Raw genomic sequence first — 50,531 nt, forward strand, 5'->3', positions numbered from 1 at the left:
CTACCGTTTTCTTTTTCAGCTTTCTCCAGCGCCTCATCACCAATACTGGTATGAGTTTTCATGATATCGAATTCATCCTTTTCCAGTTTCCCCGGTTTAAGGAGTACAGCATCGGGAATCCCTATTTTACCAATATCATGAAGAGGGGCTGATTTCACGAGAAGTGATATGGTTCTTTCATCATCAATGTTATGAACTTCATTATAAGCCCTGGCGAGTACCTCAACATAGCGTTGAGTCCTGATAATATGATTACCAGTTTCGTTGTCTCTGGTTTCAGCCAGGGATGCTGCCATACGAATCGTTATATCCTGGGTCTTTAAAATTTGCTCTGTTCTTTTTGCAACAAGTGATTCAAGTGTAATATTTTTCTTCATGAGTATGTCACGGCCCAGCTTGGCAGAGAGGTGAGTTTCGACTCTCAGCTGAACTTCCTGAATATTGAAGGGTTTTGTCATGTAATCTACAGCACCCAGGTTAAATCCTTTAGCCTTCTCTTCAATTTCAGAGAGAGCTGTGAGGAAAATAACAGGTATATCCCTGGTTTTCGGATTTTTTTTCAATTCTTTAATGGTTTGAAACCCATCCATTTCGGGCATCATGATATCCAGAAGAATCAGATCGGGTAGGATCTCCTCAGCCGATTCCAGGGCTTCTATACCATTTGTAGCAACACATATCTCATAATCAGAGCTTAAGGATTCCACAATAATATCAATATTCTGAGGTGTATCGTCTATAATCAGAATAGAAGAAGGGGATAGTTGTTCACTGTTCACTGTTCATATTCCTATTATAATAGGAAAAACTATAATAAGCTAAATAATTTAAACACCATTACACCAAGATAATTTCCCAGGGCATATCCCATCAGACCGGCTGTAATACCGGGAGCCACCAGTGAGGGGCGTTTTAAGGCCATAGCAGTGACTCCTACAAAGGGGGGTGAGCAGATGGCTGCTGTACTGGCGATAAGCATGGTATCCACATCAATCTTGAAGATGCGGCAGAGAAGGACATGGATCAGCATGGAAACAACAACAGCAAAGGCTACAAAGACAAATACCATGGGAGTTGAGCTGAGGATGCGTGAGAAGTTCCCCATGGCTCCAGTTGCGGCACTGAAAACCAGAATGAAATATTCACCGAAGGCAAATGTTTTGGGTATGTTCCGTACTTTTTCAATATTCGATGCCAGGAGGCTGAGTGTGGTGATTACAAGAATTACAACCAGTGTCTGACTTTCTGAATTAACAAGAAGAGTAAAAGAGCCGCCAATGGCAAATATAAGAACAGCCAGTCCCAGGGCTCCCATAAGAGGGAGTACTGTGCCCTTTACAAAGAGTTCTTTTAAAGGGGTGAACTGCTGCTCGGTGGATTCAATACCCTCCATCTCGGCCTCTTCTGTGATCTCGCTTATCATAAAACGTCCGAATACTTTGCGGGCTATGGTCATAATAAACATAAGATAAAGAGCGCTTAAAAGGATATCCGAGGCATGTACTGCCAGATATAGATCCGCAGGAACTGAAAGAGCAGCTCTTATGGCGGCCAGGTTGGGGGTTCCACCTGTATAGACACCCACCAGCATTCCTGAGAGACGGGGAAAGTCAGGTAGATTATTTTTGAAGATAAAAGATCCGAGAAAAAGGGTAAGGGTTATTGAGAGGGCTGCAAGACCCATGGCAATTCCCGTTTTACCCGACTCTTTAAACCATGTTCTGATGTTTACAGAAAAAAGCATCAGAGGGATTGAGAGGGCAACCGTGACAGTTGCGATTGTATCCAGTACAGGGAAGGCATCTTCACCAATTATTCCGGTATTAACCAGAAGAAGACCGAAAATATAGGCAGCGACAATGGGGTTTATCTTTCTTAGAATAGGAAAAGTGATTCTGATAAAATGGATGCCGATAGGAAAAGAAAAGACGGCTGCCGACAGCAGAATTGCCTGTGCCATAGAATATTACCTCAGTTTTTAACTTTTAAAATATAGTAGAGCTTCTATGTTCAGCCGTCAAGTATTACACTTTATTTACTTCTGTCAAATTACTTCTGTCAAATTACTTCTGTGAAATGACTTCTGTTAGAATTCGTAATCTGTAACAGCTCTTTCTGTGCGGCATAGTTTGTTGTAGGCAGCAGCTTTTTGATGGCGGGGATCTGCCCTGTAAATTTTAAGATCCTCCATGCTGTCAAATGTTGATACCAATACAGCGTCAAAAGCAGTATCTGCAACAGTTTTATTGATTCCCACTTCAAGGGATCTTATCTGAGGAATAACTCCTACGAGTTCTTCCAGGTCTTTCTTGATAATAGCCATATTCTCTGCTTTTGTTTTACCTTCAGCTTCATCTTTGAATTTCCACATTACAATATGTTTAATCATTTTTATCTCCTTTTTATATCCGGGCTGATTTACAGTCTTGAGATTATATCAGCAAAAGCACAAGGGTTAATACAGAAAAGACAAGTCCTCCCCGAACTGTTCTGCTACGGAAAGTCTCAGGCAAAAAGCAGAAGAGAGAGGCATGACCATCTTAGTTAAAAGATCTTTTAAAAGAAACACATAACATCATTTTTGAGAATCCTATTGCTGTGTTGATTGACAATTTCTGGAATAATGTGATAGCGTTACTATCATTATAGGAGCCGCTGATGGAAAATCAAAAACTGACAGGCAGAGAAAAAAAACGGAATCAGAGAACGCAGATTGTTATAAAGGCATCATATAAGCTTTTTCTGGAAAAGAAAATTGAATCTGCATCAATTCAGGAAATTGCTGATGAAGCGGAAATCGGTGTTGCTTCTGTATACAGATATTTTACAAATAAGGGTGAAATGGCAGTTGAGGCTGCTATCCTGAGCTGGGAAAGCGGTTTAAATCCTCTTCTCGAAAAGATTCTCAGTGAAGAAAGTTCTGGAATTGCCGCTCTGATGAACGGTTATTTGGATATTTTCAAAGAGAATCCCGACTTTTTTCGTTATCTGGAAGATTTTGATAACTATATAAGTAAACTTGAGACTCCACCCCTGGCCATGGAGCGCTATGAAAAAATGCTGATCAGACAGGATGAAATGATTAATTCCATTCTGCAGAAGGATGTGAACAACGGAACCCTGCGTACTGATATCGATATAATGGCCTATCTGAATATGGCCGGACAGGCTGTTATTGCAATGGCTCAGAAGCTGGTGAATCGCGGTAATGTGGTTTCACATGACGAAGACTATGATCCGTCAGAATTGTTGAAAATGCTGGTGGAAACACTCTATAACAATATTATCAAGGAATAAAAACGATGAGAACAGAACTTAGTTTAAACCGGAACTGGCTGTACACGCCTGATTTTTCAAAAGAGTATCTGAAGAGTGAATATAAAGCGGAAGGCTGGGAATCAGTAGGTCTGCCTCATACAAATAAAGAGATCCCTTACAACGGTTTTGATGAAAAGGATTACCAGTTTATCAGTACATATATGCAGGACATGATCCTTCCCCCCTATAGAGAGGGTGAGAAAATCTATATGGATTTTCAGGGTGTTATGACTGCAGCTGAAGTATGGGTAAATGGTCAGATGGCCGGTGAACATAAGGGTGGATACACCCCTTTTTCCATTGAATTAACCCCTTTTGCCGAGGCGGGAATGCCCTGTAAGGTCGTGGTCAAGGTGGATTCTACAGAGCGTGAAGATATTCCTCCCTTTGGAAGAGTAATTGATTATCTCTGTTATGGAGGAATCTACAGAGCTGTATCCCTGAGAATTGTTCCTGCTGTACACATCACAAATGTAAAGGCTGAGCTTTCCGGTGTGGGTTATGAAGAGAAAGGCCTGAGTGCGGACGTCTATATCAAAAACCAGTCCGGTGCAGATCAGACAAGAACAGTTTCACTGTCACTGACCATGGCTTCAGGAGATAATTTCCATACTGAAAGGGATATCCTCCTTAAAGAAGGTGAGACCTCTCATTTCTTTGAACTCAAGGACTTGAGCGGTCTGGAAGACTGGTCTCCTGATAATCCGGTTCTCTATAATCTGGAATTCAGATTTACCGCAAATGATGCACAGAGTGATCTGTTTATAAGAAGAGTCGGTTTCAGGGATGCGGAGTTCAGAAAAGACGGATTTTTCCTGAACGGCAGCAAGATGAAGATCAGAGGACTTAACCGTCATCAGTCCTATCCCTATGTGGGATATGCAATGCCCGCAAGGGAGCAGAGACGGGAAGCAGATCGTTTGAAATATGAACTGGGGCTGAACCTGGTGCGAACATCTCATTACCCTCAGGCCATCGAGTTCCTGGATCGCTGTGATGAGATTGGACTTCTCGTGTTTGAAGAACTGCCCGGCTGGCAGCATATCGGTAACAGGGAGTGGCAGGATAATGCCTGTGTCTCTCTTGAAGAGATGATCCGCAGAGACTGGAATCATCCCTCTATCATCCTCTGGGGTGTAAGGATCAACGAGTCTGAAGATAATCATGATTTTTATGAAAGAACTAACGCGCTGTCCCGCAATCTGGACCCAAGTAGACAGACCGGAGGGGTTCGCTATATAGAAAAGAGTGAGATCCTTGAAGACGTTTATACAATGAATGATTTCATCCACTCCGGAGAGAAGGCCGTTTTAAGAAATCCCGATAAGGTGTCTAAAAACAGTAAGATTCCCTACCTGGTAACTGAGTTTAATGGACATATGTATCCCACCAAACGTTTTGATCAGGAGGCGAGAGTCCGTGAGCATGCACTGCGTCATCTGAAGGTCCTGGACAGGATGATGGGTGATGACAGAATAAGCGGCGCCATCGGCTGGTGTGCATGGGACTACAATACTCATAGAGAGTTCGGCAGCGGTGACAGGATTTGTTATCACGGAGTCTCTGATATGTTCCGCATACCTAAGTTTGCAGCAGCTGTATACAGTTCTCAGATGAGCCCCGAAGAGAAGATTGTTCTTGAGCCCGCCTCACTCTTTGCCAAGGGAGAACGTGATGCAGCCAGTATCCTCCCCATCGAAGTCTATACAAACTGCGACAGTATCACACTTTATAAAAATGGAAACCTCATAGATACTTACAAACCTGCATTTGACCGCTTCCCCAATATTGAGCATCCCCCTGTGATCATAGAAGATCTTATAGGAAACCAGGTGGAAGATCTTCCTTTCCCCGCAAGGGACCGACAGGCTTTCAGAAGAATTACCAGCTATGTAATGCTTCATGGTGAGGAAAAGCTGAAGTGGTATCATTACATCAGGATGGGTCTTCTTATGACCAGAAATAAATTGAAATTCAACGAAGTCGTTACACTTTTTATGAAATACAATGCAGGCTGGGGAGAAGATGAGGATATCTTTGAAGTAGCCGGTAATTATAAGGGAGAAGAAGTCTGCCGCAGAACCTTCGGTTCCGGAACTGCCAACCGTCTCTCTGTTAAAGCTGATTACAATGAACTCATTTCCGGTGACTGGGACACAGTACGTCTGGAGTACAGACTGGAAGATCAGTACGGTAATATCATGCCTTATGTGAATGAGGTCATGAATCTTGAAGTTACAGGACCAGGTGAAATTATCGGACCTTCTCAGCTGGCTATGGTGGGCGGTGTTATTGCCGTCTGGATTAAATCAACAGGAGAAACAGGTGACATTGAAGTCAAAGCCCGTTGCTCCCGTTTTGATGCCGAAACTGTCAGTCTGAGAGTTCTTTAGAGGTACTTTGAACATGGTAGGTACCGGCCTTGAGCCGGCTTACCGAGTGTTTCACCCAGGGAACACTGATCAGCAATGTCAGAACACTTCCTGTATTAAGCCCCCACCAGACTCCCTCAACCCCCATATTAAAAACAAGAACAAAAAGATAGGAGAGGGGGAGTGATAAGAGTATGGTTCGCAGCAGAGTCAGAAGTAAAGCCGGCAGCGGATGTCCTACCGCCTGAAAAAAGCTTCTGTTTACAATCCCCACAAGAGCAAAAACATAGAAAAGTTCCTGAGTGTAGGTCTGACGGACAGCATAATCCACAACCTCAGGTATACTTGAGAAGAGAGGATAGATAAATCGGGATGCCAGCATCATCGATCCTGCAAGTACAACCACAACAATTATTCCCCACTCATAGGATTTTTTTACTGCATTCCAGGCCCTGTCATAGAGTCCTCTCCCGGCATTCTGGCCTACAATTGTTACAACAGCGGCACTCAGTGCAAAGGCAGGCATAAGTACAAGCTGCTCAAAGCGGCCGAAGAGTGAAAAAGCAGTAAGGGCTAATGGATCAACACTTATAACAAGATGGTTAAAGAAGAAAAAACTGATCGCCATAAGAACCATTCCCATGGACTGGGGAAGGCCGATCATCACAATCCGCCCGATTATTTCTTTACTGATGTTTTTAATTTTCCACTCAATGCGTATGGATGACTGGTTCTTTAGAAAAACCCCCAGTATATAGATAAATGAGGCCACCTGACCTATTACAGTGGCCAGTGCAGCTCCGCGGACGTCCATATTCAGTAGAAAGATAAACACAGGGTCCAGTATTATATTTATAACAGTTCCCAGTATCATTCCGATCATAACTGGTTTCATCAGCCCCTCACCCTGTAGAATTCCTATAAATACATTACCGAAAAAGATGAAGATTGCTGCAGGAGAGACAAATATCAGATAATTATATCCATGGGTATAGTAGTCTCCGGTAGCACCGATGGCCCTTACGAGAGGGGCTGCAAAGAGAACCATTACTCCGAAACAGAGAATTGTGAGAACCACAGAAATAACAAGGCCGGATTCAGCTGTTTTATTCAAAACCTTTTTGTTGCCCTCACCTATGGCCCTGGCTACTAGAGAGCTCACCCCGACCATTATCCCGTTTCCGAGGGCTATAAAAAGAAAAATCAGGGGAAATATCAGTCCTACTCCTCCCACATAGGAAGGATCCGAGAGGTCAATCCGGCTGACAAACCAGGTATCAACGATATTATAAAGGAGCTGGAAGAACATACCCGCCAGCATGGGGACGCTCAGTCTGATAAGAAGGGGAGTTATGGGGCCTGAAAACATTCTTTCATCCCCTAAATTTATAGTTTTCTCGTCAGATTCAGGAAAAGTTGTATCGTTGGTTTCAGACATAATTACCCGGCCTTTTATATTAATAATAAACACTTTGGATCATATAGATTACTATACTTCAGGTCAATAAAATTACTCTTGTGGGATAGTGTATTATTTATTATAATGTCGACGAAGTATGTACTTGGAGTTTCTATGTTAGACCCGTCCCTTAAAAATATATTGGTTGAAACCCTTTCCGGATGTATAAAGATCAAGGAAATGGATGAAATAGGAAAAATGCTGAATAAAAAATTCGATATTTATGCTCTTGCAGATAGAACGGCAGTGCAGACTATGGGATTACGTTCAGCCGCAACCGTTCTGGTTGATTTTATGGAGTCATGTCATATTACTGACGACTTGATTAAACTGCTTGCAGAGCTTGATAATAATCAGGTCCTGGGCAGAACCCTGCAGCTGGAAGGGTTTGATTATTTTCTTCAGCAACTGACCAAATCGGGTTATTTTTATGACTTTTCCAAAAGGAAGGTCCTTCCCATAAAGAATGATTCTTCTGAATTGCAGAACTGGGGCGCACTGAAGGATGGAAAATCCTATCCTGTCACCGTTATCAGTGTTGATATAGTATCCAATTCAGAGCTTGTTAAAAAATATGGTTCCAAGACCATGAAAAAGGTTTATACCAATCTTTGGAAATTTCTAAAACGCAGCCTTACTCATACAGACGGCCGTATCTGGACCTGGGCAGGGGACGGTGGTATTCTGGCTTTTTCATTTAAAAATCATGTAGAACGTTCCGTGCTTTTTGCAATAGAAGTTCAAAGGACTATTGCTCTATTCAATATGGATGTCAGTAATCCTATATCCGATCCCATACACCTTAGACTGGGTATTCATACAGGTAAATTAACCTATCATAATGATACGGGTCAGATTGTTTCCGAAGTTATCAATCTTGCGGCTCATCTTGAAAAAAAGAAGACCGAAGCCGGTGGAATCTCCATAACTAATGACGTTCACAAGGGAATCAATTCCAAATTACAGTCTATTTTTTCAAGTATTGGGGATTTTGAGTCAGTATGCTGTTACCAGACTGAGTCACTGGACCTGATCTCTTGCTGATAATTAAGTGAATATTCTGAACAAAGCCTGTAATTATGAATTTCTAGACTGCGGCAGCACCAGGAGGCTGGAGCGGATAGGAGATAAAATCTTCATTCGTCAGGCACCACAGGCAGATTTCAAGCCTCTATTTCCTGAATTATGGAAAACAGCTCATTTCAGCTATGACAAGGACGCATCACCAGTTTGGTCCGGCTCAAGTGAGGGCGCTCCAATTCCCGATTTCCAGTACAGAACACTCAAAATGGAAATGAGGCTTTCTGAAAACGGCCAGATCGGTATCTACCCTGAACAGAAGGATAACTGGGACTGGTTGTATGACCATCTATCAGCAGACCGCAGCCCGCAGAGAATATTCAATGGTTTTGCTTATACCGGTGCTTCTTCACTGGTCTGTGCCTCAGCTGCTGCTCAGGCTGAGGTCTGTCATCTGGACGCATCAAAATCTGCCGTAAACTGGGCAAGAGTAAATAGAGAAAAATCAGGTCTGCCTGAAGATGCAGTGCGTTTTATAGTCGATGATATTTCTGTATTTCTTGAAAGAGAAAAACGACGTGGGAACAGTTACAGCGGTATGATTCTTGATCCTCCCGCATTTGGACGGGCCAAGGGTGGAAAAACATGGATTCTGAAACGGGATCTTCCAAAGCTGATGAATCTCTGCAAAGATGTCCTTGATGATGACCCCCGATTTTTTCTTCTATCCTGTCATGATCCTGAATTCTCAAAGCAGGACCTTGCGGGCCTTACGGCTTCAGTTCTTGGAGTTGGAGAATCGGATATTGAGACTTTGGATCTGACACTTCCTTCTGAGAAGGGAAATCCCATGCCCAACGGTATTGCCGCGCGCTGGTATAAGTGTTGAGGCATGTTGTTTTATTGAGCTGTCCTGTTGAGTAGAACAAAAGAAGTTCCCTTATGCTGTCCTACATGAGTTTCAACATCAAAAACATCTCTTATATTATCTGAACTCAGTACTTCCTCCACAGCCCCGCTGTGGCAGATATGCCCGTTTTTGAGCATTTCAAGGCGGTCGGCAAAATTCATTACAAGATTAAGATCATGTGCACTCAAAAGCACGGAGATTCCTTTCTCTGCAGCTATTTTTTTCAGCAGCTCAAGAACATCGAGCTGATGGCGTAAATCCAGATTACTTGTGGGCTCATCCATCATCAGAATAGAGGGTTCCTGAACCAGAGCACGGGCTATCAGTACTTTCTGCTTCTGCCCTCCCGACAGTTCATCGTAGGGGCGGAAGCAGAGATCTTCCAGACCCATCTGATCCAGAACAGAAAACACTTTTGACCTGTCCTTTTGACTGACTCCCCACTGAAGGTAGGGACGACGGCCCATCAGGACTACATCAAACACTCTGAACTGCATGCTGGACGGGATACTCTGAGGAACATAGCTCATAAGCCTGGCCCTCTCTTTCAGGCTCATACTGCTCAGGGACTGTCCCCCGAATTCCATGGTTCCCGAAGAGGGATTTAAAATGCCGTTGATACATTTCAGAACCGTGGTTTTACCGCTGCCGTTCTGTCCGATCAGAGCTGACAATTTGCCCGGCTGCAGTTCCAGAGATATATCATCCAGTACCTGGGGGCCTCTTTTATAGTGGAAACTCAATCCCTTTACCTGAAGACTCATGAGATGCTCCCTTTCCTGCGTGTGAGCAGAATATATATGAAGAAGGGAACACCTATAAAAGATGTCATTATTCCTAGTGGAATCTCTGAGGGTGGAATCAGGTTTCTTGAGAGTGTATCCGCAGCTAGAAGAAGGAGTGCTCCCGATATGGAGGAAGAGGGCAGCAGGAAGCGGTGATCACCTCCTGTAAGCATTCTTGTCATATGGGGGGCAACCAGTCCGATAAATCCTATGACTCCTGTAAAGCTGATTATTGAAGCCGTAAGAAGAGCAGATATCACCATGGAAACAACTGTGACCCTGTTAACATTGATGCCCATGGTCAGGGCGGAGTCACTCCCTGATGCCATGGCGTTGAAGTCCCAGGCTGAGAGCATCAGCAGCGGGGAGCTTATAAGAAAGACAACACCCATAACAGATACCTGAAGCCAGGAACTCCCGGACAGACTTCCCATCATCCAGAAGACCACAGCACTGAGCTGTTCTGCAGTGGCAATGTACTGAAGAAATGAAGTCATGGATGAAAAAAGATACATAACAGCAATTCCCGATAGAATTAATGTCTCAGGACTCAGTCCTCTTACTCTGGCAAGGAAAAAGACCAGAACGAATGCTGCCAGGGCAAATATAAAGGCATTGCTGATTATAATCAGATGTGAGTTACTGCCGATACCTATCCCCAGCACTATGGCGAGGGATGCACCAAATCCTGCGGCACTTGAAATACCCAGAGTGAAGGGACTGGCCAGAGGATTTCTCAGGATGCCCTGCATGACTGCTCCTGCCAGGCCGAGTCCGGCTCCAGCCAGAAGAGCAGCACAGACTCTGGGCAGACGAATCTCCCATATTACCGTTTTAATAAAACTGTCATTGGATTCAGGATTGAAGAGAGCTCCCAAAGCTTCTGATACGGAGATGCTTGCCGCACCGTGACTCAATGAATAGAGAGTCAGAACAAAAAGGAGTATAACAGCCGCGATCAGAAAAAAAACTTTTCTGAAAACGATCTGTCTGTATTGCTGCTCAAGGCCGGATTCAGGGGTAAACAAAGATTTCCTTCGTCTTTTCCCACTCTTCAGAGCCGAAATAAGTATCAATAATATTCTTATGAACTCCCTCGGGATCAATTTCATCGGCATAGTCGGGATAGAACCACGATGCCATATAAGCCAGAGCTGCCGGATAACGTAAAAGAAGAGTCAGGTCAGATTTCATAATATGAACTCTGTTATTGACCACTGCATTGACTCTGCCTATCCCTGTTCTGTTAACAAGTAAATCAAGCATGACCTGCATATCTTCAACAGATCCATCACCGCTCATTCTTCTGATTATTACATCTGGATTCTGTTCCAGTACATATTCTATGGATAGGTGAGGAGAACTGACCGGTTCATCGGCAGCGATATTGATTCCACCTGCGGCTGCCAGGGGGATATGATTCCCACTCCTGGCAGAGACCGATGAGTAAGGTTTTCTATTCTCATAAAAGACCCTTACTCCGCTGTTTTGAGCTGCCTGTGCCCGGGCTACAATATCTGTTATTTTCTTTTCTCTTGTTATCATGTCATCAACCATGCGCTTTGCCTGTACAGAACTTCCTGTCAGCGCTCCTACATTCAGAATCGTATGTTCAAATGCCCTGGGGTCACTTGTTTTAAAGATTGCAACAGGAATACCCAGAGAACGGAATTTATTAAAAGCGGTTTCAGGCATCATGTTATCTGCCAGAATCAGATCCGGATGTTTTTCAAGAATCAATTCAATATTAGGACGAGAAGAATTTTCAGCAACAACATAGATATCTTTCAGATAAGAGGGAAATGTTGAGTTACTGTCTCTTCCAACAATTGAATCTCCCTTGCCCAGGGCGGCAAGAAGTACAGAAAGACCCGAATTGGTACAGATGATCCTGTCTGTACCGGCGGGTAGGGGAACCTGATTACCCATGGAGTCTTCGATATATACAGTCTCAGGAATCTCTTTCTCTACTTCTATATCATTTACAGTATCTTTTACTCCCATTGCAGCCGCAGGAAAAATTATGATCATGCTGAGGCATATTAGAATCAATTGTTTTAGTACTTTGGTCATTTTCTTTCCTCCGGATCAGCAATAAAGCTGATTAAGCATCCACCGATTTATCGGGAGATGCTGCACTTCTCTAGGGTATAAAAGAAATCAGAACTGGCTGAGTATTCTTTTGGTGTTACCAATATAGATTTCCTGAATTGCAGGATTACTGGCCATACCGTCTGCGGCACTGGCTTCCATTCCGAGTATGGTTTTCCATGAATCTTCTTCATCACCCATAACATCATTGGTAATATGGTCCCCGTAGGTCAGCATCAAAGGTATGAATTTCACTTTCTTTGCTCCGCTGGCTTCAACCTGCAGAATAAGTTCATCACCGAAAAGGGGAGATCCTTCAACTGTTGCCACGCGTACATGATCATAGTTCTGAGACAGGTAATCATCCATCTGAATCAGCTCGGAATTGAACTCGGGATGATGATCATTTCCATGTGCAGAAAGGATGGTGAACGTATCGGAATCTCCGAATTCACCGGAAAGAGCGCTTGCGGTGTTCTGTATGTCTTCGGGATTGAAGAACAGTGAGTGTCCGTATTTCACATTCAGACCTTCAGTTCTTGTGTTAATAACTTCTCTATATTCAGCTCCTACCATAACCATAACGGTCTGAACTGCCACATCCCTGATATTGTTCTCTCTGAACATATCCATGGCTTCATCCATGGTGTAAAAACTTGCTTCCCGTGCAAAAATAGTGGTTTGACCGGCTTTTCTAAGTTTTTTGACAATAAATGAGGCGGTAAAGGCCCAGTAGATGTCATTGTCAGGGAACGCTTGTCTGTAAGCTGTATCCAGATCTTCAAGGTTGTTCTGCCCGGATTCATAGCTGCTGCCGAAGGCGGCAAGAAGAATCGCAGGCTTGTCCTGAGACTTTGCTGAATCTGATTTGACTCCGGCGGTGCCGGCACAGGAAACAATTGACAACAAAACTGCTGCCGCCAAAAGTGTGTTAAGTGATTTTTTCATTCTAAGCTCCTGAAAATTAAATTAGGAACTTCGAAGTCGGGGGTAGGGGAATGGATCAGATTCCGTACTACTCTTTCCTCGAAGAGCCGATACGACGAAACTAATTGTTTCATCCTCCAATGCAGGTCTCCTGACTTACAGGTCAATGTTTTTTGCCTTCCCGGATAAATATTTCTTTACCCAGTGACTTTCAAATAAAAACACACCCCTGATTACAGTGACGGGATCGCTCCGGATTCTAACCGGATTCCCATTTAAGCCAAGTTCCTTGCGGAACATACAGCACATCAGATTTGAACCAATCTTACAGCAGCTGCTGATAAACGATCAATAGATAATTTTTCACAATTTTTGTAATTTCTAATGATTATTTGATTTATTATTGACAATTTCGGACGCAAGTCTTCAGTATAGAGCCCTGATAACAAAGAAATTTTATCTACTGAACACATCAGGATTTTATAGGAGAGCGGGGAATGGAAGCTTATGTACAGGTCTATACGGGAGACGGTAAGGGTAAGACTACCGCATCTCTCGGCCTCACTCTCAGGGCACTGGGTGCGGGATATTCAGTGTTTTTCGGCCAATTCCTCAAAAACGGTGATTACAGTGAAATAAAAATGCTCAGGAAGATGAAGACTGTTCTGGAAGAGGGACAGATTCTTGAACTTGAACAGTATGGAGAACCCCGCTTTATCAAGCAGAAGCCGAGACAGGAAGATATTGAATCTGCTTTGAAGGGCTGGGAATCTATAAAAAAAGCACTTCATTCAGGCATATATGATCTTGTCATTGCAGAAGAGATAAATGTTGCACTCCATCTTGGAATGATCCCTCTCGAAGAAGTCCTTGAAGAGATAAAAAATAAAGAGTGTTCTGTCGAGTTTGTTCTCACAGGACGCTATGCTCATGATGATATCTGTGAAGCCGCAGATCTGGTAAGTGAGATACAGGAAGTCAAACATTATTATCAGGCCGGTGTGACCGCAAGAGTCGGAATTGAAAAATAAAACTGACTCTCCCCCGGCTACGATGAAGGGATTCATGGTCGCCGGCACTCACAGCGGCTGCGGTAAAAGTACTGTTGCCATGGGGCTGAACCGTCTGCTCAGCAGGCAGGGTTACAGGCTTCAGCCATGGAAGTGCGGACCAGATTATATCGACCCCGGATTTCACAGTATTGCAGCCGGACGAAATTGTCGAAACCTTGATACCAGGTTAATGAATATCAATGTGATTAAAGAGCTTTTTTCATATCATGGAGGATCTTCAGATTTCTCTTTGGTGGAAGGAGTTATGGGGTATTATGATGGTGACTCCGGACGCTTTATTGAAGGCAGCTCCTACCATCTTTCCAAGGTCCTTGGACTGCCTGTTTTTCTGGTTCTGGATGTACGTGCCATGGCACAGAGCGCAGGGGCTCTGGCAGCAGGTTTCAGCACATATAGGGATGATGCTCCCATCGCCGGATTTATACTTAACAGAACAGGATCAGAACGTCATTCAGGGATGGTCCGGGATGCAGTTGAAGAAGCAACGGGGAAGCCTGTCATAGGCTGTCTTCCCAGGCAGGATGATATTTCTCTCCCGGAACGTCATCTTGGTCTTGTTCTGGCTGAAGAACAGAGGGACGACCTCTGTGAAACACTGGATAAAATAGCCGATTCTCTGGAAAAAAATCTGGATATGGAGAAACTACTTTCTTTGTCATTCATCAGGAGCACAGCTTCAGACAGTATTGTATCCGGCCGGGAAAATAAGCCCGTATACCTCCCCGGGATTTCTAAAAAAAGTGACAATCCTGTCATTGCTGTAGCAAAAGACAAGGCCTTTGCCTTCTATTATCAGGATAATCTGGATCTCCTTGAAAACAGGGGTGCCCGGCTTGCCTATTTTTCTCCTGTTTCTGATAAATCCCTTCCCCAAGGGACAGCCGCTGTCTATTTCGGAGGGGGGTACCCCGAGCTTTTTGCCCGGGAGCTTTCAGAAAATAAGGATATGCTGGGATCCGTTCGTCAGGCTGCATCAGAGGGAATGCCCATCTACGGAGAGTGCGGCGGCTATATGTATCTGGCCGAAAGTCTCAGGTGCCGGGACGGTTCACTTTGGCCGATGGCAGGTCTTCTGCCTGGGAAAATCAGTATGAGCGGAGGGCTTCGTGCTCTGGGTTACGGAGATGTCCGCTGGCTGCGAGATACCTTTCTGGCAGATAAGGGGACAGTCATACCGGGGCATCTCTTTCACTGGTCCTCCCTTGAGGAAGAGTTGAAGGAAGAGCTGAAGGAAGAAGCTCTTTTTGAGATGGATCGACGGGGATCCCTTATGAATGAAGGTTTTATGCAGAAAAATGTGCTGGCAAGCTATGTCCATTTTCATTTTGCCAGCAGACCCGATCTAGCTCTCCGCTTTGTAGAGGCGGCACAGTCTTATTCAAAAAAGAATAAATTATCATGAGGAGTAAATCATGAGTCAGAATACAGATAATAAAATCAGAGACAGACAGTATATCGAACCGGCTGAAATCTACCGCCGAAGTTTCTCACTGATCCGCGATGCTTTCGGGGAGAGATGGCCCGAAGGCCCGGAGCAGGAAATCATTAAGAGAATTGCCCATACTACCGCTGATGTTGATTATGCACTGACCTTCCAGCTCAGTGATGATGCTCTCGAAAAGGGTGTTCAGGCTATCAGGGCCGGCAAGGGAATTGTTACGGATGTCTCTATGGTGACTGCAGGGATAAGAAAGGAAGCTCCCGCCCGTTTCGGCTGTGAAATCCGCTGTCTTCTCTACAATGAGGGAATCGCAGAGGAAGCCGCTAAAAGAGGAACAACCAAGGCGGCAGTGGCAATTGGAAAAGCTGCGCCTTACTATGACGGTGGAATTGTTGCCATCGGAAATGCACCTACTGCTCTTTTTGAGCTTATTGATCTAATTAAAGCCGGAAAAGCTGCTCCTGCCCTGATTGTGGGTGTACCTGTGGGCTTTGTGGGTGCCGCTGAATCCAAAAAAGAGCTTATTGAGTCGGGTATCCCCTTTATCTCCAATCCCTGTAAACGGGGAGGCAGTCCCATAGCAGCCACCATAGTCAACGGGCTTTTTACACTGGCTGAGAAAAATGAGCTCTGAGAGTTCCGGTGGAAATGCTGTTGTAAGTAAATCGGCCCCCTTTGATGGTGAATCTGACAAAGTCAGTGCCATCAGAGAAGAATACCGGCGTGTTCTTGGAAAAACCGAGGGCATGCAGCGGGGATTTACATCGGGAACCTGTGCCCTGGCGGCCTCAAAAGCGGCACTGCTGCTTTTGACAGGAGAGCTCTCCCCGGAAGATGAAGAGGAAACAGTTGAGGTCGTTCTAAAAAAAAATATCAGACTTGTTCTGCCTGTTTTTAAACTGGAACTGGAAAATGGGCAGGCATCGGTAAGTATCATTAAGGACAGCGGTGACGACGATGATGTCTGTCACGCCAAGGAGTTTTCAGCGTCCCTCAGCTGGTCTGATAAACCTGGAATAGAGATCCGCGGAGGCCGGGGGGTCGGCAAGGCGACACGTCCGGGTCTTCCGGTTAAGCCCGGGGAGTGGGCTGTTAATCCGGGACCCAGAAAGATGATCAATGACAATCTCTCCCCCCTTATTCCCGCCGGGAAAGGGCTTGAAATAGTACTGTCAGTGCCTGAAGGGGAAGGACTTGCCAGACAGACATGGAATCCCCGGATCGGTATAGAAGGGGGAATCTCCATTATCGGTACAAGCGGTGTTATCGAACCACGCTCTGCATCAGCATATAAGGCCTCCATTGCCCTTGTTGCTAAAAGTCGTAAAGCACTTGGAGAAAACAATTTATATATTACACCGGGTTATGTGGGAGACGGTTTTTACCAGAAGCAGTTCTCCCTTGTGGAAGATGAAATCCTCCGCTTTGGTGATCATGCGGGTTTCGCCCTGAATCAGGGTCCCTCAAAGGGATTTAAGCATGTCCATCTGGCAGCCCACATAGGAAAAATGTCCAAAATTGCTGCGGGTCTTTTCAATACTCACTGTAAAACAGGTGATGCACGTCTTGAGACTGTTGCAGCCCTCGCAGGAGCAGCAGGAGCCGACAGGGAGCAGATCAGGACTATTCTTGAAATGAAAATGGCCGAAGAGGCAGTCTCATTTTTACAGGATGCCCGACTGGAAGAGACTTTTGAACTGATGGCTCTGCGTACTGAACAAAGAATAAAAGCACTTTGGCAGAAGGATTACGACACTCTGCCTGAATTGCATCTCTATATACTGGACCTGGAAGGAAATCTGCTGGGTACCAACTTTCCTGGAGGAAACAAATGATTTATCTGATTGGAATGGGACCTGGAGGAGAGGAATATCTCACCCCCCTGTCCCGTCAGATCATACAGGAGGCCGACAGAGTCTACGCCTTTCCTAAACATATTGAAATGCTTGGACTCAGTCCCGAAAGTTCAGAATCAATTCAGGGGGAAATCCCCGGTCTGCCCGAAAGGCTGGGCAAGATGGATCAGAATTTGAGACTTGCAGTACTTGTGTCCGGTAATCCCCAGGTATTCAGCCTGAGCCGCCGTTTTATCAGGGAACTGCCCAGGGAGAGATGGACTCTTGTACCTGGAATCGGCAGCGATCAGGTCATGGGTACAGCAATGGGTCTGCAGACTCCTCTGCCGGCACTTCAGTCTCTCCACGGTCATCCCGTTGAGAATCTCCTCCCCCAGCTCTATAAGCAGGAGTCCGCTTTCATCTATACGGATTCTGAAAATAATCCTCGCAGTATTGCTTCTTACATGGCTGAGAATCAGTTTAGAAACTGGCGCTTTACGGTGGGACAGAACCTGGGTACTGCAGATCAAAGCATTGAAGAATGGTCTCTGGAGGATCTGCTTAAAGAGCCTGAGGATAAAGACTGGGGTCTCAATCTTCTCTATATCGCTCCTCTGGAGGAGTCGCTCCGAAGAAAAGGATATTTATACGGCATTGGAATCGGCCCCGGTGACCCTGAATTGATTTCATTGAAGGCCATGCGCATCCTGAAGCAGTCAGATGTGATTCTGGCACCCCGCTCTTCCTGGAAGAAGGGCTCCATAGCCAGAGAAATTCTGGAACAGGCCGCCGGTAAAGATCTTCCCTTTCAGGAGATGATCTATCCCATGTCCGAAGACCGGGGAACACTGGATGAACACTGGGCTACAGCAGCCGGGGAGTGTGAAGTTCTTCTGAAAGAGGGGAAGCAGGTCAGTTTTATCACCCTTGGTGATCCTTCCCTGTTCTCTACATTTTCATACCTCTGTGAGGCCCTGGATAAAATAATGCCTGAAGCCGCCTGGGAGATTATACCCGGTATAAGCAGCATACAGCTTGCTGCCGCCCGACTGGGGCTGCCTCTGGCACTTGGTAAGGATAAGTGCTGCATCATGCCCACACCGGACAATATGGAGGATCTCAAGCCTCTGCTGGAGATTCATGAGTCCATTGTGCTGATGAAAGTCGGTAAGCGTCTGGAAGACTTGAAAGAGTTTCTGAAGAGAGAGAATCTTGCTGAAAAGGCGGCCTTTATCAGAAGGGCCGGCTTCAGAGAAGAATATAAAGCATACGATATGAATGAGCTGGATGAGAGTAGGGACGGTTATCTTTCAATCGTCATGATCCGGCCCGGGAGGAATAGATGAAGGTAGTATTTATAGGAGCGGGTCCCGGCGATCCGGATCTGATCACCGTAAAGGGAAGTAAAGTACTGGCAAAGGCCCTGGTCGTTATCTATGCAGGCTCCCTGGTTTCACCCGAAATTCTTACATGGTGTGCAGCCTCCCCGGAAATTATGGATTCCGCCGGGATGGATCTGGAACAGGTCTGCCAGGTTTATAAAGAGCATCAGAATGAGGAGGGGATCATTGCCAGAGTGCATACGGGAGATCCTTCACTCTACGGTGCCATTCAGGAGCAGATGGACTATCTCAGATCCGAAAATATCCCCTTTGAGATCATTCCCGGGGTCAGTTCATTCCAGGCTGCTGCGGCTGCACTGGAACAGGAGTATACACTCCCGGGGATCAGCCAGTCCCTGATTATCACAAGAGCTGCCGGCCGGACTCCAGTTCCGGAAAAAGAGAATTTAAAAGTTTTGGCAAAGGCCGGAACAACAATGGTCCTTTTTCTGAGCATTTCACTTATAGATAAGGCTGTAGAGGATCTTCAGGATTCCTATTCAGCGGATACTCCCGCAGCCGTAGTCTACAGGGCATCATGGCCGGATCAGAAAATAATCAGAGGCACCCTCTCCGCTATTCCTCAACTGGTTAAGGATGCCGGAATCACAAGACAGGCTCTTGTCATCATCGGTGATGTTCTGAAAGGTGAATATGAAATGTCCAAACTCTATGACCCTTCATTCTCCCATGGATGGAGGAAGGGCAGGAAAGACAATTGATTCCTGAAAAGATCGCCGTTATATCGGTAACAGACAGCAGTGAACTGACAGCAAAGCGCCTTGCCGCTGCCCTGGGTGCCGATACATTCAGGCCCGAAAAAGGCGGCCTGAGAGCTCTGGTGGAAAACATTTTTCACTCCTATGACGGTCTGATCTTTATAATGGCTTCAGGAATAGTGATCCGTATGATAGCACCCCTTATCTCTGATAAATATCACGATCCAGCTGTCATTACGGTGGATGATGCCTGCCGCTATGCAATAAGTACACTCTCAGGACATGAGGGCGGTGCTAACGATTTATGCTGGAAAGTGGCCTCTTTTCTTGGTGCTGAGGCTGTGATTACGACAGCATCGGATACCAATCGATCCATTGTTCTGGGCATCGGCTGTAGAAAAGATATCAGTGAAGAAGCTGTAAGGATTTCTATAGAGGAAGTTCTTGAAGAGCAGAGCCTTACAATCGAAGACATCCGCTGTGCCGTCAGTGCAGAGCTGAAAAAAAATGAAGAAGGGCTTCTCCGGGCTATGGAGAAATTGGGGATTCCCCTGATTTTTCAGCCCCTGGAGAAAATCAGAAGCAGCTGTTTTGAAGATGTAACTCCCTCAGATGCGGCAATACGGCATTTTAATATACCCGGCGTCAGTGAACCATGTGCCCTCCTGACCGCAAAAAACGGGCGTCTCATAATGAAAAAGAAGAAGATACGGGGTGTTACCATCGCTCTGGCAAAGGAAGATATATGAACAATTCAGAAATATCAGAACAAGGAAAACTCACCATAGTAGGAACCGGACCGGGAACTGATCAGCTTCTGGCACCTGCAGCAAAACAGGCCCTCCTGGAGGCGGATTCTGTTATCGGATATAAGACCTATGTGGATCTGATCCGTCATATTCTCCCGGAGAGCTGTGATATTCAGGCCTATGGAATGCGGCAGGAAGTTGAGCGCAGCCGGGCTGCTGCTGCACTGGCTCTTGAGGGGAAAAAAGTTTGTATTGTCTCTGGTGGAGATGCCGGAGTATTCAGTATTGCCGGACCTGTTCTGGAGGTAATTTCAGAAGAGGATCTAGAAAAACTGAATCTTTCCATTATTCCTGGAATAACTTCGGCACTCTCATCGGCAGCCCTTCTGGGTGCTCCTTTAATTCATGATTTTGCTGTGATCTCATTAAGCGATCTTCTTACACCGACAGAACTTATTGAGAAGAGACTCAGCCTTGCCGCCGAGGGTGATTTTGTTGTAGTCCTGTATAATCCTGCAAGTAAGAAAAGAACTGAACTCATAAAAAAATGCGCTCAGATTATGATTGAGGCCGGTAGAAAAGATACCCCTGTGGGCATTGTACGCCATGGGTTCAGGGCAGATCAGAATGTGACAGTTACAACTGTAAGTGAGATGCTGAACCATGATATTGATATGAATACCACAGTGGTTATAGGCAACAGCAGAACCTATAGGAAAGGGCGTTTTATGGTTACTCCCCGGGGGTATGCTCTGTAGTCTTCCTATCTTTTATATCTGAAAGGGCGTCTTCATAGACATCTATGTAGGCAAGAGCCGAAGGCTTCCATGAAAAATCCTTATTCATACCGTTCCTTCTTAAAATCCTGACTTTATCAGGAGACTCTTCCCAGCACTCTACAGCTCTGTCCAGAGTCTCTCTCAGATATTCGGGGTCAGCCTTTTCATAGACAAATCCAGTCGCCTGTTTCCAGCCTTCCCTGGAGAGTGGATCCCTGACAGAATCAGCCAGACCTCCCGTTTTTCTCACTATGGGTATAGTTCCGTATTTCAGACTGTAGAGTTGATTCAGACCGCAGGGCTCGTAATGGCTTGGCATTATGAAAAAATCGGCACCCCCTTCAATGAGGTGAGACATCTCTTCATTGTATGCAATTTTGACGGATAGATTGGGCAGCTCACTGCTCAGTTTTTTAAGTTCTTCTTCAACCCAGGGTTCTCCGGTTCCAAGAATCACTACCTGAACCTTCTGTTCCCGGCAGAATCCCTCAAGGATGCCGTATCCCGGTCTGCAGAGCTCTTCAATTCCTTTCTGTTCAACAAGACGGGTAATCATGGCAAACAGAGGGATTTTCGGATCTTCAACCAGACTCATCTTTATCTGGAGTCTGGTTTTACACTGAGCTTTACCTTTCAAATCATAACTCGAGTAGTTATGGGGAGAGATGTATCTGTCAGATTCAGGATTCCAGCTGCTGTAATCTACTCCGTTTAGAATCCCTGTAAGATAATCCGCTCTATGATTCAATGACTGATCCAGGCCATGTCCATAGGCAAGGGTTTTGATCTCTTCAGCATAGTTTGGTGATACTGTGGTAATTCTATTGTTGTTTTCAATACCTGTTTTAAGGAAGTTAACATAGCCGTCCTTCATCATATTGAAACGATGGGTGTCATCCTGTTTCAGTCCTGTCCAGGGGAGGTCTCTTTTATGATAGGTCCCCTGATATCCCATATTGTGAATTGTAAAGACAGAAGCTGTATTTTTAAATTTTTCATCCGATCTTTTCAGATAAAGAGGAGAAAGTCCTGTGGGCCAGTCATGGCTGTGAAGTATATCTGGAATCCAGTTCAGATAGAGACAGACCGATTCAAATGAAGCTGCCAAGAGGCTGAATCTGTGAGCATTATCCGGGTATGAGGACGCCGGGGTGGGACCGTATATTCCTTTCCGACTAAAGTATTTATCACTCTCTAAAAAGTAGACGGTAATACCGGATTCATCCATTTCAGTACTGTAGAGGGCCGCTTTTTCTGTTCGAAAGACCATATTTATGTGTAATTCACTAAGAAACTCAAGTCCCTCACGCTTTACATCATTGTAGAGAGGCATCAGTATGCGCACATCACTGTCTTCCTGTTTCAAGGCCAGAGAAAGTGCACTTACCATATCAGCCAGTCCACCCGACTTGGCATAGGGAACAGTTTCACTGCTCATCATAAGTATTTTCATGGATAAGCCCCTCCGTTATTATTCATCGTTTAATAAATCAATAGGAAGTATTCCCCTGGGAGCAAAATCTCCCCTGATGGCGGCAAAACCGGCCTGATAGGATTCTATTCCAGTACCATAAACAGCCACTGCATCTCTGACCCAGGGTACATCATTAAGATAGATTGGAGTCAGTGAGGAGAGGACAATAATTTTATCTTCCAGATCTTCAAGTTCTTTCAGAATCCTGAGATCCTGTTTTCTGGACAGGCTGAAAATAATATAATCAAAATTGTCTGCCTGTTCCTTAATATAATCGACAACCTGCCATTTTTCATTAGTTTCGAAAGAGTAGGGTATACGCATACTATTGCCATGGAAAAAGGCAGTGCCGCTTCGTCTGAACTCTGAGTAGAGCCCGGCGATCAGTACCTGACTGTTTGCAGGGAGGGGAAAGGAAGACTGTCTCAGAATAGTTATACTTCTTGCTGCCTGACCGAAGAAAAACTCCTGACTCCCTGCAGCGGGAATATCCTGATCAATTCCCTGAGTATCCGGTTTGAAAGGAACATGATCCTCTCTTTTAAGATAATCAGCTTTTACTTTCAGTATCCGTGCAGCAGCAATGCGCATACTTTTTTCAAAATCACTGTCATTTTGAATCAGATACATCAGGTGGTTCCATATCTGCTGATGCATTGACGGTGATCGGCTGATAAGGAGAAAATCACTTCCCGCCCGTATTGCTGTTTCACAAATTTCCGGTAGTGATTCATTCTCGTACTGGGCGCCGTGCATTACGAGGTCGTCCGTTATTACGAGTCCTTCGTAATTCAGTTCATCCCTCAGTATATCTTTAAGGAAAACTGAACAGAGAGAAGCAGGTTTCATATTACCCGTAATTTCAGGAAATGCCAGGTGACCGGCCATTATGGCGGGGAGACCTTCCTGAATCATCATTTTATAGGGAATCAGATCGTGACTATCCAGAAATTTACGGTCAGAAGGGATCACAGGAAGTGTTCCATGGGAGTCTTGATCGGCATTGCCGTGACCCGGGAAATGTTTAGCCGTGGCAATAACGCCGGCATCTTCCATTCCCTTGAAAAAAGCAGTACCAAGTACGCCGGTCTGGATCGGGTCCTGTGAAAATGCACGGGGACCGATTACATCCGCAAGAGGATTAAGGTATACATCCACCGTGGGAGCAAAATTCATATTGATTCCAAGACGCCGAAGTTCGGAAGCTATGTAATATCCTGTCTGGTAAGAGTCATGGGGAATACCGGAAGCACCTAAAGCCAGGTTTCCCGGAGTAATTGAGCTCTCTCCCTTTATATGTCGAACCCAACCGCCTTCCTGATCTGTAGCAATCAGAAGGGGTATCTTCAATCTTGTAGATAGAGCACCATCCTGCATAATTCCGATGGTGTCGGCGAGAACGGAGAGATCATTGGCATTCCATCCGAAGATCTTGATGCCTCCGATCTTCTTCTCAACAATCCAATCCATAATCACAGGAGAGGCAATCTCCCCTGTATAACCGAGCATCATTACCTGCCCGAGTAATTCATCATTACTCATATCAGCAGCAAGAGAACTTGCAAGATCTTCAGAGGAGAGTTCCGAGTTGAAATCCAGGGAATATAGAGAAGAAAGAGCTCCTGCCGTAATTAAATACAGCAGGAGTAATATGCGAAATGAGGTCACAGACTGTCCTATTTTATAAGCTGAAGGCTTAAATATAGGCTTCTCCCTTAAGGTCGTCAATATAGCCGGATGCAGTATGTGCTGCCACGGCACCGTCAGAAGCAGCTGTAATGATCTGTCTAAAGGGTGTATCACGTACATCACCCACAGCGTAAAGACCTTTTACTGATGATTCCATATGTACATCTGTGATGACATATCCGGTTTCATCCATTTTAACTTCGGGCACAAGCTGTGTCTGAGGTATGGAACCTACAAAGATAAAAGTAGCATCAAAATTTTCTTCATATACTTCATCAGAGTCGGTCTTTGCCAGAACTACGCGGTCTAATTTAGTCTCATTACCCTTGATTTCCTTAACAATAGTGTTGAAACGGACTTCAATATTTGGATTTTTAAGAACTCTGTCCGCAACAGCTTTCTGGGCTCTGAAACGGTCTTTTCTATGGACCATTACAACTTTATCAGTAAGGTTGGCGAGGTAGTTGGCCTCGTCACAGGCAGCATCTCCACCACCCACAACCAGCATTTTTTTATTCTTAAAGAAGGGGCCGTCGCAAGTAGCACAGTAAGATACACCTCTGCCTCCGAACTCTTCTTCTCCCGGTACATCCAGATGTCTGTGTTTAGCACCAGTTGCCAGGACAACGGTTTTTGCAGTAATAGTATCTTTGGAAGTTTCAATGATAAAATCATTTCCCTTCTTACTAACCTTTCTAACAGAAGCTGTCAGAAATTCAGCTCCGAATTTCTGAGCCTGTTTATGCATATCCATTGAAAGCTGAAATCCGTTTACAGGTTCAGGAAATCCTGGATAATTCTCCAGGTCTGAAATAAGGAGAGCCTGTCCACCGGGAGCCATTTCTTCAATTACCAATGTTTTCAGATTGGATCTGGCACCGTATTGAGCAGCTGATAAACCGGCAATGCCTCCGCCGATGATGACCATGTCTTTTTCCATATTCTTTAAGTCTCCTTGAACTATCGAGACTGATTTACAGTCTCGTCAATTTACATATTAAAGGCCATATGGCCTTAAGCATATATACATATTTATTTGTATAATATAATAATTGGTTTTCATAAAATCAATTTTAAACCATCAATCTTATTCTAAATCAAAACCCGGAAATATTCCGAAACAATATCTTTGATATAAAGTTTTTTTTCTGTAGAATAGGACATAGGATGTTTATAAAAAATAAAACGGCCACTGTTATTATACTGCTTTTACTTATTGTGATAATTTCTCCCTGCAGTTTTGCCGACAGCACTGCCTTCCGATCCGATACACCCTATGGAGAGTTTACCGAGATGCCCGAACCCCTGACTACCGATCAGTTGGCCCGTCTGTCTCTTCTCAGTTCCGGGTTGAAGGAAGATCAACTTAATCCTTATCTGAGAAAATTGAGTAATATACTTAAAAATTCAGAAAAAGTGATTACTCCTGTAATGAATACTGATGAAAAAGCAGAAGCCCTGCTCCTGTTTCTACATAATGATGTTTTTACACGTTACAGTCTTACACAGACATATCTTCATACTGTTCTGGATAAGGGGACATATAACTGTGTTTCATCCGCCCTGCTCTATATGATAGTCACCCGTTATCATGGAATACCCGTGGAAGGGATACATGCAGTAGACCATGCATTCTGTTTTATTCCCGGCAGCGGCATGCAGGGGATAGATATTGAGACTACAAATGAGTGGGGATTTGATCCGGGAAGCCGTAAGGAGTTTCAATCTTCCTTCACCAGTAGAACCGGTTATGCCTATGTGCCTCCGGGTAATTATAAAGCCAGGTTAAGGCTGGGTGATCGCGATATGGCAGGTCTTATTCTGCAGAACAGAATTGTAGAACTCCAGAAGAAAAACCGACACATGGAAGCTTTGACCCTTGCCGCAGACCGACTGGCACTGACCGGAAGTGCCATGGCCAGACAGGACTATTTTAACTCAGTACAGAATGCGGCTGCTCAAAAGAATATTCAAAAAGATTATATTGCCGGTATCGAACTGATCAGCAGGGCAGCTCTTCAGGATGCTGATTTTCCGGATTTTCTGAGAGCTACCAGATCTCAGCTGGTGTACAATGCCTGTGCCGAAGCAGTCAACAGAAATAACCTTACTGCAGCCAGACAGATTCTGTCATCCCAGAAATCCTATATTCTTGAAGAAGATATGTATGCCATGGAAACCCTTATTATTCAGAGAGATCTTGAAATAAGATCCAAAGGGGAATTCTCATCTGCTTTAATAAATGAGATCGCCCAGGCAGCAGCCAAAGGTATTATCAGCAATACCAGAGCAGCCAGTCTTGCAGCCTATCACTACAGTCTGAAGAGCGAGGTTCTATCCAGCCAGGGGCGGAACAGAGATGCCTATCTATTTATGCTTGAGGCTGAACCCTGGATACAGAAAGATAGGGAATATAAAAGACTGATTGGAATTATCCGCAACAATACAGCAATTGAATACCACAATAAAATCGTTACCCTGTTAAATGAAAATAAAAAAGAGGATGCAGTCAAGATTCTTCAGGAAGGTCTTGAATTGATTCCCCGCAACTCTCTGCTTCTTCAGGATAAACGTAAGCTTGTTCCCTGACCGTCACTCAGTATAACTGACTGAATTTTCATAATTATCTAATTTCTCCACCCTTCCAGCTTCTCTCATACCCGGTATTTTCATTTTATTTGAAAGATGAAAAAGAAAATACTAATATTCTTTTTCCATAAACCGAAAATAGTAGAGAAGGAGTGTCTTTAGAATGTCAGCTGACAAGATTACCAACAATTTGATTGATATTTTGAACAAAGAACTTAAGCTTCTGGAAGAGTACAATTCCGGCTGTGAGACACTGCATAAGTATGTCACAGCAAAGAACTGGACAAGACTTGAACTTACTCTGAACAGCCTTGGGAAAAAGGCTGATAAGCTGAACTCAATAGATCTTATCAGAGAGGAACTTGTTCTTCATCTGAAAGAAGACTATCAGCTTGATCCCGGAGTATCCTTCGGAATGCTGATGACTCGACTTGACAGCGGGTATCAGAAAGAGATCAGGATTTTAAAGCAGAAACTGCGTCATGCAGTCAGTATGCTGCAGGTCAGGATTAACGGTATCGGGAATTATGCGGAAAGCCAGACTTCCGCTCTCAAGGATGTCCTGGATGTTCTTATTCCCGATCAAAAAGCCAGAATTTACAACAGCAGCGGTACGGCATCGCCCGTCGATAACAAACCCATGCTGTTTAACCATCAGTTTTAAGGAAAGGATTGTTTATGGGTTCCACATTCAGCGGTATTGAATTAGGAAAAAGAAGTTTACAGGCCCACACTCAGGGGTTGCAGACGATAGGACACAACCTCAGCAACGCTTCAACCGAGGGCTACAGCAGACAGAGAGTACGTCTGTCTGCAACAGATCCGATCTACATGCCTCAGCTCAACAGGGCAGAGCGTCCGGGTCAGATCGGCCAGGGTGTGGACGTTACCATGGTGGAACGCATAAAGGACACCCTCCTTGAAAACAGAATAATCGCCCAGGGTGATGAAACCGGTTATTGGGACACCAGGGACCAATACCTGCTGATGGTGGAGCAGATCTATAACGAACCCTATGATACTTCTGTAAGGTCTCTAATGGACAATTACTGGGACAGTTGGCAGGAGCTATCGGTTCATCCCGAAGATATGCCTGCCAGACAGGCTGTTCTGAAAAGGGGAGAATCCCTTATTGACGGAATCAACGGCCGTTACAGACGACTGAAAGAGACCAGAACCATGCTGAATGATGATGTGGCCGTATCAGTTGGTCAGGTAAACAGTATCCTCACTGATATTTCCAGACTCAATCTTCAGATAGAGAAGTCAGAAGCAGTAGGGGATAATCCAAATGATCTTCTTGACAGCAGAGACCTCCTGGTCGAGAAACTTTCAGGTTTTATAAATGTAACTGTAGATAACAGAGACCCCGATGAGTTTCTGATTCATACACAGGGAATGCATCTTATTCAGGGTAAACAGGTACATCTCCTGGATACTCAACCCAATCCTCTGAATGAAGGCTATCTGGATGTTAAATGGGCGGATACGGGGCGAGATGTAGATATCAGAAACGGTAAACTGGCGGCCCTCCTGGAACTCCGAGACGGTGATGTACGCGGTGAAATCCAGAAACTGGACATGATGACAGTAAACTTTACAGATATGGTCAATGAGGTTCACTCCGAAGCATTTTCTGCCAACGGAAGCACGGGAATCGACTTTTTCACAGAGTATCCATTTGTAAATAATGCCCTGGGTAATTATGACCGCAGCGGTGATGGAGAATTTGATTCCTCCTATATCTTCAGGATGACCGGAAATAACGCCCTTAATTCGGAGCAGCAGACCGGACTGGAAGGAACAATTACCCTCAACGGTGCAGCCGGAGATATTTCAGTAGAATATTTTCCCACAGACCGTATTGCTGATATTGTTGACCGGATTAATAATGCGGGAGCCGAAGTTAAGGCCTTGATCAACAGAGAAGGAAGACTGGTCCTGAAGGGCAGTGCAGCCGATGATCTTGAGAATCCCGACTTTGTAATCCGTCATGTAGAGGATTCAGGTTCTTTCCTGGCAGGATATGCTGGTCTTTTAGGCGGAAGCGGTGCCGAAAATGCCTACAACTGGGATCAGGCTGATGCAGTCCTTGGACTGAGAGATATCGATTTCGCCGTTGCTCCTCTGACTCATCCGGCAGGCTGGATGGGGATAAATGAGGCTCTCCAGGCAGATCCCGCATCTATTGCCTCAGGCTTTGGTCTGAACGGTAGAGAGGGGCTTCCCGGAGACGGAAGTGCGGCCCTTGAGATTGCATCACTCAGAAACAAGTCTGTAATGGTCGGCCCCAGCACAACATTTGACGATTACTTTGCCGATGTTGTGGCTTCAATCGGACTGAAGGGTGAAGCTGCTCAGCAGGCCAACGAATCACAGCAGCTTGTTATGAAGGATCTTAAGGATTTTCAGTCATCCATTTCCGGTGTGAATATGGATGAGGAGTTTGCAGAAATGATCAAGTTTCAGCATGGCTACAACGCAGCAGCCCGTTTTGTATCAAATATCAATGATATGCTGGATACCATTATCAATAGAATGGGAGTGTAATAGATGAGACGAGTAAGCACTAACATGCCGAACACTGATCTCCAGTATCAGATGAGGCTTAAAGATTTTAAAATGAATGAAATGCAGACTGGCATCGGCAGCAGCAGAAGATTGAATAATCTCCGGGATGATCCCATTGCTGCAGCCCACTCAACCAGGCTGAGTTCTCATATTACTCATCTTACTAGGTATTCTGATAATATTGGTACAGCCCAGGGTGAGTACTCTCTGGCGGAAACTTCCATGAACCAGTCGGTACAGGTTGTTCAGCGGCTCAGAGAACTTGCTGTACAGGGAAGCAACGGTACCTATTCAAAAGAAGAACTGGGATATATGGCCATCGAGACAAATGAGCTCCTCAAAGAGCTGGTTTCCATGGCAAATACCCGTACTGCCGACGGCAGAACCCTCTTTGGTGCCAACGACACGAAAAATGATCCCTTTGTAGCCATGAAGAGTAGAGTAGAGGGAATCGAGGGTGCTGTAATTTCTGAAGTACGTTATGCAGGAAATATCACAGCCAATCAGACTGAAATAGGTGAAGGAACAAGAATTGACCTGAACTTTGCAGGAAATAAGGTCTACTGGGCTGAGAATCAGCAGATTTTCGCACAGCGGGATACACTGGATTATGTGGTCAAGGAAGACAGCACCATCAGCATTGACGGCAAAGAGATTGCCTTAAAGACCGGTGATAATATTCACGGGATCATTTCAAAGATCAATGACAGTGATCTGGCAGTTAAGGCTTCACTTGATCCTGTTACCAACAGTTTCACAATAGAATCAACAGTTCCCCATCAGATCTGGATTGATGAAGATCCCGACTCAAAAGTGCTCAAGGATATTGGACTTCTGGCTGAAAGCGGAAGTAGACCTCCCGAGAATCTTCATAAAGATGTCATGGTCGGCGGTGGTTCACTCTTTGATATGGTCATAGGCCTCAGAGACAGTCTTCTCACAGGAGACCAGGAGGCAGTCGGCGGCCGGATTCTGGGCGGACTGGACAAGTCACTTGGCAACCTGCTGAACAATATGGCCGATCTGGGATCCCGGAATGAGCGTCTTGATCACAGTTTTGCCAGACTGGACAGTGAAAAAATGAATGTGATTGCAGTAAATTCCAAGCTGACTGATATAGACATGACAGAAGCAATAACTAATCTCAAGATGCTTGAATACACACAGAAGGCGGCCTATCAGTCCGCTTCCAAGATCCTGCAATCTAATCTTATGGACTTTTTGAGGTAAAAATGCAGATAATAACAAAAGCCTACGGCGAAGTAGAAATAGATGAAAGGCAGATCATTACATTTCCTAATGGTCTGTTCGGTTTCGAGACATTACATGATTTTGCACTTCTCGATGCAACTCAGCAGCCATTTTACTGGCTTCAGTCAATTGATGTGGATCAGGTAGCCTTTGTATTGATTAAACCTTCCATTTTCAGGCCGGATTATACTCCGGCAGTGATGAAGTCTGAATTGGAGGCGCTCTCTCTGAAAGACAGCAGTGAAGAGAATGCCCTGGTTTTCAGCATTGTTACATTTCTGGATGATAATCAGAATATGACAGCCAACTTGCAGGGCCCGGTCATTGTAAACCGTCATGCAAGAGTGGGACGTCAGTGTATTTCAACAGATCCCCGTTGGGAGACAAGGCATAATATTGCAGAGGAAATTGCTTCTCAGAGGAACAGCATATGCTGATATTATCAAGAAAAAAAGATGAAAGCATCATAATCGGAGATAACATCACAATATCTGTTGTGGATATCAAGGGCGATCAGGTTAAAATTGGAATTGCCGCACCTAATGATGTCAAAGTGTTCAGACAGGAAGTATATATAGCCATACAGGAAGAAAACAAAGCTGCCGCTGCGGTCAGCAATATTCCAGATTCAATTTCACTGAATGATATTTTTAAGAAAAAAGATTAGCACTTATTTGTTTCTGCTGTTATAGATAGCAGCAAATTCTTTATTAAGTTCAAGAAATAAGTCCAGAAGGGCCGGGTCAAAATGTTTTTCCCGGCCTTTTTTCATGATTGAAACAGACTTTGCATGGGTAAATGACTTCTTATAGCTTCTCTTGGAACGTAGAGCATCATAGACATCCGCGATACATACAATTCTTGCACACAAAGGAATCATCTCACCGAATATTCCATAGGGATAACCATTCCCATCCCATTTTTCGTGATGAGACAGTGCAATATCTTTGGCCATGGATTTGGGGTGGGTACTCAGGATATAGGCACCATTCTTGGTGTGCTCATTCATTATCTCCCGCTCCCAGTCATCAAGAGGACCGCTCTTATTCAGAATATCATCGGGTGTACCTATCTTTCCGACATCATGCATGGCGGCAAGGAAACCGATATCCTCAATAAACTCATCATTGATCTCTTCATAGCCTTCTCTCCCTTTCAGATGTCTGCTCAGAAGAAGGGCATAATCATTAACCCTTTCAATATGCTCGCCTGTGTCGTTGTCTTTAAGTTTAGAAGCCTCAAGGAGGCTCAGGAAGGTCTTCTGGAGCAGTTCTTTGTATTCCTTGGTGATAATGTCCCATTGAACCATATATGCCCTGGGTCTCTCTCCATGACGGCAGAGACAGGGTTGTATCATAGCTCTTAAAAAAGAACTGGTATTATCATTGCTGAAGGGTAGAAGTCTTCCCATCCATGCATAGGCATTATCCGGATTTTCAAGGCTCTGTTTTAGAGCAGCACTTAAATTCAGTTCTGTATCGGTATGGAACAGTTCGGGAAGATGTCTGTTCAGGGGTGATTTTATAAAGATCAGATCCTTGAGAAACTCAGGGTTTATCCATACTATTTTCAGATCAAGATCTATAAAACATGTAGGAATAGGACTGTTTTTTATGTGATCTATAAGAAAACGGAATTCTTTGTCTTCCAGAAGAGCCGTATTCCGTTCCTCCGGGTCTATATTTGTAAAAAGTGACCATGGATAGAAGATGCTGTCCTCTTCATCAAGATCATCAAGTTCATGTACTTCTTCTGCAGTTTCAAGAAATAATAAATCCGCTTCATTATCACCGAGAATCGGGGGATCTCTGTAATCATAGAATCCTTCGGATTTATCTTTACGCTTCAAGTTTTCTCTCCGTACAGTGCAATTTCCGCTTCACTTCTGCGAAGATAAAGGGGGCCGTAATCTTTAGAAAGGCAACCCTCTGCATCATAACGTTTCAAACCGAGTTCCAGAAGCTGTCTGCTTTTACCGCTCTTATTATTTCCATCGTAGCACAGACCCTTCCGGGATTCCGTAGAGACCATTCGGCAGTCAGGTCCGGTAAATAATACCTTATCAAAGGCAGATGTTTTTTTCAGGATTTCATCTTCACTCAAATCAAAAGGACCTTCCAGTTTTTTACCTTCTGAGTAGAATCCGCAGTAGTAACGTTTTTTTCTGGCATCCATCAGAGGAACAACCACTCCGTCAAAGTAATCAAAGCCATAGGCTAGATAATCCGTTGTTACAACTGCAGTGTAAGGTATACTGAGTCCGAATGCCAGACCTTTGATCGTTGACATTCCTATTCTCAGACCTGTGAATGAACCGGGACCTTCTGAGCAGACCAGTAGCTCCAGATCCTTCCGGTTGACATCAGCCTCTTTCAGTACAAGAAGAATTGTATTCATCAGTGTTTCTGAGTGTTTTAATCCATTATCGATGGTCATCTCAAAGTAGGCATTGTTTTTTTTAAGACAGACACTCATTAAAGAGGATGCCGTATCAACTGCTAATGCACAATTCATAATTCTATACCTTCAAGGCTTATCTTTCTCTGACCGTTTTCCAGAATGCTGATATTCAGAGTCTTGCAGTCATCCGGCAGATATTCAGTAATTCTTTCGCTCCATTCTATCAGGGAGACCCCCTGACCGAAAAGAAGTTCATCCACACCCAGGAGTTCAAACTCTTCTATACCGTCTATTCTATACATATCCATATGATACAGGGGAATGGTACCCTCATATTCGGATACAATAGTGTAGGTAGGGCTTGTAATCACATCCTTTATACCAAGTGCTCTGGCAATACCTTTGGATATTGAAGTCTTCCCGGCCCCAAGGTCACCGTTAAGAGCTACAATATCACCGGGTTTAAGTACTTTACCTATTTTAAATCCAAGTTCAAGGGTCTCTTCAAAACTGCTGCTGAGTAATTCGGTCAAACGGGAAAGCCTTCCTTTTCTATATTCATAATTTCATCTTTTAAAGATTTAATTATGGGTATGACAGGGTAGTCAATCTTATCGAGAAGTTCAACTATAATATCACGCTCTCCGGTGGGTTTAATCTCAACTGTAGATGAAAATCTCACAGAGCTGCGCCGGTCTCCGATCAGAGCAAAGCTTGCCAGACCTGTATACTCATTTCTGTAGTATATGAGTGTGTCTTTTTTATTGATTTCATCCATTCCCAAAAATTTCATTATTAATCAGTCCACCTGTAAGTCAATTGTAATCATTTTTTAAATCAAATCATATTCTTATTCTAACCATTATTCGAAATCGTATACATACTCATTTATTCGATTTAGATTCTTGCTGGATGCCCTTGTAAACATGACATGCATGGAAGTATAGATACGGCCGTTTGACCGGCAGTCTACAATTTTTCCATATGTAATGACAGGACTGCCCTTCATAGGTTCAAAATTGAGTTTTATCAATTCTCCCTTGTTGAGAGGGCTGGTCGTCTGCAGTGAACATCCACCTGCGGAAAGGTCAATAAGTGTACCCATCCTACCCTTGTTTTTCATAACAACAGCTTCTTTTTTCTCTCTCTTGCCTATACCGGTAATCTGTATCTTGATGGGAAAGAAATAGCAGGGACGTTTGATATTTTTTCTTCTGAATTTTCTCTGATAGGCCCGGCTTATCTTGTTTGAATGCTGAAGAAATACACTTGTAATTCCCTTAACTGAATTGTATCCGAGAACCTTGGATGTAAATGTATATTCCTCACCATCTGCTCCCCATATCATTATGGTAAGTTTGGTTCCTTTGGGCCATTTTATCTGGCTGCCTTTTTTACCGACAGGAACACGGGCACAGTAGAATTCTTTGAGATTAGCGGTGACAACAGAAGCATAACGGTTTCCATTATCCATTTTAAAAGTGACATCCTGGCTGAGTTTCAGTTTTCTTGTGTCTGAAATCTGGTTAGTTTCCGCAAAAACCCGCTCTATCCGCTGTTTGATGCGGTAGATATTCAGCTTTCTCTCTTCAATGACTGCAGGAGGGGCTTCCATATGGCTTATGTCACGCAATGCCTGGCCGAGTGTATTATTCAGAGTTCTTGTATTACTTAAAAGGGCAAAGGGTTTGGTTACATGGTAGACTTTTATGAAGCTTTCCAGCAGAGCTACCTGTTTTTTAGTAAGCCCGATCCGTTGACCCTCACGTCTGAAAGCCCGTTTGCTGTAGCGCTTGTTTTTTTCACTATCCCGATTGCTGACTTTATTGGCAACAATCAGAAATAGAAAACTCGCCAGCATAACTCCCAAAAAAATCCAATTCTGTCTGGGATCGGAAGGTTTGAAGAGCTGTCCTTTAAATCTGGATGTTGTCTGTAATAGCACTATGAACATAATTTAGTCCCCATGGCCGCTTATAGATTCGAAATATCTGGGAAATGTTTTCATTCTTGGAAGAATCTCATATTCCATGAGATCTCCCATGAGAACAGAATCTTTGGAAGTAAATGCTTCTGTCAGTTCCTTAAGGATTCCCGACATATCCTTTATATATTCTTTCAGATCCTGATGATGATTTTCCTGTGTTTCTGCAGGAAGGTATGTAAATATCCTGAGCAGTTTTTGAAACAGTTCTGTAAAACGGATTATTACATCCATAGCATCCTTATCCTTGCCTGTCTGAAGCATAAGAGACACGTTTTCCATCTGCGGCATAAGAGCCACAATGGCTTCAAAACACTCTGTTCCGGAGCGCTGAGGCTGCCTTATTTCATCAAGACGACCCTGAATAACGACTTCAAGCATCATAAAGGCTTCAAGAATTGTTTTGACATTCTCTTCGCTTCTTTCACCATCGGGGATAAAACCATTATTCTTAAGAAGTTGTGCCATATGGTCTTTGATAGAATTGGAAAAATCTTCAAGAAGGACAGAATAGCTGTCCTCTATATAGCTGTATTCACCCAAAAGCTCGTTCAGCAATTCAAGATTTCCCTCTTTGAGTGAGACCTGAAGCATTCGGCAGTAGTTCAGTAATGTGCTGAGGTTCTGACCTTTCAGCTCCTTCAGTGTCAGGGCTACAAAACGGAAGCTCTCTTTATCCTGAAAGGGAATATTTCCCCATTTTTCACGCTCTGTCAGAAAAAGTTCCTTGTCATCAAGGAATAGTTCAGTTACGGAAAAGCTCTGATCTAAAAGCCATTTTTCAATGGAGTCGTAGACTTCTCCGAGTATATTTTCTTTTTCCAGGGTGAATTCAATTTCATCCTGATTTATAAAGATTTTCAAAATTTCTCCTTTTATCTGCTGTTCTGCTGATTAAATGTATCCAGTGAACTTGAACTGGATTCCAGTTGATTCAGCATACCTTCCATTGACCCGTATTTCACTTTCAGGGTCTGTTCATAATCGGCAAGGTATTCCTTGTAATCTTCAATATCATCATTTGTATCATCTATCTTGCTGTCCAGAAGGCTGATCTTATTGGAAAAAATGCCGCCTGTACGTATATAAGGATTAAGAAAGGCATCCAGTTCATAACCCACACCGCTGTCAACAACAAGATCTCCGTCTGTATCCTTACCAAAAAGTTCCTTTATGTTTGAACTCTTGGTCTGAAGAGCCTGATCCAGAACATCTTCATTAATTTCCAGGTATCCGCGAAGCTTACTGGTATTTACAGAACCACCGGCTACACCGGAATTTGTAGATACCCCTATCTGGCTGAGCATGGAAAGTTCTCTCTCAAGTGAAGTCTCATAAGGGGAACTGGTTATTCTCTGCAGCCTGCTTTTCAGCTGCATCAGGGTTATATCACCCCTGTAAGTTCCCAGTTCCTCAAATGCATTTTCCCGCTCATCATCAGAAAAATATTCTATTTCATTTATTATATCGGAATTATCCGACGACAGTATTAGGATTTGTGTCATTGCCTGGTTGTAGTTGTATACAAACTTGATAATTTCATCTTTTGCCGACTCGATATCAGGCTTTATGGAAATATCAATTACCTCATCCTTATCAGATTTGTTAAGGTTCAGTGTGACAGATGGAATAAGGTCATCAATATTATTGGTTTCCCGCTCAACCTGGATACCATTGAAATCCAGAAGAGCATTTCCCGCTGTACTGAGAGGATTGACCGCCACAAAGCCGTCAGAGGTTCTGGGGTCTGTCACCTTCATATTACTGATTGTGACTTCTTTCAGGTTGTTCCTGTTTTCCAGGGTTAATCCGGATATCTGAGCATGGCTGCCGGTTAGAGGAATCTTAACTTCTATGGTAACAGAACCCTCAGGCAGCGGCGGAAGTGATTCCTCTCCGACTGCTGTTGTGAAATATCCTGCTGTATTATCATCGACTATTTCCGGAGCCTCCGGTGGAATCCAGTCGGGAGTCTCCGCACGGCTGCTGAAGCTTTTTACTTCAATACCTTCAAATACTGCAGAAATTGTATCGGGAAGTACAGGAACAGGAGGGGCCTGGGGTTTGAGACTGTTTGGATCAAGTTCATTAACTGTGACCGTGTATTCAAGGAACATACCGTCTTCAACAATCAATGAAGAGGGCAGGTTTATCTGTGTTTTTGACAGGGGAGGCAGTAAGGCTTCCTTTTTTACGGTGATACCTTCGGGGTCCAGACTGATTTCTGTGCTGCCCGTGGCCGAGGGTTGAAGTATATTCATATCCAGAGCCCAATTAAGAGCGTCATCTTTGAAGATCATCCGGTTGTTCATACCGGTTTTTGTCGATTCGAAGAGAATGACCTGTGTGTCTGATGTATCTTTTACTACTGTCAGTTTCAGCAGACCATCGCCCTTGGATTCAAGACGTTTAGCAAAATCACTCAGCTTTCCACCTCGATAGCGTAGGCTGATTTCCTTACCGCCAACTTCAAAACTGTAGTTTCCTGCTGGAACCCGCTGATTTTCAGGCATTGAGGGTGAGATGAATTTATCGGCTTTTGCCGTCTGTATTACTGTGAAACTTAATTCCTGCTCAGTGGCTTCTCTTGTAGCCGTAGCAGTGAGAATCCTTTCATTCGAAGACTCCACAAGCTTATTGCTGAATGGATTTTCAAATCCGAACAACTTTCGTGATGAGGTTCTGAGGCTGCTGATTTTTCTATTAAAAGACTGCCAGATCTTCTTCTGGTCCTCAAGCTCTGTAATGGAATTTTCCATTGTTGTGAGCTTGACCTTTTCGACTTCCACTAGTCCCTTAACGAGTTCCTGTGTATTGTATTTACTGTTAAGACCGGGAATGCTTATGTCAGCCATAGCATCCCCTTATCATTTTTATACCATCTGATCAATAAATATACCGATGGCTTCACGCAAGTTTTCATGTAGTGTTTGTAATTCCCTTGATGGAATTTCCTTTACTACTCTATCGGTATTCTTATCAATGATTTTGACTACAAATGAATCAATCTTCTCATTAATTGAATAGCTGAAGCGTGTATTATTGGTAATTTCATTCAGTATGGACTTCGTTTCATCTAAATCTGGTGCGGTAAGTTTTAATTTGTGTTTCTGCTGTTCTACCTGTTGTCGCGCTGCAGCAGCTTTTTGCATGGTGTTGATCTGTACCGGCCCAGAACTGGCTATTTTACCTATGTTCATTAAGACCTCCCTGTAAAAAAAATAGAGGAGGGGAAGGGCGCGAACTCCCCCTCGACTACTGTACAAAAAAAAGATAACGTCCAGAAATCTCTTTTCGTATTAGCGATTACCCAGTCTTAGCCCAGGAGCTGCAGTACTGACTGTGTCCGTACATTAGCCTGTGCAAGCATGGAAGAACCGGCCTGATTCAGTATCTGATTCTTAGTGTAATCCACAACTTCACTAGCCATGTTTACGTCACGAATTCTTGATTCAGCTGCCTGCATGTTTTCCGCTGCAATGGCAATACCTTTTGCCGCCATTTCAAATCGGTTTTGGTAAGCACCAAGATCGGCTCTCTGCTTGTTAACAGATTTTAAAGCTTCATCCACGATACCGATAGTACGGTTTGCTTCTTCCACAGAAGAAAGGGTAACAATTCCGCCACCACCTTGTTCATTTGCAAGACCCAGGGCCTCGGCAGTCATTGTACCAATAAAGATGGTTTCTTTCTGATCCATATTGGCTCCAACCTGAAGCTGCATTACATCGCCTGTTGCTGATGCTTCTGCGAATCTTCCAGTCAGAAGGTTCATGCCGTTAAACTGTGCGTGTGAAGCAATTCTGTTCATTTCATCAACCAGCTGGCTGACTTCGACCTGAATCTGCATTCTGTCTTCCGATGAGTAAATACCATTGGAAGCCTGTACGGACAATTCTCTGACACGGTGCAGTATATCCTGAGTCTCCTGCAGGTACCCTTCAGTAGTCTGAATAAAAGAAACACCGTTCTGGATATTCCTTTCTGCCTGGTTCAGACCTCTGATCTGACTTCGCATTTTTTCAGATACCGCCAGTCCTGACGCATCGTCAGCTGCCTTGTTAATTCTCAGTCCTGATGAAAGTTTAGCCATGTTATTAGCTGTTTCAGACTGGGAAACTCCGAGCTGCCTATTAGAATTGATGGCGCTCATGTTATGATTAATTATCATATACCCTCCTTGAGATGTTTGTTGGCATCCTTGCCGCAAACCTGTATGCACCTGACTCCGGATAAAGCTTCATCGCGCCGCTTAACCTTTGACAGCTGAACAGGGAGATCTACACGATTACCCCGACCGAAGTAGGGGAATCGGATAATCTCCCTGGCCTGTGGATACACAGGAGGGTTATTTCAAAGAACTCTTATCCAATAGAAGCGATGACCCGATCCTAAGAAGACCAAAACCATCGCTCATACATTAATTTCAAACAATTGCTTGAAATATTACCAGCAGAGTACCGCCTGGATAAAAATCCGGACAGAACTCTACCAATATTATATTACACTATTGGAGAAGCTGCAAGACGGCCTGTGATCGCTGGTTTGCCTGTGCAAGCATAGCATTACTGGCCTGAGTGAGGATCTGGTTCTTGGTGAAGTCAACAGTTTCTTTAGCCATGTCCAGGTCTCTGATTCTGGATTCAGACGCCTGCAGGTTTTCTGCACCCACATCTATACCCTTAATCGCCATTTCAAGTCTGTTCTGATAAGCACCAAGGTCTGCTCTCTGCTTGTTAAGAGTTTTAAGCGCACCATCAAGTACACCGATGTTTCTGTTTGACTGCTCGGAAGTGGATATAGAGATAATCTCTCCACTGCCAACCTGACGTAGTCCAAGAGCTTCTGCAGTCATTGTTCCGATAAATACCTGCTCTCTCTGGTCCATATTGGCACCGATGTGGAACCACATGGATGATGTAACAGTATTGTTACCGCTGTCTGCTGCAAAACGTCCTGTCAACATATTCATTCCGTTAAACTGTGCATGTGACGCAACTCTGTCCAGTTCATCTACCAGCTGAGAAACTTCCACCTGAATCTGCATTCTGTCTTCAGAAGAGTAGATACCATTGGAAGCCTGTATGGCCAGTTCTCTGATTCTCTGGATTACATCTGTACTTTCCTGAAGGTAACCTTCAGAAGTCTGGATGAAAGAGATACCATCAGAAGCATTTCTTGATGCCTGATTCAAACCGCGGATCTGAGATCTCATTTTCTCAGAAACAGCCAGACCAGAAGCATCATCTCCTGCCTTGTTGATACGCATACCGGATGAAAGTTTTCCCATGTTGGAAGCTGTATTGTTGTTAGCAATATTCAGGTTCCTCTGTGAAGTCATCGCACTGATGTTGTGATTAATAATCATATATTCCTCCATGAATAATGAAATAGGGCATCCTTGCCCAAAGAAGATCTTATATCCTCTCTAAAATTCATATCGTCATGAGGTTGGAAAAAACTTGAAAAAAAAATAAAGTTTTTTGAAAATATACCGATTATTCGGTGTTTTTAGGGGCTACTTTACAGGAAAAGTGAAAATTTTAAGTTTTTTCTATGTAATCCAGGTACTCTGCAGCCACTTTATCTTCAGGCTCAAGAAGGAGTACAGTCCTGAAAAAGGCGGCAGCCTCTTCTTTTTTTTCTTCTTTCAGGCATAAAATTCCCATATTTGATATTATTTTAAGGTTTTCAGGGTCCATTCCCAGAGCTTCCTCCAGGGCCTTCCGGCTCTCATCGTACTGACCTAATTCCAGAAAACAGATAGCAAGTTCATTCAGGATATCAACATGATCACCTTTGATCTCTGCAGCTTTTTTAAAAGAACCCAGAGCATCCTCAAAACGGGATAGTTTTCTGTACGCCCAGCCCTGAAGGAACCAGCCGTTCCATACTTCGGGGTTGTCAATGAGGAAATTCGATATCAGATCAAGACCCTCTTCATTCTTATCATCATTTACAAGCCTGTAGGCTTCTCTGTAGAGTTCATTTGTATCCTTAAGCTCAGAACATTCTCTAAGCAGCTTTTCGGATTCACTGCGCTTTACTTCATCTTCGCCCATGCTCAGGTAATTCTCACTCAGCTCATATGCTCTTTTAAAGTCCTGATTGCTATAGTAGAACCAGGCAGCATTAAAATATATATCCGGAAGATCTTCACCCTGAGGGAGTAGATCCTGATAATTTTCTTCTATCTGATTATGCAGTGACTCCCTATCTTCATGAGAGGCTCCGCTCCTGTTGTTCAGTTTATTCTCATAGAGAAGTACAAGATTCAGGCGGGTTCTGAGATCTGTTTCATCCAGACCGATAAGGGCAAGGAAAATTTCTTCTGCAAGTTCGAAGTCACCGCTCTGAGCCTTTATCACAGCTGACTGAGTAAGTTCTGCTGCTATTTCAGGACGTGCCGCCATGGTGAATTCCCTGAAATATTCACGGTTTTTATTATCCTCATCATAAGCCAGAACTTTCAGCATTCCGGAAACTATCATTTCCCAGCTGAGATTTTCAGGCTGCCACTCTTCAGGTTTCTGTCCTTCTGGAACTTCTACGGGTAAGAGGATTGATGGATCAAGTTCAAGAGATCCAAGGTTGTGCTGCATGCTTTCGGGAATGGAAATATATATAATCTGTTTTAATTTTTCTGAATTCATAATTTTCCTCTGATTTAATAAATAGGGTTGTATAGGGGGTTAACGATGCAGTATAAAGTTATTTATCATAACTTTATAGCTGAGGGGGAGGGCTTCAAGGGTGAAATGAAGTGCTAATGCAGCCAGATCCCGTCTTCCCTGGACTTCTTCGAAACGAAGTATAGTTCCTGATATGGTGATGGATTCACCTCTGTTGTTCAGTATTCTGAGAACTGCAACTTTATTCACAAGAAATTTTGCATTTCCCTGAATAATGACCTTTGATCCTGAAAAGGAGAGATCCCTGAGTATTCCCTTACGTGGAATGTTATCAACTATAACGACACAGTTTTTTGATCCAAGATCCAGGCGTTTCATGCTTTCAGTTGTGACAAGAGCTCTTTCTTCTTTTCTTTTGGTAGCATTTACATTGGCTTCCAGGAGGAAACCGAGGGTTTCGATAAGATCATCCGGTGGTTGTGTTGAGAAGTTGATTGAGCAGAAATAAACATCCGGCTGATCATCTGAATATCTTGTAAAACTGGATAATCTCCCTTGTATAAAGAAATTCAGTTCAATGGGTTTGGGCTGTTCATCCTTGATGAATGACAGTTTAAGGGCCACATTACTTTCGTTTTCTTTCAGGTTCTGTAGAATGGCTGTAGGCAGAGATACTATTACTCTGGCGGCCTCCATGCTGCTTGCATAGAGTATACAGGGCCGGGCTGACTCTTTGAATTTGAGAAAAATCTTCCTGGGCTGAAGCCCCGTAGCCTTGCTCACTTCCTTATTGAAGGTAACTTCAATACTGCGGAATCTGTTGAAGAGTTCTTTTATAGTCTGATTTGTTACGATAGCCATACAACACTGTCCAAATTCTACTTGTATTTATAGGAAAGCAATTCAATCTAAAATATAATAAACCCGCGATGCCGTTTTGGGAACTCATCCTCTTGAACTCTATTGTTCAAGTGGGGTTCCGTTCCAGGACATCCTGTTTCTCCGCAAGGGATAACAATTCAGTCCAAAGCATTTAGGAGCCCCATGGATATGACTTGTCGCAAGAGAAATATCCCTATAAACACGCACACCGCAGGTCACTTACTCATTTACTGTTGTCTCAAGAACATCCATCACTCTCTGAAAAGCACGATCCACTTCTTCGGTTATAACAATATCCGAGGTAGGTAGGGTGCCGTCTGGGTTTTGTTTTGAATTCTTGAGACTGATCAATTCATCTACTATGTAGATACTTGAAAGGATGGAAAGCTTCAGTTGATCAACTGACTTATGCTTTTCCCTGGTTTCTTCAATTTTTTTATTTAAAAACCAGATGACCTGCTTCAGCTGAGTGGAATCTTCCTTTGTTTTTAAAGTCAGATTGACACCCAGAACATTTACTTGAAGCAGGTCATCTTTCATTGTCAGAATATTTCCAGGTTCTGTGGATATCCCGAGTTTTTTTCTTCTTTTTTTTCTGAAGAAGCGGATTCTTCAATAGTATCTTCTTCTGTTTCGCTGACATCCTCAAAAGAAGACTCAACCACTGCCGGAGTTACTTCCTCGACAGGGGCTTCATCCTGAGAATTTTCTGATTCAATTTCCAGCTGTTCCGATTGATTGCCTGATTCATCATCATCAGCCGCGTCATCTTCAGCATTGTCTGATTCAGCAACAGGTTCTTCAACCTTTGCTGTCTCTTCTTCTACTGTTTCATCAGAGATGGAAATTTCGATGGTTTCTTCTTCCGTTTCTTCTGTAACAGGTTCTTCCTGCTCAGAATCATCTTCCAAGTCCACTTCGGGCTGTGCAATTTCAGTATCTTCACTGTCTGAAATCGTTTCAGAAGCTGCGTTCACTTCTGTTTCTACTGTTATTCCGCTTTCGTCATTCAGCTCGTCAAGCTGACTGAGAGCATCAATAAATCCCTTTTCAATCTTATCCTGTTCACTGTTTAGTGTAGATTTCTGGCTTTCCAGCTCAGATATCTGTTCTTCAAGAAGAGAAATTTCTTCTTTCAGCTCACCATTTTCATTTTTCAGCTTTTTTATCAATTGAACTGCATCGCTGACTTTTGTTTCCAGTAACTGAACCTGATCGAAAGTTATCATTGACTATAACGCTCCTAAAGAAGTTTTTGCTTTTTCTACAATTGCAGAAAATGCTTTGGGATCTTCGATCGCCATATTGGAAAGAGATTTTCTATTGATCTCGATTCCGGCAATGTTCAGACCATTGATAAATCTGGAATAACTGATTCCTTCGGCTCTACAGGCTGCAGAGATTCTGGCAATCCAGAGTTGACGAAAGTCTCTCTTTTTTACTTTTCTGTCTCTGTATGCATACTGTCCAGCTTTAGTTACAGCATCTTTGGCAACACGGTGCAGTTTACTGCGGCGTCCCCAATAACCTTTGGCTTGTTTCAGGATCTTTTTACGGTGATCCTTTCTTTTCGTTCCATCTACTGCTCTAGGCATTCTCTGGTTCCTTTCTTATTAACCGTAAGGTAATAATATTTTAAGTCTGGGAATCTCAGCAGAACTGATTACATCAGGATGTCTGAGTTTTCTTTTTCTCTTGGCTGATTTCTTGGTTAAGATGTGGCGGGTAGCCTGTTTTTTATACTTGGCTTTCCCTGTGCCGGTCATCTTGAACCTTTTAGCAGCACTTCTACGTGTCTTCATCTTAGGCATATGAATCCCTCTATTATTTTTTTGCTTTAGAGCTCAACATCATAGACATGAACCGACCTTCCTGACGGGGAGGGCTGTCTATAAAATATGAACCTTCTTCAAGCAGTTCAAGCAATTTATCTAAAACAACTCTACCAAGTTCAGTATGTGCCATTTCACGGCCTCTGAATCGGATGGTTACTTTACATTTATTTCCGGCGTCCAGGAACTCCTGAACATGTTTAGTTTTGAAGGCAAGATCGTGTTTTTCGATCTTGGGCTGCATTCGGACTTCTTTGAGTTTAACCAGTGTTTGTTTTTTCTTTTGCTCACGGTTTTTCTTTTCAAGATCAAACTTGTATTTACCGTAATCCAGAATTTTACATACGGGGGGTTTAGACTGAGGAGCTACTTCCACCAGGTCGATACCGGCGTCTTTAGCCATTTCCAGAGCTTCTTTAGTTGCCACAATGCCCTTCTGGTTTCCCTCATCATCGATGAGTCTTACTTCTCGTACCCGGATCTGATCATTAATCCTTAAATCTTTAACAGCCAACATTTCTCCTTGGAATTATTCCTTTGAATAATACTCTTCCTTACTAAATTAAGTGAAAATATAACACAATCACCTGAGAAGAGTCAAAGGGCGGAACTTCCACTAACCTGAGGGAATATAAAGGAATAATGCGATTGTGTCCAGAGCGTAAACAGCTGTCGTTTAATAAGTCTTTAAATCATTCTTGTGTAATCCTCCGGAACATGATAATAATAACCTTAATATGATAGTTTTTTTACTGGCAGTTATGCCTTTTACTTACTGGGGTATTCAGTACCTTTTTGATCAGGACAATGTCCGCATGGCAGACAGAATTCTTCCGTTTTTTTACGGTTTTATCGCCGCAATACCGGTAATTCTGCTGGAATGGGCACTGGATGTCTATTTTCCTCTTAATTGGAATCCTATTGGGATATATGTTTATGTATTCTTTAATAAAGAGGGCATTCTCCTATACCCGATTCTGATCCTTCTTTTCCTTATATTCAGAAAAAAATCATATAGCGGAATACCTTTAAGAGAACTTACGGCCTGGTTTTGCGGTTTCTATTTTATGATCGCTCTCAGTGAGGCTCTTATTCTCAGGAACGCGGCTACTCCATTTGCTGCTTTATTGCTGCCTATGCTGCGAGTATTTACAGTCTTAATGATGACAACTTTGCTGGAACGTTCCCTTCACGCATATAGTAATATGATGAAAACCATTTATACAGTGTTGTATTTTACTGCGCCCTTGATACTGAATTTCATTCCTGTTCTGGATCTCCTGAATAAAACCATGTTATTTTACCTGGCCTTCTTTGTCTTTGGCGGAGTATCAACGGTTCTTTATTTTCTGGAATCCAGAGGCGATCTGTCCTGAGTTCTGAATGAAGAAGATCAGGAAGCACATATTTCTTTATCTGCTTTACTTGTATATAACAGTGCTCCTAATCTCCTGTTCCGGAAAGAAGGTCCTTTTCATTAATGACCCCTATTTTGATCATTTTGCCTCTTCTGCGCATAATTTTTATATGATTCGAAAGTCTTTTACCCTTATAAAAGGTGGATATCGCTGTGATTTTATTAATCCTGAAGAGTCCGAAGATTTATCACTTCAGATAAAGGAAGCTCTTGGGAGCGGTAAATATGATGCATTAATAACATTTTATTTAAGCTATCACTCACTGGAAATCCCCAAGGACTTTCCTGTAGTTCTGATCGGCGGAAGTCAGGAAATTCTATATCCATCACTAATTCAGATTGTGAGTTCTGATATGGAAGCTCTAAGATCTGTGGGGGAGGAACTCGAGATTCTCTGGATGGAGGAGGGGAGAATTCCTCTTACTGTATTCTGGGGAAAACCTCTTTATGCAGAAGAAGAGAGGCTTGTACTTGAAAACTCATGGAATGATGAAAACAGGCATATACTGCAGGAGAACTGGCTTAATCTGGATATAAACAGTGCAAACAGTGAAAAACGGCTTGAAGATTTTTTTAAAAAATATGATTTTGAATCATCGAAATATATTGTTTTTGCCTACTGTGCTCCAGTTTATAAGGAATTTATGCGTGTATTTCCCGAATATGAAGAATTACCACTTATACTGAATATTCCGGAGAACCCAGTTCTTCCTGAAAGCATCTATGGGTTTATTACTGAGGATTATCTTGGCCTTATATCGGAGGCGGTAAAGTCTCTGAAAGAAGATTCTCCGGGTGATATAATTAAAGTTGAAAATAAATTTATTAAGAAGTAAATATTTTTTTATGGAGAGAATGAGTCATCCTTCGTGGGAATAAAACCAAAAAATGGTTTGACATGAAATCGCCTGAGAAATATAATTCATCTTGTATAAAAATAAATTGTTTGTTTGAAAATTAATAAGGAGTATATAATGAGACGTGGCTGCCTGTTGATTTCAGGCTTGTTGGTGCTAACTCTCAGCACAGGGTTCCTGTTTGCTGACGAGAGAACTCTAAAGCTGGAAGCTGTTGTTGTCGAAAGTTTTGATGGTCCTGGTGATTCTACATTTGCCGATGGATCTGCTGTAAATTGGCAGGTGCGTGGTAGTAAGTTCTCCACAGAGGGATTTCCCCGAATGACCTACGTCCCTAATACATGGCCGGACGATCTTTTTGGTCCCTCACCTGAGAATCCAGAAGAACTTCAGGTTCTCGGTATTCATACACGTTATGACCGTATGGGCTATAATCAGGTAGAGATTGTACCCGGTGTTGGTGAAGGTGAAGACTGGGTTGCAAAACCACTGGACCTTCCCGGACGTGTAAAAATGGTTGATCTATGGGTTTGGGGTTCAAATTTCAAATATAGTATTGAAGCACACTTTATGGACTATGAAGGTCTCTCTTTCAGACTTGATCTGATCCAGTCTGATAATAAAAGAGTCCCCGGAAGCATTAAGTTTGTCGGTTGGAAAAATATGTATCTGGATATTCCCAGTTACATTAGGCAGTCTGTTGTTTACAAACCTGAACATAAAGGTTTAAGACTGACTAAATTTATAATCTATACACATCCTTCTGAAAAAGTAGATAACTTTTATGTTTATCTGGACAATCTTAAAATTATCACAGATAAGCATGAATCTTTCTATGACGGCTCCGGCCTGACTTCTCCAGAAAGGATTTCAGAAATCTGGGGTGAAGAGGGAGGAGAATAATCAATGAAGAAAACTATTTTATTGAGCCTGATTTTGACTATTGCCTTAAGTGGAATGATTTTTGCACAGGATGCCGGCGATCCTAATCCTGAACAGATCGGTATAAGCTCTGCTCAGCAGAAGCTGAAAGAAATTTCCGTATCTAAAATGGAAGATGCCGGACTCTGGTATGGAGTTATGGCTTCTGATGAAGGTCTGATTCAGATCAGACGTTTTGAAGGTTCTCCCATTGATAAAGAGCCTGTCGAAGGTGAAGAAGAAGCAGGTATTGATGAACCCGATATTAATGTATTGGGTGCAAAGGTTTCCTTTTATAGAAGAGGGATGAGTACTTTTTCTCTCAGACCTATAAGACCCCTTCCTATTGAAGGAATTACAAAGACTATCTCTGTATGGGTTGCCGGTAGAAACACCAATCATGTACTTCAGCTGGAAATATCCGACCATTTCGGAAATACAGCTTTTATCAACATGGGTAAACTCAACTTTGTAGGTTGGAAGAAAGTAACAGTATCTGTACCTCCTTCCATAGTACAGAGAGATTATCACTACAACAACAGAATGGGTATCACCATTCAGGGATTCAACATTCTCTGTGATCTGGATGAAACCTATGGTAGTTACTATATATATCTGGATGATATCAGAGCCGTTTCAGACCTCTTCGCTGAAGAGAGCAGAGATGAAGATGACATCCTTGATGCTTGGTGATCAATACGTCTTTTGAATAAATATAGGCTGTCCTGAAAAGGGCAGTTTTTTTTTGGTTCAATTTCAGGAGTCTTTATTTATGTTCTCATTATGCCGGGGGTTATGATAGAGATCAGGGATAAGAGAACAAGTCAGAAAAAATATCATTAAGTGCTGTGATTATAGCTTCAGGAAATTTATAATATTTTTTCCCACCTGATCTATCAGCTGTTCAAGGCTGATCCCTTTCTCTTCAGCCACACATTCATAGCTGTAGCCGATCATTCCCGGATGATTATCCCGTCCCCGTTTGGGATGAGGTGAAAGGTAGGGTGCATCAGTTTCAAGGAGTATTCGGTCCAGAGGAACTACTTTTAGGGCGTCTCTGATCTCCTGAGCGTTCTTGAAGGTCACATTGCCGGCAAATGATATGTAGTGACCCTTTTCAAGTGCTGTGTGCGCCAGTGACAATCCTCCGGGAAAACAGTGGAGTACGGCTCCCGATTTGAATTCCTTTGTTTTAATCCACTTTTCCATCTCAGACTCAGCATTTCTTATATGAAAAATTAGAGGTTTATCTGCCTTCTGTGCCAGCTCATAATGGAGTTCAAGCAGAGTGTATTGATCTTCGGGGCTGGAGTACTCTCTAAAAAAATCAAGCCCCGTCTCTCCCACCGCCTTGACCAGGGGATGAGCAATCTGCTTTTCCAGTGTTTCTGCATATTTTTCAGGCCATTCAGAAGAAGGGATATTAGGATGGATACCAGCGGCAAAATACAAATCACCATAGGATTCTTTCCATGATAGACGTTCTTCAAAATTCTCCAGTACGACCCCGGCATCAAGAAGGGTACCAGCTTCATTGTCATTAAGAAGTTTGAACACAGCCTGAAGGTCTATATCCTTTCGCTTCATCTCCATAATATGAAAATGGCTATCCGTCATGTTTTTCTGTATATTGCTTTCCATTGAATCATCCAATTAGTCTGTGAGTAAAAAAAATCCCTGCCGAAGCAGGGATTCCATAAACTATAAAAAGTCTGAATTATGCCTTACCGGCAGATCCCAGTACAGTTTCATTTTTAGCCTTGTACATTTCTTTCAAAGCATCTCTTGCAGGACCAAGATATTTTCTTGGGTCAAACTCTTCGGGCTTGTCTGCAAAAACTTTTCTGACAGCAGCAGTCATAACAATACGGCCATCTGAGTCAATGTTGATTTTACATACAGCAGATTTTGCTGCTCTTCTCAGCTGCTCTTCGGGTATACCTACAGAATCTTTCATTTTTCCGCCATTGGCATTGATTATAGCAATCTCAGCTGCGGGAACAGAAGATGATCCGTGAAGAACGATGGGGAATCCGGGTATTCTTTTTTCGATTTCTTCAAGTATATCGAAACGGAGGGGAGGTGGAATAAGAACGCCGTCAGCATTTTTTGTACACTGAGCAGGAGTGAACTTATTAGCTCCGTGAGAAGTTCCGATAGAGATAGCCAGTGAATCTACATTGGTTTTCTTTACGAATTCTTCTACTTCTTCGGGTCTAGTGTATGTAGATTTTTCAGCTACTACATCATCTTCAACACCTGCAAGAACTCCAAGTTCTGCCTCAACAGATACATCAAATTTATGAGCATACTCTACTACTTTTTTAGTAAGAGCAACATTCTCTTCGAAAGAGTGATGTGAAGCGTCAATCATTACAGAAGAGAATCCATTGTCGATACAGTCTTTACAAAGTTCGAATGTATCACCATGGTCCAGGTGCAGTGCAATAGGAATCTCACAGCCGAGTTCTTTTGCATATTCTACAGCACCTCTTGCCATGTTTCTCAGAAGAGTTGCATTGGCATATTTACGGGCACCGGAAGATACCTGTAGAATTACGGGTGATTTTGTTTCAACACAAGCCTGAATGATGGCCTGCATCTGCTCCATGTTGTTGAAGTTGTATGCGGGAATCGCGTATCCGCCATCTACAGCTTTTTTAAACATTTCTTTTGTATTAGATAATCCAAGATCTTTATAACTAGTCACTATTTACTCCTTAAAAGGTAAAGCTCTATTTGTATAGTTAAAATATAGGCATCCACGAAAATACTGTCAAGTCAAGAGCAATAATAAGTCCTTGTTGTTTTGAAAATTGGATCATATTTTACATATATGAAACAGTACGGAGAATTCTATACAAAAACGGATTGACCAAGGGCAACCAGACATGTAATATAGCTTTTGTGTCGCCGGTGTGGTGGAATTGGTAGACACCCGAGACTTAAAATCTCGTGGGCGCAAGCCCGTACCGGTTCAAGTCCGGTCACCGGCACAAACTTGAGAAGGCTAATTTGTTGTAAAAACGAATTAGCCTTTTTTTTAGTGCGCCCAGCAGGGTGCATCCACTTGGGAGTGAAAGTCTCCTGCAGACCCGATAGGGGGAACTGCTAGCTGAACAGCAAGGGTGTCCATTGTGAGGTGGAATCTGAAGGAAGCTGAACGCAA

At 43.4% G+C, this 50,531-nt stretch carries 52 protein-coding genes, 1 tRNA gene, 1 other RNA gene and 1 riboswitch (1 of these 55 running past the window's edge); of the genes, 22 read left to right on the forward strand and 32 right to left on the reverse strand.

The annotated features are described in order from the left end of the window. The 3 genes from DV872_RS02960 to DV872_RS02970 all read right to left on the reverse strand — a co-directional run. Window positions 1-779: the 5' portion of a two-component system response regulator gene (locus tag DV872_RS02960; RefSeq protein WP_114628358.1), read on the reverse strand. 331 nt of this gene lie to the left of the window's left edge; 779 of the gene's 1,110 nt are visible here — the first part of the coding sequence; the start codon lies at window positions 777-779; its stop codon lies off the left edge, out of view. A gap of 29 nt (window positions 780-808) precedes the next feature. Beyond that, entirely contained in the window at window positions 809-1,960 is a 1,152-nt protein-coding gene (locus tag DV872_RS02965) for a DUF819 family protein (RefSeq protein ID WP_114628359.1), read from the reverse strand. Window positions 1,961-2,086: 126 nt separating this feature from the next. After that, a complete protein-coding gene (locus DV872_RS02970) occupies window positions 2,087-2,389 on the reverse strand; it encodes a Dabb family protein (RefSeq protein WP_114628360.1) in 303 nt (100 codons plus the stop codon). 269 nt (window positions 2,390-2,658) lie between these two features. On the opposite strand from DV872_RS02970, the gene DV872_RS02975 reads away from it, so the two are divergent. Together DV872_RS02975 and DV872_RS02980 are read left to right on the forward strand one after the other, a co-directional pair. Next, window positions 2,659-3,297 carry a TetR/AcrR family transcriptional regulator gene (locus DV872_RS02975; protein WP_114628361.1) on the forward strand — a complete coding sequence of 213 codons (639 nt, stop codon included), beginning with the start codon at window positions 2,659-2,661 and terminating at the stop codon, window positions 3,295-3,297. Window positions 3,298-3,302: 5 nt separating this feature from the next. After that, a complete protein-coding gene (locus DV872_RS02980; protein WP_114628362.1) occupies window positions 3,303-5,711 on the forward strand; it encodes a glycoside hydrolase family 2 TIM barrel-domain containing protein in 2,409 nt (802 codons plus the stop codon). Here the strand turns inward: DV872_RS02980 and DV872_RS02985 are convergent. Beyond that, window positions 5,692-7,128, reverse strand: coding sequence for an MATE family efflux transporter (locus DV872_RS02985; RefSeq protein WP_158546803.1), 1,437 nt, complete (start codon window positions 7,126-7,128; stop codon window positions 5,692-5,694). The genes DV872_RS02980 and DV872_RS02985 overlap by 20 nt on opposite strands. A gap of 135 nt (window positions 7,129-7,263) precedes the next feature. Between DV872_RS02985 and DV872_RS02990 the strand changes: the two genes are divergently transcribed. Both DV872_RS02990 and DV872_RS02995 read left to right on the forward strand, forming a co-directional pair. Continuing rightward, a complete protein-coding gene (locus DV872_RS02990; protein WP_158546804.1) occupies window positions 7,264-8,193 on the forward strand; it encodes an adenylate/guanylate cyclase domain-containing protein in 930 nt (309 codons plus the stop codon). Window positions 8,194-8,200: 7 nt separating this feature from the next. After that, a complete protein-coding gene (locus tag DV872_RS02995; protein ID WP_114628365.1) occupies window positions 8,201-9,058 on the forward strand; it encodes a class I SAM-dependent methyltransferase in 858 nt (285 codons plus the stop codon). Between the two features lie 11 nt (window positions 9,059-9,069). Here the strand turns inward: DV872_RS02995 and DV872_RS03000 are convergent, their stop codons facing one another. The 4 genes from DV872_RS03000 to DV872_RS03015 all read right to left on the reverse strand — a co-directional run bounded on the left by DV872_RS03000 (window position 9,070) and on the right by DV872_RS03015 (window position 12,903). After that, window positions 9,070-9,843 carry an ABC transporter ATP-binding protein gene (locus tag DV872_RS03000; RefSeq protein ID WP_114628366.1) on the reverse strand — a complete coding sequence of 258 codons (774 nt, stop codon included), beginning with the start codon at window positions 9,841-9,843 and terminating at the stop codon, window positions 9,070-9,072. Further along, the gene (locus DV872_RS03005; protein WP_199563419.1) at window positions 9,840-10,940 is read right to left on the reverse strand and encodes an iron ABC transporter permease; all 1,101 of its coding nucleotides are present in this window, start codon (window positions 10,938-10,940) and stop codon (window positions 9,840-9,842) included. The genes DV872_RS03000 and DV872_RS03005 overlap by 4 nt, the downstream gene beginning before the upstream one ends. Then, entirely contained in the window at window positions 10,879-11,937 is a 1,059-nt protein-coding gene (locus tag DV872_RS03010; protein ID WP_114628368.1) for an ABC transporter substrate-binding protein, read from the reverse strand. Before DV872_RS03010 ends, DV872_RS03005 begins: the two co-directional genes overlap by 62 nt. A gap of 87 nt (window positions 11,938-12,024) precedes the next feature. Continuing rightward, complete coding sequence (locus DV872_RS03015) at window positions 12,025-12,903, reverse strand: sirohydrochlorin cobaltochelatase (RefSeq protein WP_114628369.1); 879 nt, start codon at window positions 12,901-12,903, stop codon at window positions 12,025-12,027. 102 nt (window positions 12,904-13,005) lie between these two features. Then, a riboswitch (cobalamin riboswitch) is annotated at window positions 13,006-13,208 on the reverse strand. 171 nt (window positions 13,209-13,379) lie between these two features. Here DV872_RS03015 and DV872_RS03020 point away from each other — a divergent pair. The 8 genes from DV872_RS03020 to cobJ are packed head-to-tail and all read left to right on the forward strand — an operon-like array spanning window position 13,380 to window position 20,842. Then, window positions 13,380-13,913 (forward strand): cob(I)yrinic acid a,c-diamide adenosyltransferase, encoded by a 534-nt coding sequence (locus tag DV872_RS03020; protein WP_114628370.1) that lies wholly within the window; start codon window positions 13,380-13,382, stop codon window positions 13,911-13,913. Next, entirely contained in the window at window positions 13,903-15,357 is a 1,455-nt protein-coding gene (locus tag DV872_RS03025; protein ID WP_114628371.1) for a cobyrinate a,c-diamide synthase, read from the forward strand. The genes DV872_RS03020 and DV872_RS03025 overlap by 11 nt, the downstream gene beginning before the upstream one ends. A 10-nt stretch (window positions 15,358-15,367) precedes the next feature. Then, entirely contained in the window at window positions 15,368-16,030 is a 663-nt protein-coding gene (locus DV872_RS03030) for a precorrin-8X methylmutase (RefSeq protein ID WP_114628372.1), read from the forward strand. Beyond that, a complete protein-coding gene (cbiD, locus tag DV872_RS03035) occupies window positions 16,020-17,231 on the forward strand; it encodes a cobalt-precorrin-5B (C(1))-methyltransferase CbiD (RefSeq protein ID WP_114628373.1) in 1,212 nt (403 codons plus the stop codon). Before DV872_RS03030 ends, cbiD begins: the two co-directional genes overlap by 11 nt. After that, window positions 17,228-18,580 (forward strand): precorrin-2 C(20)-methyltransferase, encoded by a 1,353-nt coding sequence (cobI, locus tag DV872_RS03040; RefSeq protein WP_114628374.1) that lies wholly within the window; start codon window positions 17,228-17,230, stop codon window positions 18,578-18,580. Before cbiD ends, cobI begins: the two co-directional genes overlap by 4 nt. Then, entirely contained in the window at window positions 18,577-19,338 is a 762-nt protein-coding gene (cobM, locus tag DV872_RS03045) for a precorrin-4 C(11)-methyltransferase (protein ID WP_114628375.1), read from the forward strand. Before cobI ends, cobM begins: the two co-directional genes overlap by 4 nt. Then, window positions 19,335-20,084 carry a cobalt-precorrin 5A hydrolase gene (locus DV872_RS03050; RefSeq protein ID WP_158546805.1) on the forward strand — a complete coding sequence of 250 codons (750 nt, stop codon included), beginning with the start codon at window positions 19,335-19,337 and terminating at the stop codon, window positions 20,082-20,084. Before cobM ends, DV872_RS03050 begins: the two co-directional genes overlap by 4 nt. Next, a complete protein-coding gene (gene cobJ, locus DV872_RS03055) occupies window positions 20,081-20,842 on the forward strand; it encodes a precorrin-3B C(17)-methyltransferase (RefSeq protein WP_114628377.1) in 762 nt (253 codons plus the stop codon). Before DV872_RS03050 ends, cobJ begins: the two co-directional genes overlap by 4 nt. On the opposite strand, the gene glgA is transcribed toward cobJ, so the two are convergent. From glgA to trxB, 3 genes are read right to left on the reverse strand one after another with little or no spacing between them, the layout of a single operon-like run. After that, complete coding sequence (glgA, locus tag DV872_RS03060; RefSeq protein ID WP_114628378.1) at window positions 20,817-22,316, reverse strand: glycogen synthase GlgA; 1,500 nt, start codon at window positions 22,314-22,316, stop codon at window positions 20,817-20,819. The two genes, cobJ and glgA, sit on opposite strands and share 26 nt — an antisense overlap. Window positions 22,317-22,334: 18 nt before the next feature. Further along, a complete protein-coding gene (locus DV872_RS03065) occupies window positions 22,335-24,005 on the reverse strand; it encodes a glycoside hydrolase family 3 protein (protein ID WP_158546806.1) in 1,671 nt (556 codons plus the stop codon). 28 nt (window positions 24,006-24,033) lie between these two features. After that, window positions 24,034-24,966: a thioredoxin-disulfide reductase gene (gene trxB / locus DV872_RS03070; RefSeq protein WP_114628380.1), complete on the reverse strand. Its 933-nt coding sequence runs from the start codon at window positions 24,964-24,966 to the stop codon at window positions 24,034-24,036. A gap of 227 nt (window positions 24,967-25,193) precedes the next feature. On the opposite strand from trxB, the gene DV872_RS03075 reads away from it, so the two are divergent. From DV872_RS03075 to csrA, 6 genes are all read left to right on the forward strand, one after another. Next, on the forward strand, window positions 25,194-26,615 hold the full coding sequence (locus tag DV872_RS03075; protein WP_114628381.1) for a hypothetical protein: 1,422 nt from the start codon (window positions 25,194-25,196) through the stop codon (window positions 26,613-26,615). Window positions 26,616-26,778: 163 nt separating this feature from the next. Next, on the forward strand, window positions 26,779-27,279 hold the full coding sequence (locus DV872_RS03080; protein WP_114628382.1) for a hypothetical protein: 501 nt from the start codon (window positions 26,779-26,781) through the stop codon (window positions 27,277-27,279). A 14-nt stretch (window positions 27,280-27,293) separates the two neighbouring features. Next, a complete protein-coding gene (flgK, locus tag DV872_RS03085) occupies window positions 27,294-29,165 on the forward strand; it encodes a flagellar hook-associated protein FlgK (RefSeq protein WP_114628383.1) in 1,872 nt (623 codons plus the stop codon). 3 nt (window positions 29,166-29,168) lie between these two features. Continuing rightward, complete coding sequence (locus DV872_RS03090) at window positions 29,169-30,416, forward strand: flagellar hook-associated protein 3 (RefSeq protein WP_114628384.1); 1,248 nt, start codon at window positions 29,169-29,171, stop codon at window positions 30,414-30,416. Between the two features lie 2 nt (window positions 30,417-30,418). Then, window positions 30,419-30,874, forward strand: a complete 456-nt coding sequence (locus tag DV872_RS03095; protein WP_114628385.1) for a flagellar assembly protein FliW — start codon at window positions 30,419-30,421, stop codon at window positions 30,872-30,874. Next, window positions 30,868-31,104, forward strand: coding sequence for a carbon storage regulator CsrA (gene csrA, locus DV872_RS03100; RefSeq protein WP_114628386.1), 237 nt, complete (start codon window positions 30,868-30,870; stop codon window positions 31,102-31,104). Before DV872_RS03095 ends, csrA begins: the two co-directional genes overlap by 7 nt. A 3-nt stretch (window positions 31,105-31,107) precedes the next feature. Here the strand turns inward: csrA and DV872_RS26905 are convergent, their stop codons facing one another. From DV872_RS26905 to infC, 18 genes are all read right to left on the reverse strand, one after another. Next, window positions 31,108-32,286, reverse strand: a complete 1,179-nt coding sequence (locus tag DV872_RS26905; protein ID WP_230391405.1) for an HD domain-containing phosphohydrolase — start codon at window positions 32,284-32,286, stop codon at window positions 31,108-31,110. Further along, window positions 32,283-32,951, reverse strand: a complete 669-nt coding sequence (gene tsaB / locus DV872_RS03110; RefSeq protein WP_114628387.1) for a tRNA (adenosine(37)-N6)-threonylcarbamoyltransferase complex dimerization subunit type 1 TsaB — start codon at window positions 32,949-32,951, stop codon at window positions 32,283-32,285. The genes DV872_RS26905 and tsaB overlap by 4 nt, the downstream gene beginning before the upstream one ends. After that, window positions 32,948-33,370 carry a tRNA (adenosine(37)-N6)-threonylcarbamoyltransferase complex ATPase subunit type 1 TsaE gene (tsaE, locus tag DV872_RS03115; RefSeq protein WP_114628388.1) on the reverse strand — a complete coding sequence of 141 codons (423 nt, stop codon included), beginning with the start codon at window positions 33,368-33,370 and terminating at the stop codon, window positions 32,948-32,950. Before tsaE ends, tsaB begins: the two co-directional genes overlap by 4 nt. After that, entirely contained in the window at window positions 33,367-33,630 is a 264-nt protein-coding gene (locus DV872_RS03120) for a hypothetical protein (RefSeq protein WP_114628389.1), read from the reverse strand. Before DV872_RS03120 ends, tsaE begins: the two co-directional genes overlap by 4 nt. A gap of 69 nt (window positions 33,631-33,699) precedes the next feature. After that, window positions 33,700-34,791 carry a PilZ domain-containing protein gene (locus DV872_RS03125; protein WP_114628390.1) on the reverse strand — a complete coding sequence of 364 codons (1,092 nt, stop codon included), beginning with the start codon at window positions 34,789-34,791 and terminating at the stop codon, window positions 33,700-33,702. A 3-nt stretch (window positions 34,792-34,794) separates the two neighbouring features. Beyond that, window positions 34,795-35,685 carry a hypothetical protein gene (locus tag DV872_RS03130; RefSeq protein WP_114628391.1) on the reverse strand — a complete coding sequence of 297 codons (891 nt, stop codon included), beginning with the start codon at window positions 35,683-35,685 and terminating at the stop codon, window positions 34,795-34,797. Window positions 35,686-35,696: 11 nt separating this feature from the next. Further along, window positions 35,697-37,676, reverse strand: a complete 1,980-nt coding sequence (gene fliD, locus DV872_RS03135) for a flagellar filament capping protein FliD (RefSeq protein WP_114628392.1) — start codon at window positions 37,674-37,676, stop codon at window positions 35,697-35,699. Window positions 37,677-37,694: 18 nt separating this feature from the next. Beyond that, complete coding sequence (locus DV872_RS03140; protein ID WP_114628393.1) at window positions 37,695-38,021, reverse strand: flagellar protein FlaG; 327 nt, start codon at window positions 38,019-38,021, stop codon at window positions 37,695-37,697. A 116-nt stretch (window positions 38,022-38,137) separates the two neighbouring features. After that, entirely contained in the window at window positions 38,138-38,992 is an 855-nt protein-coding gene (locus DV872_RS03145; RefSeq protein ID WP_114628394.1) for a flagellin, read from the reverse strand. Between the two features lie 336 nt (window positions 38,993-39,328). After that, entirely contained in the window at window positions 39,329-40,189 is an 861-nt protein-coding gene (locus DV872_RS03150) for a flagellin (protein WP_114628395.1), read from the reverse strand. A gap of 175 nt (window positions 40,190-40,364) precedes the next feature. Beyond that, window positions 40,365-41,474 (reverse strand): tetratricopeptide repeat protein, encoded by a 1,110-nt coding sequence (locus tag DV872_RS03155; RefSeq protein WP_114628396.1) that lies wholly within the window; start codon window positions 41,472-41,474, stop codon window positions 40,365-40,367. A gap of 39 nt (window positions 41,475-41,513) precedes the next feature. Then, window positions 41,514-42,314: a PilZN3 domain-containing protein gene (locus DV872_RS03160; RefSeq protein WP_114628397.1), complete on the reverse strand. Its 801-nt coding sequence runs from the start codon at window positions 42,312-42,314 to the stop codon at window positions 41,514-41,516. 56 nt (window positions 42,315-42,370) lie between these two features. Next, window positions 42,371-42,555, reverse strand: a non-coding RNA gene (gene ssrS / locus DV872_RS03165) — 6S RNA. Next, complete coding sequence (locus DV872_RS03170) at window positions 42,555-42,875, reverse strand: cell division protein ZapA (protein ID WP_114628398.1); 321 nt, start codon at window positions 42,873-42,875, stop codon at window positions 42,555-42,557. Before DV872_RS03170 ends, ssrS begins: the two co-directional genes overlap by 1 nt. A 2-nt stretch (window positions 42,876-42,877) precedes the next feature. Then, a complete protein-coding gene (locus DV872_RS03175; protein ID WP_114628399.1) occupies window positions 42,878-43,564 on the reverse strand; it encodes a cell division protein ZapB in 687 nt (228 codons plus the stop codon). A 3-nt stretch (window positions 43,565-43,567) separates the two neighbouring features. Beyond that, complete coding sequence (rplT, locus tag DV872_RS03180) at window positions 43,568-43,930, reverse strand: 50S ribosomal protein L20 (protein ID WP_114628400.1); 363 nt, start codon at window positions 43,928-43,930, stop codon at window positions 43,568-43,570. Window positions 43,931-43,948: 18 nt separating this feature from the next. After that, window positions 43,949-44,146 (reverse strand): 50S ribosomal protein L35, encoded by a 198-nt coding sequence (rpmI, locus tag DV872_RS03185; RefSeq protein WP_114628401.1) that lies wholly within the window; start codon window positions 44,144-44,146, stop codon window positions 43,949-43,951. Window positions 44,147-44,159: 13 nt separating this feature from the next. After that, window positions 44,160-44,684 (reverse strand): translation initiation factor IF-3, encoded by a 525-nt coding sequence (gene infC / locus DV872_RS03190; protein ID WP_114628402.1) that lies wholly within the window; start codon window positions 44,682-44,684, stop codon window positions 44,160-44,162. A gap of 220 nt (window positions 44,685-44,904) precedes the next feature. Between infC and DV872_RS03195 the strand changes: the two genes are divergently transcribed. Then, on the forward strand, window positions 44,905-45,543 hold the full coding sequence (locus DV872_RS03195; RefSeq protein ID WP_114628403.1) for a hypothetical protein: 639 nt from the start codon (window positions 44,905-44,907) through the stop codon (window positions 45,541-45,543). 672 nt (window positions 45,544-46,215) lie between these two features. Here DV872_RS03195 and DV872_RS27215 read toward each other — a convergent pair. Next, window positions 46,216-46,305 carry a hypothetical protein gene (locus DV872_RS27215; protein WP_114628404.1) on the reverse strand — a complete coding sequence of 30 codons (90 nt, stop codon included), beginning with the start codon at window positions 46,303-46,305 and terminating at the stop codon, window positions 46,216-46,218. 253 nt (window positions 46,306-46,558) lie between these two features. On the opposite strand from DV872_RS27215, the gene DV872_RS03205 reads away from it, so the two are divergent. Both DV872_RS03205 and DV872_RS03210 read left to right on the forward strand, forming a co-directional pair. Further along, window positions 46,559-47,344: a flagellar filament outer layer protein FlaA gene (locus tag DV872_RS03205; RefSeq protein ID WP_114628405.1), complete on the forward strand. Its 786-nt coding sequence runs from the start codon at window positions 46,559-46,561 to the stop codon at window positions 47,342-47,344. A gap of 3 nt (window positions 47,345-47,347) precedes the next feature. Further along, a complete protein-coding gene (locus DV872_RS03210) occupies window positions 47,348-48,055 on the forward strand; it encodes a flagellar filament outer layer protein FlaA (protein ID WP_114628406.1) in 708 nt (235 codons plus the stop codon). A gap of 159 nt (window positions 48,056-48,214) precedes the next feature. On the opposite strand, the gene DV872_RS03215 is transcribed toward DV872_RS03210, so the two are convergent. Further along, window positions 48,215-49,003, reverse strand: a complete 789-nt coding sequence (locus tag DV872_RS03215; RefSeq protein ID WP_114628407.1) for a TatD family hydrolase — start codon at window positions 49,001-49,003, stop codon at window positions 48,215-48,217. Window positions 49,004-49,079: 76 nt separating this feature from the next. Further along, window positions 49,080-50,072 (reverse strand): class II fructose-bisphosphate aldolase, encoded by a 993-nt coding sequence (locus tag DV872_RS03220; RefSeq protein WP_114628408.1) that lies wholly within the window; start codon window positions 50,070-50,072, stop codon window positions 49,080-49,082. 202 nt (window positions 50,073-50,274) lie between these two features. Between DV872_RS03220 and DV872_RS03225 the strand changes: the two genes are divergently transcribed. Then, a tRNA-Leu gene (locus DV872_RS03225) sits at window positions 50,275-50,358 on the forward strand. Window positions 50,359-50,531: the final 173 nt, after the last annotated feature.

The organism is Oceanispirochaeta sp. M1, assembly GCF_003346715.1.
GTDB lineage: Bacteria > Spirochaetota > Spirochaetia > DSM-2461 > DSM-2461 > Oceanispirochaeta.

Coding starts and splice junctions, on each gene's coding strand:
- DV872_RS02965 (WP_114628359.1), bottom strand. CDS start 1,960: ATGGCACAGGCAATTCTGCTGTCGGCAGCCGTCTTTTCTTTTCCTATC.
- DV872_RS02970 (WP_114628360.1), bottom strand. CDS start 2,389: ATGATTAAACATATTGTAATGTGGAAATTCAAAGATGAAGCTGAAGGT.
- DV872_RS02975 (WP_114628361.1), top strand. CDS start 2,659: ATGGAAAATCAAAAACTGACAGGCAGAGAAAAAAAACGGAATCAGAGA.
- DV872_RS02980 (WP_114628362.1), top strand. CDS start 3,303: ATGAGAACAGAACTTAGTTTAAACCGGAACTGGCTGTACACGCCTGAT.
- DV872_RS02985 (WP_158546803.1), bottom strand. CDS start 7,128: ATGTCTGAAACCAACGATACAACTTTTCCTGAATCTGACGAGAAAACT.
- DV872_RS02990 (WP_158546804.1), top strand. CDS start 7,264: ATGTTAGACCCGTCCCTTAAAAATATATTGGTTGAAACCCTTTCCGGA.
- DV872_RS03000 (WP_114628366.1), bottom strand. CDS start 9,843: ATGAGTCTTCAGGTAAAGGGATTGAGTTTCCACTATAAAAGAGGCCCC.
- DV872_RS03010 (WP_114628368.1), bottom strand. CDS start 11,937: ATGACCAAAGTACTAAAACAATTGATTCTAATATGCCTCAGCATGATC.
- DV872_RS03015 (WP_114628369.1), bottom strand. CDS start 12,903: ATGAAAAAATCACTTAACACACTTTTGGCGGCAGCAGTTTTGTTGTCA.
- DV872_RS03020 (WP_114628370.1), top strand. CDS start 13,380: ATGGAAGCTTATGTACAGGTCTATACGGGAGACGGTAAGGGTAAGACT.
- DV872_RS03030 (WP_114628372.1), top strand. CDS start 15,368: ATGAGTCAGAATACAGATAATAAAATCAGAGACAGACAGTATATCGAA.
- cbiD (WP_114628373.1), top strand. CDS start 16,020: ATGAGCTCTGAGAGTTCCGGTGGAAATGCTGTTGTAAGTAAATCGGCC.
- cobI (WP_114628374.1), top strand. CDS start 17,228: ATGATTTATCTGATTGGAATGGGACCTGGAGGAGAGGAATATCTCACC.
- cobM (WP_114628375.1), top strand. CDS start 18,577: ATGAAGGTAGTATTTATAGGAGCGGGTCCCGGCGATCCGGATCTGATC.
- cobJ (WP_114628377.1), top strand. CDS start 20,081: ATGAACAATTCAGAAATATCAGAACAAGGAAAACTCACCATAGTAGGA.
- glgA (WP_114628378.1), bottom strand. CDS start 22,316: ATGAAAATACTTATGATGAGCAGTGAAACTGTTCCCTATGCCAAGTCG.
- trxB (WP_114628380.1), bottom strand. CDS start 24,966: ATGGAAAAAGACATGGTCATCATCGGCGGAGGCATTGCCGGTTTATCA.
- DV872_RS03075 (WP_114628381.1), top strand. CDS start 25,194: ATGTTTATAAAAAATAAAACGGCCACTGTTATTATACTGCTTTTACTT.
- DV872_RS03080 (WP_114628382.1), top strand. CDS start 26,779: ATGTCAGCTGACAAGATTACCAACAATTTGATTGATATTTTGAACAAA.
- flgK (WP_114628383.1), top strand. CDS start 27,294: ATGGGTTCCACATTCAGCGGTATTGAATTAGGAAAAAGAAGTTTACAG.
- DV872_RS03090 (WP_114628384.1), top strand. CDS start 29,169: ATGAGACGAGTAAGCACTAACATGCCGAACACTGATCTCCAGTATCAG.
- DV872_RS03095 (WP_114628385.1), top strand. CDS start 30,419: ATGCAGATAATAACAAAAGCCTACGGCGAAGTAGAAATAGATGAAAGG.
- csrA (WP_114628386.1), top strand. CDS start 30,868: ATGCTGATATTATCAAGAAAAAAAGATGAAAGCATCATAATCGGAGAT.
- tsaB (WP_114628387.1), bottom strand. CDS start 32,951: ATGAATTGTGCATTAGCAGTTGATACGGCATCCTCTTTAATGAGTGTC.
- DV872_RS03120 (WP_114628389.1), bottom strand. CDS start 33,630: ATGAAATTTTTGGGAATGGATGAAATCAATAAAAAAGACACACTCATA.
- DV872_RS03125 (WP_114628390.1), bottom strand. CDS start 34,791: ATGTTCATAGTGCTATTACAGACAACATCCAGATTTAAAGGACAGCTC.
- fliD (WP_114628392.1), bottom strand. CDS start 37,676: ATGGCTGACATAAGCATTCCCGGTCTTAACAGTAAATACAATACACAG.
- DV872_RS03140 (WP_114628393.1), bottom strand. CDS start 38,021: ATGAACATAGGTAAAATAGCCAGTTCTGGGCCGGTACAGATCAACACC.
- DV872_RS03145 (WP_114628394.1), bottom strand. CDS start 38,992: ATGATAATTAATCATAACATGAGCGCCATCAATTCTAATAGGCAGCTC.
- DV872_RS03150 (WP_114628395.1), bottom strand. CDS start 40,189: ATGATTATTAATCACAACATCAGTGCGATGACTTCACAGAGGAACCTG.
- DV872_RS03155 (WP_114628396.1), bottom strand. CDS start 41,474: ATGAATTCAGAAAAATTAAAACAGATTATATATATTTCCATTCCCGAA.
- DV872_RS03160 (WP_114628397.1), bottom strand. CDS start 42,314: ATGGCTATCGTAACAAATCAGACTATAAAAGAACTCTTCAACAGATTC.
- DV872_RS03170 (WP_114628398.1), bottom strand. CDS start 42,875: ATGAAAGATGACCTGCTTCAAGTAAATGTTCTGGGTGTCAATCTGACT.
- DV872_RS03175 (WP_114628399.1), bottom strand. CDS start 43,564: ATGATAACTTTCGATCAGGTTCAGTTACTGGAAACAAAAGTCAGCGAT.
- rplT (WP_114628400.1), bottom strand. CDS start 43,930: ATGCCTAGAGCAGTAGATGGAACGAAAAGAAAGGATCACCGTAAAAAG.
- rpmI (WP_114628401.1), bottom strand. CDS start 44,146: ATGCCTAAGATGAAGACACGTAGAAGTGCTGCTAAAAGGTTCAAGATG.
- infC (WP_114628402.1), bottom strand. CDS start 44,684: ATGTTGGCTGTTAAAGATTTAAGGATTAATGATCAGATCCGGGTACGA.
- DV872_RS03195 (WP_114628403.1), top strand. CDS start 44,905: ATGATAGTTTTTTTACTGGCAGTTATGCCTTTTACTTACTGGGGTATT.
- DV872_RS27215 (WP_114628404.1), bottom strand. CDS start 46,305: ATGCTTTCAGGAAGAACTGGGTTCTCCGGAATATTCAGTATAAGTGGT.
- DV872_RS03205 (WP_114628405.1), top strand. CDS start 46,559: ATGAGACGTGGCTGCCTGTTGATTTCAGGCTTGTTGGTGCTAACTCTC.
- DV872_RS03210 (WP_114628406.1), top strand. CDS start 47,348: ATGAAGAAAACTATTTTATTGAGCCTGATTTTGACTATTGCCTTAAGT.
- DV872_RS03215 (WP_114628407.1), bottom strand. CDS start 49,003: ATGGAAAGCAATATACAGAAAAACATGACGGATAGCCATTTTCATATT.